The 54,528-nt window shown below is 64.0% G+C and carries 58 protein-coding genes, 1 tRNA gene, 1 pseudogene and 1 riboswitch (2 of these 61 cut by a window edge); of the genes and pseudogenes, 28 read left to right on the top strand and 32 right to left on the bottom strand.

Going from position 1 to position 54,528, the window contains the following annotated elements:
* A protein-coding gene (locus AC13D8_RS08750; RefSeq protein WP_104019068.1) for a hypothetical protein crosses the window boundary here: on the bottom strand, positions 1–128 show its 5' portion. It extends 85 nt beyond the left edge of the window; the window shows 128 of its 213 coding nt (coding positions 1–128); its start codon is at positions 126–128; the stop codon falls past the left edge of the window.
* Positions 125–1,285 carry an aromatic ring-hydroxylating oxygenase subunit alpha gene (locus AC13D8_RS08745; RefSeq protein WP_482968530.1) on the bottom strand — a complete coding sequence of 387 codons (1,161 nt, stop codon included), beginning with the start codon at positions 1,283–1,285 and terminating at the stop codon, positions 125–127. The genes AC13D8_RS08750 and AC13D8_RS08745 overlap by 4 nt, the downstream gene beginning before the upstream one ends.
* 195 nt (positions 1,286–1,480) lie before the next feature.
* Between AC13D8_RS08745 and AC13D8_RS08740 the strand changes: the two genes are divergently transcribed.
* Entirely contained in the window at positions 1,481–1,732 is a 252-nt protein-coding gene (locus AC13D8_RS08740) for a hypothetical protein (protein WP_482968529.1), read from the top strand.
* 10 nt (positions 1,733–1,742) lie between these two features.
* On the opposite strand, the gene ilvN is transcribed toward AC13D8_RS08740, so the two are convergent.
* The 5 genes from ilvN to ihfB form a co-directional block, all read right to left on the bottom strand.
* Positions 1,743–2,303, bottom strand: a complete 561-nt coding sequence (ilvN, locus tag AC13D8_RS08735) for an acetolactate synthase small subunit (RefSeq protein WP_104019071.1) — start codon at positions 2,301–2,303, stop codon at positions 1,743–1,745.
* Between the two features lie 79 nt (positions 2,304–2,382).
* Positions 2,383–4,137 carry an acetolactate synthase 3 large subunit gene (locus tag AC13D8_RS08730; RefSeq protein WP_482968528.1) on the bottom strand — a complete coding sequence of 585 codons (1,755 nt, stop codon included), beginning with the start codon at positions 4,135–4,137 and terminating at the stop codon, positions 2,383–2,385.
* 274 nt (positions 4,138–4,411) lie between these two features.
* Positions 4,412–5,065, bottom strand: a complete 654-nt coding sequence (locus AC13D8_RS08725) for a phosphoribosylanthranilate isomerase (RefSeq protein WP_482968527.1) — start codon at positions 5,063–5,065, stop codon at positions 4,412–4,414.
* Positions 5,066–5,071: 6 nt separating this feature from the next.
* Positions 5,072–5,422: a lipopolysaccharide assembly protein LapA domain-containing protein gene (locus tag AC13D8_RS08720; RefSeq protein WP_129434585.1), complete on the bottom strand. Its 351-nt coding sequence runs from the start codon at positions 5,420–5,422 to the stop codon at positions 5,072–5,074.
* A 3-nt stretch (positions 5,423–5,425) separates the two neighbouring features.
* Complete coding sequence (ihfB, locus tag AC13D8_RS08715) at positions 5,426–5,707, bottom strand: integration host factor subunit beta (RefSeq protein WP_104019075.1); 282 nt, start codon at positions 5,705–5,707, stop codon at positions 5,426–5,428.
* A 349-nt stretch (positions 5,708–6,056) separates the two neighbouring features.
* On the opposite strand from ihfB, the gene AC13D8_RS08710 reads away from it, so the two are divergent.
* Positions 6,057–6,509, top strand: a complete 453-nt coding sequence (locus AC13D8_RS08710; protein WP_482968526.1) for a GNAT family N-acetyltransferase — start codon at positions 6,057–6,059, stop codon at positions 6,507–6,509.
* Between the two features lie 75 nt (positions 6,510–6,584).
* Here AC13D8_RS08710 and AC13D8_RS08705 read toward each other — a convergent pair whose 3' ends face one another.
* A complete protein-coding gene (locus AC13D8_RS08705; RefSeq protein WP_482968525.1) occupies positions 6,585–7,460 on the bottom strand; it encodes a hypothetical protein in 876 nt (291 codons plus the stop codon).
* 129 nt (positions 7,461–7,589) lie between these two features.
* Between AC13D8_RS08705 and AC13D8_RS08700 the strand changes: the two genes are divergently transcribed.
* Positions 7,590–7,665, top strand: a tRNA-Thr gene (locus AC13D8_RS08700).
* Between the two features lie 484 nt (positions 7,666–8,149).
* The gene (locus AC13D8_RS08695) at positions 8,150–9,175 is read left to right on the top strand and encodes a TRAP transporter substrate-binding protein (protein ID WP_482968524.1); all 1,026 of its coding nucleotides are present in this window, start codon (positions 8,150–8,152) and stop codon (positions 9,173–9,175) included.
* Here the strand turns inward: AC13D8_RS08695 and AC13D8_RS08690 are convergent.
* Complete coding sequence (locus AC13D8_RS08690; RefSeq protein WP_482968523.1) at positions 9,172–10,401, bottom strand: winged helix-turn-helix domain-containing protein; 1,230 nt, start codon at positions 10,399–10,401, stop codon at positions 9,172–9,174. The two genes, AC13D8_RS08695 and AC13D8_RS08690, sit on opposite strands and share 4 nt — an antisense overlap.
* Positions 10,402–10,520: 119 nt before the next feature.
* On the opposite strand from AC13D8_RS08690, the gene AC13D8_RS08685 reads away from it, so the two are divergent.
* The gene (locus AC13D8_RS08685; protein WP_129434591.1) at positions 10,521–10,802 is read left to right on the top strand and encodes a hypothetical protein; all 282 of its coding nucleotides are present in this window, start codon (positions 10,521–10,523) and stop codon (positions 10,800–10,802) included.
* Positions 10,803–11,028: 226 nt separating this feature from the next.
* Here AC13D8_RS08685 and AC13D8_RS08680 read toward each other — a convergent pair whose 3' ends face one another.
* Positions 11,029–11,565 (bottom strand): DUF6647 family protein, encoded by a 537-nt coding sequence (locus AC13D8_RS08680; RefSeq protein ID WP_482968522.1) that lies wholly within the window; start codon positions 11,563–11,565, stop codon positions 11,029–11,031.
* A 110-nt stretch (positions 11,566–11,675) separates the two neighbouring features.
* Here AC13D8_RS08680 and AC13D8_RS08675 point away from each other — a divergent pair, with 110 nt between their 5' ends.
* Positions 11,676–12,587, top strand: coding sequence for a LysR substrate-binding domain-containing protein (locus AC13D8_RS08675; RefSeq protein ID WP_482968521.1), 912 nt, complete (start codon positions 11,676–11,678; stop codon positions 12,585–12,587).
* 615 nt (positions 12,588–13,202) lie between these two features.
* Here AC13D8_RS08675 and AC13D8_RS08670 read toward each other — a convergent pair.
* Positions 13,203–14,723 (bottom strand): DUF1254 domain-containing protein, encoded by a 1,521-nt coding sequence (locus tag AC13D8_RS08670; protein WP_482968520.1) that lies wholly within the window; start codon positions 14,721–14,723, stop codon positions 13,203–13,205.
* Positions 14,724–14,832: 109 nt separating this feature from the next.
* Between AC13D8_RS08670 and AC13D8_RS08665 the strand changes: the two genes are divergently transcribed.
* From AC13D8_RS08665 to AC13D8_RS08635, 7 genes are all read left to right on the top strand, one after another.
* Positions 14,833–15,897: an AraC family transcriptional regulator gene (locus tag AC13D8_RS08665; RefSeq protein ID WP_482968519.1), complete on the top strand. Its 1,065-nt coding sequence runs from the start codon at positions 14,833–14,835 to the stop codon at positions 15,895–15,897.
* A 318-nt stretch (positions 15,898–16,215) separates the two neighbouring features.
* Positions 16,216–17,634 carry a DUF1254 domain-containing protein gene (locus AC13D8_RS08660; protein WP_482968518.1) on the top strand — a complete coding sequence of 473 codons (1,419 nt, stop codon included), beginning with the start codon at positions 16,216–16,218 and terminating at the stop codon, positions 17,632–17,634.
* 154 nt (positions 17,635–17,788) lie between these two features.
* Entirely contained in the window at positions 17,789–18,559 is a 771-nt protein-coding gene (locus AC13D8_RS08655) for a hypothetical protein (protein WP_482968517.1), read from the top strand.
* Positions 18,560–18,573: 14 nt separating this feature from the next.
* On the top strand, positions 18,574–19,437 hold the full coding sequence (locus AC13D8_RS08650; RefSeq protein WP_482968516.1) for a transporter: 864 nt from the start codon (positions 18,574–18,576) through the stop codon (positions 19,435–19,437).
* Positions 19,438–19,564: 127 nt separating this feature from the next.
* Complete coding sequence (locus tag AC13D8_RS08645; RefSeq protein WP_482968515.1) at positions 19,565–20,101, top strand: hypothetical protein; 537 nt, start codon at positions 19,565–19,567, stop codon at positions 20,099–20,101.
* A 191-nt stretch (positions 20,102–20,292) separates the two neighbouring features.
* On the top strand, positions 20,293–21,474 hold the full coding sequence (locus AC13D8_RS08640) for a hypothetical protein (RefSeq protein ID WP_482968514.1): 1,182 nt from the start codon (positions 20,293–20,295) through the stop codon (positions 21,472–21,474).
* A gap of 283 nt (positions 21,475–21,757) precedes the next feature.
* The gene (locus AC13D8_RS08635; RefSeq protein WP_482968513.1) at positions 21,758–22,807 is read left to right on the top strand and encodes a BamA/TamA family outer membrane protein; all 1,050 of its coding nucleotides are present in this window, start codon (positions 21,758–21,760) and stop codon (positions 22,805–22,807) included.
* Between the two features lie 355 nt (positions 22,808–23,162).
* On the opposite strand, the pseudogene AC13D8_RS08630 reads toward AC13D8_RS08635, so the two are convergent.
* The 6 genes and pseudogenes from AC13D8_RS08630 to AC13D8_RS08605 form a co-directional block, all read right to left on the bottom strand.
* A pseudogene (locus tag AC13D8_RS08630) lies at positions 23,163–23,387 on the bottom strand (hypothetical protein); the annotation flags it as partial.
* A gap of 5 nt (positions 23,388–23,392) precedes the next feature.
* Entirely contained in the window at positions 23,393–24,076 is a 684-nt protein-coding gene (locus AC13D8_RS08625; RefSeq protein ID WP_482968512.1) for a hypothetical protein, read from the bottom strand.
* 204 nt (positions 24,077–24,280) lie between these two features.
* Positions 24,281–24,568, bottom strand: a complete 288-nt coding sequence (locus AC13D8_RS08620; RefSeq protein WP_482968511.1) for a helix-turn-helix domain-containing protein — start codon at positions 24,566–24,568, stop codon at positions 24,281–24,283.
* 7 nt (positions 24,569–24,575) lie between these two features.
* Positions 24,576–24,797 (bottom strand): helix-turn-helix transcriptional regulator, encoded by a 222-nt coding sequence (locus AC13D8_RS08615; protein WP_482968510.1) that lies wholly within the window; start codon positions 24,795–24,797, stop codon positions 24,576–24,578.
* 257 nt (positions 24,798–25,054) lie between these two features.
* On the bottom strand, positions 25,055–26,065 hold the full coding sequence (locus AC13D8_RS08610) for a tyrosine-type recombinase/integrase (RefSeq protein ID WP_482968541.1): 1,011 nt from the start codon (positions 26,063–26,065) through the stop codon (positions 25,055–25,057).
* 13 nt (positions 26,066–26,078) lie between these two features.
* Positions 26,079–27,107 carry a fatty acid desaturase gene (locus AC13D8_RS08605; RefSeq protein ID WP_482968509.1) on the bottom strand — a complete coding sequence of 343 codons (1,029 nt, stop codon included), beginning with the start codon at positions 27,105–27,107 and terminating at the stop codon, positions 26,079–26,081.
* A 162-nt stretch (positions 27,108–27,269) separates the two neighbouring features.
* On the opposite strand from AC13D8_RS08605, the gene AC13D8_RS08600 reads away from it, so the two are divergent.
* On the top strand, positions 27,270–27,458 hold the full coding sequence (locus AC13D8_RS08600) for a hypothetical protein (RefSeq protein ID WP_482968508.1): 189 nt from the start codon (positions 27,270–27,272) through the stop codon (positions 27,456–27,458).
* A 12-nt stretch (positions 27,459–27,470) separates the two neighbouring features.
* On the opposite strand, the gene AC13D8_RS08595 is transcribed toward AC13D8_RS08600, so the two are convergent.
* From AC13D8_RS08595 to AC13D8_RS08585, 3 genes are all read right to left on the bottom strand, one after another.
* On the bottom strand, positions 27,471–28,049 hold the full coding sequence (locus tag AC13D8_RS08595) for a retropepsin-like aspartic protease family protein (RefSeq protein WP_482968507.1): 579 nt from the start codon (positions 28,047–28,049) through the stop codon (positions 27,471–27,473).
* 17 nt (positions 28,050–28,066) lie between these two features.
* A complete protein-coding gene (locus AC13D8_RS08590; protein ID WP_104019145.1) occupies positions 28,067–28,693 on the bottom strand; it encodes a MarC family protein in 627 nt (208 codons plus the stop codon).
* A 334-nt stretch (positions 28,694–29,027) separates the two neighbouring features.
* On the bottom strand, positions 29,028–29,462 hold the full coding sequence (locus AC13D8_RS08585; protein ID WP_482968506.1) for a MarR family transcriptional regulator: 435 nt from the start codon (positions 29,460–29,462) through the stop codon (positions 29,028–29,030).
* A 77-nt stretch (positions 29,463–29,539) separates the two neighbouring features.
* Between AC13D8_RS08585 and AC13D8_RS08580 the strand changes: the two genes are divergently transcribed.
* Positions 29,540–29,935 carry a hypothetical protein gene (locus AC13D8_RS08580; RefSeq protein WP_482968505.1) on the top strand — a complete coding sequence of 132 codons (396 nt, stop codon included), beginning with the start codon at positions 29,540–29,542 and terminating at the stop codon, positions 29,933–29,935.
* A gap of 37 nt (positions 29,936–29,972) precedes the next feature.
* Here AC13D8_RS08580 and AC13D8_RS08575 read toward each other — a convergent pair whose 3' ends face one another.
* The gene (locus AC13D8_RS08575; protein ID WP_482968504.1) at positions 29,973–31,820 is read right to left on the bottom strand and encodes an ABC-F family ATP-binding cassette domain-containing protein; all 1,848 of its coding nucleotides are present in this window, start codon (positions 31,818–31,820) and stop codon (positions 29,973–29,975) included.
* Positions 31,821–31,953: 133 nt separating this feature from the next.
* Between AC13D8_RS08575 and ndk the strand changes: the two genes are divergently transcribed.
* On the top strand, positions 31,954–32,376 hold the full coding sequence (gene ndk, locus AC13D8_RS08570) for a nucleoside-diphosphate kinase (protein WP_104019148.1): 423 nt from the start codon (positions 31,954–31,956) through the stop codon (positions 32,374–32,376).
* Positions 32,377–32,451: 75 nt separating this feature from the next.
* On the top strand, positions 32,452–32,991 hold the full coding sequence (locus tag AC13D8_RS08565) for a GNAT family N-acetyltransferase (protein WP_482968503.1): 540 nt from the start codon (positions 32,452–32,454) through the stop codon (positions 32,989–32,991).
* Positions 32,992–33,299: 308 nt separating this feature from the next.
* On the opposite strand, the gene AC13D8_RS08560 is transcribed toward AC13D8_RS08565, so the two are convergent.
* The 5 genes from AC13D8_RS08560 to AC13D8_RS08540 form a co-directional block, all read right to left on the bottom strand.
* On the bottom strand, positions 33,300–34,349 hold the full coding sequence (locus tag AC13D8_RS08560; RefSeq protein WP_482968502.1) for a zinc-dependent alcohol dehydrogenase family protein: 1,050 nt from the start codon (positions 34,347–34,349) through the stop codon (positions 33,300–33,302).
* 27 nt (positions 34,350–34,376) lie between these two features.
* Positions 34,377–35,405, bottom strand: coding sequence for a choline ABC transporter ATP-binding protein (choV, locus tag AC13D8_RS08555; RefSeq protein ID WP_482968501.1), 1,029 nt, complete (start codon positions 35,403–35,405; stop codon positions 34,377–34,379).
* Entirely contained in the window at positions 35,402–36,238 is an 837-nt protein-coding gene (choW, locus tag AC13D8_RS08550; protein ID WP_482968500.1) for a choline ABC transporter permease subunit, read from the bottom strand. Before choW ends, choV begins: the two co-directional genes overlap by 4 nt.
* Before the next feature lie 82 nt (positions 36,239–36,320).
* Complete coding sequence (locus AC13D8_RS08545) at positions 36,321–37,247, bottom strand: choline ABC transporter substrate-binding protein (protein WP_482968499.1); 927 nt, start codon at positions 37,245–37,247, stop codon at positions 36,321–36,323.
* A gap of 102 nt (positions 37,248–37,349) precedes the next feature.
* Positions 37,350–38,903 (bottom strand): ABC transporter substrate-binding protein, encoded by a 1,554-nt coding sequence (locus tag AC13D8_RS08540; RefSeq protein ID WP_129431660.1) that lies wholly within the window; start codon positions 38,901–38,903, stop codon positions 37,350–37,352.
* Between the two features lie 210 nt (positions 38,904–39,113).
* On the opposite strand from AC13D8_RS08540, the gene betI reads away from it, so the two are divergent.
* The 5 genes from betI (at position 39,114) to AC13D8_RS08515 (ending at position 44,025) form a co-directional block, all read left to right on the top strand.
* Positions 39,114–39,698 (top strand): transcriptional regulator BetI, encoded by a 585-nt coding sequence (betI, locus tag AC13D8_RS08535; protein WP_129431661.1) that lies wholly within the window; start codon positions 39,114–39,116, stop codon positions 39,696–39,698.
* Positions 39,695–41,206 (top strand): choline-sulfatase, encoded by a 1,512-nt coding sequence (gene betC / locus AC13D8_RS08530; protein WP_482968498.1) that lies wholly within the window; start codon positions 39,695–39,697, stop codon positions 41,204–41,206. Before betI ends, betC begins: the two co-directional genes overlap by 4 nt.
* A gap of 70 nt (positions 41,207–41,276) precedes the next feature.
* The gene (betA, locus tag AC13D8_RS08525) at positions 41,277–42,932 is read left to right on the top strand and encodes a choline dehydrogenase (protein ID WP_482968497.1); all 1,656 of its coding nucleotides are present in this window, start codon (positions 41,277–41,279) and stop codon (positions 42,930–42,932) included.
* Positions 42,933–42,998: 66 nt separating this feature from the next.
* Complete coding sequence (locus tag AC13D8_RS08520) at positions 42,999–43,667, top strand: thermonuclease family protein (protein WP_482968496.1); 669 nt, start codon at positions 42,999–43,001, stop codon at positions 43,665–43,667.
* A 121-nt stretch (positions 43,668–43,788) separates the two neighbouring features.
* Positions 43,789–44,025 carry an HP1242/YdcH family protein gene (locus tag AC13D8_RS08515; RefSeq protein ID WP_482968495.1) on the top strand — a complete coding sequence of 79 codons (237 nt, stop codon included), beginning with the start codon at positions 43,789–43,791 and terminating at the stop codon, positions 44,023–44,025.
* A gap of 24 nt (positions 44,026–44,049) precedes the next feature.
* Here AC13D8_RS08515 and phnE (AC13D8_RS08510) read toward each other — a convergent pair whose 3' ends face one another.
* From phnE (AC13D8_RS08510) to AC13D8_RS08485, 6 genes are all read right to left on the bottom strand, one after another.
* Positions 44,050–44,862 (bottom strand): phosphonate ABC transporter, permease protein PhnE, encoded by an 813-nt coding sequence (phnE, locus tag AC13D8_RS08510; protein ID WP_482968494.1) that lies wholly within the window; start codon positions 44,860–44,862, stop codon positions 44,050–44,052.
* On the bottom strand, positions 44,859–45,662 hold the full coding sequence (gene phnE / locus AC13D8_RS08505; RefSeq protein ID WP_482968493.1) for a phosphonate ABC transporter, permease protein PhnE: 804 nt from the start codon (positions 45,660–45,662) through the stop codon (positions 44,859–44,861). The genes phnE (AC13D8_RS08510) and phnE (AC13D8_RS08505) overlap by 4 nt, the downstream gene beginning before the upstream one ends.
* Positions 45,662–46,480: a phosphonate ABC transporter ATP-binding protein gene (gene phnC, locus AC13D8_RS08500; protein WP_129431668.1), complete on the bottom strand. Its 819-nt coding sequence runs from the start codon at positions 46,478–46,480 to the stop codon at positions 45,662–45,664. The genes phnE (AC13D8_RS08505) and phnC overlap by 1 nt, the downstream gene beginning before the upstream one ends.
* 72 nt (positions 46,481–46,552) lie before the next feature.
* A complete protein-coding gene (gene phnD, locus AC13D8_RS08495) occupies positions 46,553–47,503 on the bottom strand; it encodes a phosphate/phosphite/phosphonate ABC transporter substrate-binding protein (protein WP_482968492.1) in 951 nt (316 codons plus the stop codon).
* A gap of 134 nt (positions 47,504–47,637) precedes the next feature.
* Entirely contained in the window at positions 47,638–48,300 is a 663-nt protein-coding gene (locus AC13D8_RS08490; RefSeq protein ID WP_482968491.1) for a glutathione S-transferase N-terminal domain-containing protein, read from the bottom strand.
* Between the two features lie 25 nt (positions 48,301–48,325).
* A complete protein-coding gene (locus AC13D8_RS08485; protein ID WP_482968490.1) occupies positions 48,326–49,225 on the bottom strand; it encodes a DUF726 domain-containing protein in 900 nt (299 codons plus the stop codon).
* Positions 49,226–49,341: 116 nt separating this feature from the next.
* A riboswitch (SAM riboswitch) is annotated at positions 49,342–49,419 on the top strand.
* Positions 49,420–49,475: 56 nt separating this feature from the next.
* On the opposite strand from AC13D8_RS08485, the gene metZ reads away from it, so the two are divergent.
* The 6 genes from metZ to AC13D8_RS08455 all read left to right on the top strand — a co-directional run.
* Positions 49,476–50,642, top strand: a complete 1,167-nt coding sequence (metZ, locus tag AC13D8_RS08480; RefSeq protein WP_482968489.1) for an O-succinylhomoserine sulfhydrylase — start codon at positions 49,476–49,478, stop codon at positions 50,640–50,642.
* Positions 50,643–50,741: 99 nt separating this feature from the next.
* On the top strand, positions 50,742–51,842 hold the full coding sequence (folE2, locus tag AC13D8_RS08475) for a GTP cyclohydrolase FolE2 (RefSeq protein ID WP_482968488.1): 1,101 nt from the start codon (positions 50,742–50,744) through the stop codon (positions 51,840–51,842).
* A gap of 176 nt (positions 51,843–52,018) precedes the next feature.
* Positions 52,019–52,582, top strand: a complete 564-nt coding sequence (locus AC13D8_RS08470) for a hypothetical protein (protein WP_482968487.1) — start codon at positions 52,019–52,021, stop codon at positions 52,580–52,582.
* Positions 52,583–52,705: 123 nt separating this feature from the next.
* Positions 52,706–52,927 carry a hypothetical protein gene (locus tag AC13D8_RS08465; protein WP_129431675.1) on the top strand — a complete coding sequence of 74 codons (222 nt, stop codon included), beginning with the start codon at positions 52,706–52,708 and terminating at the stop codon, positions 52,925–52,927.
* 176 nt (positions 52,928–53,103) lie between these two features.
* The gene (locus AC13D8_RS08460) at positions 53,104–53,331 is read left to right on the top strand and encodes a DUF1127 domain-containing protein (protein ID WP_482968486.1); all 228 of its coding nucleotides are present in this window, start codon (positions 53,104–53,106) and stop codon (positions 53,329–53,331) included.
* Between the two features lie 55 nt (positions 53,332–53,386).
* Positions 53,387–54,528, top strand: partial view of a TrkH family potassium uptake protein gene (locus AC13D8_RS08455; RefSeq protein WP_482968485.1) — the 5' portion only. 307 nt of this gene lie beyond the right edge of the window; only the first 1,142 of its 1,449 coding nucleotides appear in the window; the start codon lies at positions 53,387–53,389; its stop codon lies beyond the right edge, outside the window.

The raw sequence follows: 54,528 nt of genomic DNA, 5'->3' as shown, positions 1-54,528 counted from the left end.
TGGGTGAGAAAGAAGCACGCCGCGTCGAGATCGTTCAGCCGGTCGGCGGCCCGCGCGTAGAGCCGCGCCAGCGCCCGCCGGTCGTCGGCCGCGTGCGCCGCGAGGATCGCCGCCTCGAGCCGTTTCACTCCGCCGCCCTTGACAGCGCGCGGTGGGTCTCGATCTTGCCGGCCACCCAGTCGTGAAAGCAATGGGTGGGGCTGTCCATCACCGGCGAGAACCGCCCGCCGTCGAACCGCGCCGCGTGGCGGCCGCGCTGCATCCCCTCGACGACAAAGATGTCCTCCTCGAACACGGTCTTCCAAAGCTGCGTGTTGCGCATCTTGAGCCCTTCCTCGGCGGCGGGCGTGGCGTAGTAGAGGTGGATATGCTCGACCGTGCGCTCCGGCCCCTTGGGCTCGAGGATGATGGCGAAGGCATGGTCGCGGTGCACACCGAGCAGGACGTTGGGATAGGCCGCGATATACTCGGCCTGCTCGTTCCACTTCGCGCCGACATCCTCGAAATCGGGGAATTTTTCGCCGGTTTCGTTGGTGATCTGGCGATAGACCATCGTGCCCTGCCCGGAATACTCGCCGCGCTTCTCGATGTGGTAGTGATCCTCCAGCCGCGAATAACTGTTGAGGCCGGGATGCACCCAGGGCAGGTGATAGCTCTCGCAGTAATTCTCGACCGCGAGTTTCCAGTTGGTCGCCACCTCCAGCGTGAAGCGGCTGTCATGGCCGCCGTGGTAGAGCGGCAGGTCAAACTCCGACCAGCGGGTAATGAGGTCTGACATCGCCTCCTCGAACGGCGCGGCATCGCCCGAGACGTTGATCCAGACGATGTCGCGCCAGATATGGCTGCGCACCTCGTTGAGGCCAAGCTCGTCGCGGCGGATGGCGTCGTGGACATTGTGGCCCGGCCCGCCGACATGCGGGGTCGAGACGAGGTTGCCCTTGGTCGAGTAGCACCACGAATGGTAGGGGCAGCGGATCGCGCCCTCGATGCGGCGCGGTTCTTCGACGAGGATCATGCCGCGATGGCGGCAGATGTTCTCGAACACGCGCACCGTGCCCTCCTTGTCGCGGATCAGCAGCAGCGGCACCCCGAGAAACTCCAGCGGTTTCGCATCGCCCGGCTCGGGCACGTCCGCGCCCACGGCAAGCCCCGCCCATTGCGAGAACAAGAGCGCCTGCCGCTCTTCCGCAAACACGGCGGGGTCGGTGTAATGGGCGTTGGGCAGGCCGCGGGCGGCCTCCACGCTCGCGCGCACCTGGCCAAGATCGGTCAGCGGCTGGCTCATGTCGTCTCTCCCGTTATGCGTCATGAGAGGCACGATAGCCCGGAAAGGCCGCGCGCGGCGCACCCGCTTGCGACCTGAGTTTCCTCAAGGCGACATGGCGGGCCCAGGCCTGTTCACCAAGTCTTGCATTTCGCGTGATCCGGGCCTTGTGCAACCATACCGCGAATAGTGGTGCTATGCCGGAAGAGGGAAGATATGCTGGGACTGATCTTGTGGTGTGACGGGGCCGAGGGGCGCGCGTTGATCTGGTGCGAGGATCACGGCGATCTCGCCTGGTACGAGGCGGGCAGCGAAGAGGTGGCCCCGGTCCCGGTCCGCACGGGCGATCTCGTCCACGTGGGCGTGAGCGCGGCGCCGGGGCTGCGCCGCGCGCAGGCGCTGCGGATCGTGGCGCGCGGGGCGCATGCGGACCTGCCGCGACGACTGACGCGCGAAGCGGCGGGCTGATCCCGCGCGCTCAGAGCCCGCGCGACATTGCTGCCACGCCCGTGCGCGCCATCTCGACAAGGCCGAGGGGCCGCATCAGATCGGCGAAAGCGTCGATCTTTTCCGGCGCGCCGGTGATCTCGAAGACGAAGCTGGTAAGCGTGCTGTCCACCGCATTGGCGCGAAAGATATCCGCCAGCCGCAGCGCCTCGACCCGCTTGTCGCCCTCGCCCTCGACCTTCAACAGCGCCAGCTCGCGCTCGACGCTCGGCCCCTCGACGGTGAGGTCATGCACCTCGTGCACCGGCACGATGCGGCCAAGCTGCGCCTTGATCTGCTCGATCACCTGCGGCGTGCCGGTGGTGACGATGGTGATGCGGCTGGTGTGGCCGGTATGGTCCACCTCGGCCACGGTCAGGCTGTCGATGTTGTAGCCCCGGCCAGAGAACAGGCCGATCACGCGCGCCAGCACCCCCGGCTCGTTATCGACGATCACGGCGAGGGTGTGGGTTTCCTGCACGTCCGAGAATTGCGGCCTCAGGTTGTAGGCGGAATGCTTGGACGAGCCTTTCTTGATCTTCAGGGCTGACATTGGTCTAATCCTTGTTGAGGCGGTTCCGTGCCGGAATTTTCAAAAAGTTCCGGGCCGTTTTCTTTTAAAGAAAACGGAATCACACCAGCACCGCGCCGCCTTCCTTGATTGCGTCCTTCGTGCTGGCCTCGCCCAGCAGCATCTTGTTGTGCGGCTCTCCGCTCGGGATCATCGGGAAGCAGTTCTCGTGCTTCTCGACCACGCAGTCGAAGATCACCGGCCCGTCGTAATCGAGCATCTCCATGATCGCGTCGTCCAGGTCGGCGGGATCCTTGCAGATGATGCCCTTGGCCCCGAACGCCTCGGCCAGTTTCACGAAATCCGGCAGCGCCTCGGACCACGACGACGAATAGCGCTCGCCATGCAGCAATTCCTGCCATTGCCGCACCATGCCCAGCCGCTCGTTGTTGAGGATGAATTGCTTGACCGGCAGGCGATACTGCACCGCGGTGCCCATCTCCTGCATGTTCATCAGCCACGATGCCTCGCCCGCGACGTTGATCACCAATGCCTCGGGATGCGCCATCTGCACACCGATGGAGGACGGGAAGCCGTAGCCCATTGTCCCAAGCCCGCCTGAGGTCATCCAGCGGTTGGGATCCTCGAAGCCCAGGTATTGCGCCGCCCACATCTGGTGCTGGCCCACCTCGGTGCAGATATAGCGGTCATGCCCCTTGGTCAGCGCTTCCAGCCGTTCCAGCGCGTATTGCGGCTTGATGGTGGGGCCTTCCTGGGTGAATTTCAGGCAATCGACGCGCCGCCACTCGGCGATCTTTTCGCGCCACTTGGCGATCGCCTCGGCATTGACCTTGCGGCCGCGCGACTTCCAGACCTTGAGAACGTCCTCCAGCACATGGGCGATGTCGCCGACGATGGGGATGTCGGTCTTGATCACCTTGTTGATCGAGGACGGATCGATGTCGATATGCGCCTTGATGCTGTCCGGGCTGAACGCGTCCAGCCGCCCGGTGATCCGGTCGTCGAACCGCGCACCGATATTGATCATCAGGTCGCAGCCATGCATCGCCATGTTGGCCTCGTAGAGCCCGTGCATCCCCAGCATCCCCAGCCAGTGCTTGCCGCTGGCCGGATACGCCCCGAGCCCCATTAGCGTGGAGGTGACGGGAATGCCGGTGGCCTCGACCAGCTCGCGCAAGAGCTGGCTGGCCGCGGGGCCAGAGTTGATGACACCGCCGCCGGTGTAGAAGATCGGGCGCTTCGCCTTCTCGATGGCCGCCACCAGGTCGGTGATGCCCTCGATATCGCCCTTGACCTGCGGCTGATAGTGATGCGTGCGCGCCTTTTGCGGCGGGGTGTACTCGGCCGAGGCGAACTGCACATCCTTGGGAATGTCGATCAGCACCGGCCCGGGCCGCCCCGAGGTGGCAACGTGAAACGCCTGGTGGATGGTGTCCGACAGTTTCCCCGTGTCCGACACCAGCCAGTTGTGCTTGGTGCAGGGGCGCGTGATGCCCACGGTGTCCGCCTCCTGGAAGGCGTCGTTGCCGATCATGAAGGTGGGCACCTGTCCGGTCAGCACGACGATCGGGATGGAATCCATCAGCGCGTCGGTGATGCCGGTGACGGCGTTGGTGGCGCCGGGGCCCGAGGTGACAAGCACGACACCGGGCCGCCCGGTGGAGCGTGCGTACCCTTCGGCGGCGTGCACCGCGCCCTGTTCGTGCCGCACGAGGATGTGGCGGATGTCGTTCTGCTGGAAAATCTCGTCATAGATCGGCAGCACCGCCCCGCCGGGATAGCCGAATACGACATCCACGCCCTGATCCCTGAGGGCCTGGACCACCATTTTCGCTCCGGTCATCTGACGTGTCATCTGCTCTCGTGCTCCGTATCTGACGTCATTTCCGTTCTCGCATAAAAAAGCCCCCGGTCGCATGGCGGGGGCGCATGGGGTGCCGATATGGTCTCCGTTACCGGCCCATGCGCCATTTGCCTACGATGTCCACAAGCGCTGCCATGCTGCGGCGACTCCTTTGCTGCGTGGCGGCGACATTAGGTCCGGGGGCAGGGGGCGTCAACCCGATCCTGCGGATAAAATGTCGCCAAAGGGGGAGGTTTCTTTGCATTTGTTGCGTGAATTGCGGCTTTCAGGCGTCCGAACCCCGTGCAGCCGCGATGAAGGCCCGGATGAGCGCCGGGTCCTTGTGGCCCGGAGAGACCTCGACCCCCGACGACACGTCGATCTGCCGCGCGCCGGTGCGCGCGACGGCATCGGCGACGGTTTCGGGCGTCAGCCCGCCCGCCAGCAGCCACGGCAGGGGCCAGTCGCGCCCCTCGATGAGCCCCCAGTCAAAGGCCAGGGCGTTGCCGCCCGGGCGGCTCGCGCCCGGCGGCGGCTTGGCGTCGATCAGCAACTGGTCGGCCACGCCGGCATAGCGGTCGATCTGGTCGAGGTCGGCGGCCTCGGCGATGCCGATGGCCTTCATCACCGGCAGGCCGTAGCGGGCCTTGACCTCGCTCACGCGCGCCGGGCTCTCGCTCCCGTGCAGTTGCAGCATGTCCAGAGGCACCCGTGCGCACAGCGCGTCGAGCGTGGCGTCGTCGGCATCGACCGTCAGCGCCACCTTGGCCACGCCCGGCGGTACCTCGAGCGCCAGCGCACGCGCCGCCTCGACGTCGACATGGCGCGGCGATTTCTCGAAAAAGACAAATCCCACATAGGCCGCGCCCGCCTCGACGGCGGCGGCCACGTCGCGCGCCTCGGTGAGGCCGCAGATCTTCACGCGGACGTCACGGGACATGGGCGTTCAGCCCGCCTCGTCGAGAAGGGCGAGAACCTCGTCGTGCTCGCGCGTGTCCTTCTTCTTGAGCCGGGCCACCTCGGCGCGCAGGCTGGCCAGCTCGCGCGCCTGCCGGGCAGCGGCGGCCCGCTCGCCCGCCTCGCGGATCCATTCCCAGATAAAGCCGAGGATCAGCCCCGCGAGAATTCCGCCAAAGATCACCACGAAGAGCGGCAGATCATAGGTCGGGTTGAGCGCGGCAAAACCCGACAGTTCGTCGGGCAGCACCCGGAGCGTGACCATTCCGCGATTGGCCAGCGCGATCAGCACCAGCGCAAGGGCGAATAGGGCGATGCAGGCGTAGCGGATATAGCGCATGGGTTACTTGCCGTTGAGCCGGTCGCGCAAGAGCTTGCCGGTCTTGAAGAAGGGAACGTGCTTCTCCTCGACCTCGACGCTCTCGCCGGTGCGCGGGTTGCGCCCGATTCGAGCATCGCGCTTCTTGACCGAAAAGGCCCCGAAGCCGCGCAACTCGACCCGGTTGCCGTTGGCAAGCGCGTCGGTGATTTCGTTGAAGATGGTGTTCACGATCTTCTCGACATCGCGGTGATAGAGATGCGGGTTGTCGTCGGCAATCTTCTGGATGAGTTCCGATCGGATCATCGGTGTCCCCCCCGGGATTTGTGTGTGGTTGGTCCTCGCGTTTCGACCGACTATAGACAGATTGCCGCGAAACCCAAACAGAAAGCCACGGTCAACAGGCGGATAAGGCGGAAAAATTCTTGCCTGAAACCGGCCCGCGCCCGGTCGGGGGCCGCGCGCGGCAGCGCGAACCCGCCGGGCAGGTGCGGCGTGCCGCGTGATTCGGTGCGCGGGCGGTGGACATTTCCCGGCCCCCGCCGCATGGTGCGCGCCGCATTGGTTCGGGGGTGGCAGGCATGGCGCGCGACATCATCATGGGCACCGGTCCGCGCGTCCGGCACACCGGCGCGGATGCGCGGCGGGGGCGGCCGTGACGGCGCTGACGCTGGCCCGGCCCGGCGATCTCGACCGGCTGTTGCCGATGGTGGCGTCCCGCCATGACGAGGCGGGCCGCACGGGCGACGAGGCAGCGACGCGCGCCGCCCTCCTGCCGCTCCTCGAGGGCTGCCCCCACGGCGCGGTCTATCTCGTCGGACCGCCGCGCGCGCCCATCGGCTACGTGGCGCTGTCGTTCGGCTGGTCGCTGGCGGCGGGCGGGCTCACGGCCCGCATCGACGAGATGCACATCCGCCGCGCGGTGCGCGGGCGCGGCATCGGCACCGAGGTGCTGGGCAGCCTGCCGCGCGCACTCGCGGCGGCGGGGCTGTGCGCGATCGAGGTTGAAACCGGGCGCGAGGATGCGCGGTCGCGCACGCTCTTTGGCCGACAGCGGTTCCACCCGCTGGAGGACCGGATCACCCTGCGCCTGACGCTGCATCGCTGATCGCATCCTCCACCCCGCCGCCCGGGGGGCGAGACGGGGGCGGCGAGGGGGCGACGTGGCATCACACCCCCGACCTCACGGCATGATCATGTGCACGCCGTCCATCCGCGCGATCTCGGCCACGTCCTCGTCATAGTGCGCGCTCAGCGTCTCGATCATGCCCGGGTCCCATTCCGGCACGTCGAGCTCTTCCTCGATGGCGTCGTCGTCTGCGAACTTGTCGAGGAAGGCCGTCACCACGCGGCGTTTCTGCGCATCGGTGAGACCGGGGCGGCTGTCGATATAGGTGGTGAACCGCTGGTGACCGGCCCTTGTCATGATCTCGGGCAAGAGCGCGAACTCACCCGCGAGCGGCACGCTCTCGTCCGTTCCGGCCATCGCGCGCAGCACCTGCGCCCAGATCAGCGGCGTGTCCTCGTTGCACCACACCGTGACGGGAATATCGGGCAGCGCGGCGCGGATGCGCGCGATGGTCTCGGACCAGCGCAGATGCGTGGGATCGTCACCACGCAAGAGTTCTGTCACCGTCGAGAACGGCGTGTCGGGCAGCAGCGCGGGCAAGAGCGTGGCCGGGTTGCGCAACCCGAAAAACAGCTCGATCCCGTCGGGCGCGAAGATGCGGTCGAGAAGACCGAGCCGCATATCCGCCGCCGGGTAGAACCGCGCGCCGCCGATCGACATCTTGGGCGTGCCAAAGAAGCCGTGATTGTCCAGCACCAGCCGCTCGGTGTCCTCGGGCGTGCCGGTGGCCGCGAGCACGTTGTCGCGCGCGTCCTCGGGCAGGGCGGTTTTCTGCGCGGTGTGCATCACGTCGCGCAACAGGCGGCGATAGCTCTCGGGGTCGGGCACATGGGTGCGCCGCGGGGCCAGCGTTGCGGTATTGTCGCGCAGGCAGGCGATCAGCCTGTCCTCGTCGGTCATGTGCGCGCCTGCGTGGATGACGACCTGCATTGCTCTCCTCTGCCTCTCGCGGGATTTCATGCCAGTATAGGCGCTTTGCGGTCGAGGAAAACCGCAATCGTCGACCCCGCGCCGCTTGCCCGCCGCGGCGATTGCGTTTATGGGACGAGGCCGTGCGTGGCCGCGTTAGCTCAGCTGGTAGAGCAGCGCTCTTGTAAAGCGAAGGTCGGGGGTTCGATTCCCTCACGCGGCACCACAAAAATAATATAAGTTACTGACATTATTTTAAATTTGGATTTCTTTTTTATTTTATCCCCTTAATTATCCACCTTTATGGGCTCGATCATCCTATTCAAGCGACAGGCCGTCAATGTTGCTAACCAGTGTTCTGTACCTGGCGTGAGTTTGCACGTCTGAATCTAGTGTGTCTCTGCCGCTCGGGGAAGGTCCGAGCGGCAGCTTTGCGCAGGAATCTGACCCTGCAAAGTTGCGAACCGTGGGCGACCAGTGAGTCGCGATCAACTCAAAGCTGCCGATCGTCGGGTTTGCGGTGAAGGTCCGCTCCGGGGCCATTAGCGGGCGTCGTCGCAAGCCGCAGCTTCCGCAGATCGGGTGTACATCGCAAGAACGCCGATCATTTGGCGGACTTTTTTGTTTCTGATCTTGTCTGTCGCCGGATTATCAAACTTCTTCCATGAAAATATCATGACATGCATCGGCTCATTGCGCAGACTGCAGACATGTTCCGCTGGTTTCTCATCTGCCTTACTGGCTTGGCATCAATCCTTCCCCCCGCCGGGGTTGCTGCCGGCGAGATCCGATGGCGGGTGAACAGTCTTCTGCACCCTCATCTATTTGGCGAGTCGGCGCGTGTCTTTGCTGAGGAAGTTCGCACTGTCTCGGGGGGTACATTCCAAGTCGAGGTTCACGACCAGCTTGTCCTCGACGTGAACGCTTTTGAAGCGCTAAGATCGGGTCTTGTGGACGCGGTCTGGGGGTCGCCGGGACATCATCATCGCGAGGCCCCCTCGGTCACCCTGTTTGGGGGCTTTCCCTTCGGCCCGGGCCCAGAGGGGCTCACGGAATGGATGGTCGAGGCTGGGGGGCAAGAGGCACTCAACGATCTCTACACGCGCCACGGGCTGATTAGCATCTACTGCGGCGCTCTTCCCTCTGAGGGGGGAGGTTGGTTCAAATCCCCGATCAGGAGCGTCGAGGATCTCGACGGGCTTGCAATGCGCAGTTTCGGGTATGGCGCTCGCACGCTGAGAAAGCTCGGTGTCACGACGTTCGAACTTCCGGCAAGCGATATCCGCCCCGCCTTCGAGACTGGCGTCATCGATGCCGCCGAGTTTGCCATGCCATCGATCGACGCCCTGCTTAACTTTCCAGACTTTGCGCCATATCTGTTCCTCCCCGGCTGGCAGCAACCATCAACGTCGCTTGAACTGCTTGTCCTGGAAAAGACGTGGCTCGCCCTTTCCGAAAGCGATCGCGAGATCGTCCTGCGTGGCTGCGAAGACTCCCTTCGCTGGACCCTGGACGTTGCGGCATCGCGTCAGGAGGCCACGATTGAGGAGTTTCGCGCACGGGGTGTTCAGGTTCTCTCATGGCCCGACGAGATTCTGGACGCGCTGAGGCTCTCCTGGCAAGAGGTCATCGAAGAGGAAGTCCGGGAAGATCCGAATGTGAGCGTTGCGTGGAAGAGCTATCTTCGCTTCGTGCGGCAGGAGGATGCCGCCGAGGACAGTCTTGGCCAGAACTAGCCCGGCATTCCCGCCAGCCTGAGACCCTCCAGAACCACATTGAGGGCACCTTGACCCCTCAGGTGCCCCAAGGCGAGCGAGACGCTCTGGAGCGTCTTTTCGGGCCGCTTGCGCCGTGCCTGCTCAATTACCGAGGACGCCTCGTCGATCCGGCCGGCATGCGCGAGGCTGGCGGCTAAGAACCAGCCCATGTAGTGGCGTTCTCCCGAAAACGTACCAGCTCCATGAAGGCGTCCGAACTCCTCGACGGCCTTCGCCGGTTCCCCGGCGGCGAGGTAGCTCAACCCGGCGACTTCGCGATACTGATCGGGCGGGGACGCGACAGCTTCGATTGCCTGTTCTATGACAGGGATTGCCTCCTTTGCGTAACCATTGGCCACCAGGGCTTCGGCTAGGATCGCGAGACTATCGGGGTCACCGGGGGCAAGGTCGGCCGCCGCCTGCGCCGCAGCAAGCGCGTCCACTGGCGATAGTGAATCTTGGAAGGGGGCCTGAAGCCGGAGTTCGGCCAGCACCCTATACGCCGCAGCGCCGCCGCCGAGCTGAATCGAGCGTTCAAGGGCCGTCAGAGCCCGATCGAGTTCGCGACGCCCCCCTCCCCAGGCGCTGAATTTCACCTCCCGCCAGTAGGCATGCCCGAGCTCCGCCCATGCCTGTGCATTCCCGGGCTCCTTGGCCAAAATTTCCTCAAGCTTGGCGTGCAAACGGTCGTTTGCGGTCCGATCACGCCAATGCAGCATGGATGGGGGGTAGCTGGCGACGACACTCTCCGCCGGAGCTTGCACAGGCGCGGTGACCAGCGTATCAGACCCTGGGTCGCTCGTCCAATAAGCGATCGCGAGGCCGGTGACGCTCGCCAATACGAGGGCTGCAACCGCTGCGTTGCGATGCGCCGGCACGGGGCGTCTTTCAGCAACGGTCGGCTCTGGCTCCAAAACGAATCCACGCCGTGGGACCGTCCTCAGAAGTCCGGCATCGTTCTTTCCCATGGCGCGGCGGATGTCGCTGATACATTGCGATAGCGACTCGTCGCTGACCGCCATATCGCCCCAAGCCGCTGCGGCAAGCGCATCCTTGGAAACCAGTTCGCCCCTCCGCTCCGCGAGCACCTCAAGGACACGGTAGGACTTGGGCCGCAGGTGCTGCGGTTTTCCTTCACGGTCTTCCAGACACCCGAGCCGCCGGTCGAGCGTGACTTTGCCAATCTTGATTCGAGACGCACCCATTGCAGGACACCCGCGTTTTTAAGTTACTTTACCAGAATTTCCAGTTTCTTTCAGGGTTCTCTCAGGACGTGCCGTCTCCGCCGAGCCATCCTAGTGGCAGGAAAGGCAAGGAGGCCGTCATGGAACGGAAAAGCACCACTCTGGCAGTTGTCCTACTCGCATCCACCATCGGTTCGGCCGATCCCGGAAGAGCAGACCTCACGCAAGACACCTCGGTCGAAAGGCTGAAAGAAATCTACGTCGGGTGCGAACTGCGAGCGATGCTAGAGGTCATGCCTGCCGGAGAGATCGCCCGATGCTCGGACGTGTACGAAACTTTGAAGCTGCGTGCGTTCGGGGGGAACTGGACACGTCTTCGCGAGTGGTTCGAGAAGCGGCTGATCGCGGATACGCCTGCATGACGAGCAGGCGTCCGCAGTTGCGCCTCGTCCGGCTTCGCCCATCGGAATGGCGACCAGCCTCATTAATTCGCGTTCAGCGACTTTCCCGAGGCGCACCAGCGGGTCTCGGCATCACCATAGGGCGTCTTCTTCCGCAGAGCAGACCTTTGTTGAGCTCACAGAGAACGGCTGCTTTCCGCCCTTGTTGGGCCTCGCGCCACCGACGCAACCGACGCCATGCGGCCGTTCATTCGGGATGAATGTCCCTCGGGGTGCATCCGGCGTCGAGAACAACGGCCATCCAGTTCACGTCAAGCGAATGCCCTTGTTCCCAAAGCCACCGCTCTTGCAGCCGGTAGGCCGGCAGCTCCTGTGCGGCCGGGCAATACCAGTGGTGCGGCGCCTGCCGGTGATGTGTGAGTTCGTGCAGCAACACGGCAACATCGTCCGCCTTGCGCGGGTCCCAGGGGCGCACCAGCAGGATCTCGGACCGATCCGGGTCATAGAGACCCCGAAGACGGCCACGCTGGAAACTCGCCGTCGCACCCTGCCGCGCCGCCGCCTGCCACTTGCTGACGAGGCGAACCCGCGGGGCAACTTCGCGGCGCGGCCAGTCCGACTGCGCATCAAGCCAGGCGTCGAGCGAGGAGACGAGCGTGGCCATGCTGTCCGCGTGTTGCCATCCGGTAACCGACGAACCCGCTTCATTCTCGGCGCGCGCCTGCGTCGGGCAAAAGGCTATCAGGGCCGTGGCGAGTGCCACGGCGAAACTGGAGCGGTGCATCATTCCCTCCGGTGCGCGATTTTGAGATTTGGTAGCCTCATGCTACGCTGTTTACGGAACGACACCGAACGATCACTTTTCAGCCCCGCGTGAGCTCAGTTCAGGCAGAAATGGGACGCAAGCTTCCTCCCTTCGCAGCCGTCCGCGCCTTCGAGGCCACCGCACGGCACATGTCGGTCAAGGCCGCGGCGGACGAACTGTGCCTGACGCCCTCGGCCGTCAGCCACCAGATCAAGGCGCTGGAGGACTTCCTCGACACGCAGCTCTTCGAGCGGTGGGGCAATCGGATCGCGCTCACCCTCACGGGCGAGGCCTATGCCGGAAAACTGACCCACCTGCTGGATGCTTTCATCGAAGAAACAGAGGCCGTGCGCGCGGCGCCACAAACCGTGCGCGTTCTCTCGACGCCGGGCTTTGCGGCGCGCTGGCTGGTGCCACGCCTGCCCAGGCTCGAGTTCGCCAGTGACATTCGGCTTCGGGTCTCGAACGGCGCGCCGTCGCTCGACTTCGCGACCAATGACGCGGACGTCGTGATCCAGTGGTCTGACCGACCGACGCCTGGCTTGCGCGTCGAGCCGCTGATGGCCTCGGCCCGGTATCCGGTGATCTCTCCGGCATTGCGGGAGCGCGAGAACGTTCGTCACCCGGAAGATCTGCTGCGCCTCACGCTCTTCTACGACGAAACGGACGATGCCTGGCCCGAATGGTTCGCCGTGGCGGGCCTTGCCGGGGCCACCCTGCCGCCCGGGCCCACTTACCCAAATTGCGAACTTGCCACGACCATGGTCGAGCAGCACCAGGGCGTGTCGCTTGCCTACGACGCCATGGTCCGCGGCACGATCGCTTCAGGTCGATTGCAGCGCCTTTTCGACACGACAACGCCGCCCATGTCGATCTACGCAATCGCCTGTCCCGAAACCCGTGCGGATGACCCGCGGATTGCCGCCTTTCGACACTGGTTGCGCGCGGAAGCGGCGGCCGAGGGGATCATGCCACAGCAGCTGCATGAAGCCGCCGAGTGACTGCGCTAGAACCGATCCACCCGCAGGCGCAACCTCGACCCAGCAGTCACAGCGAACGGCAAGAACTGTCCGCATCTCGGCCTTTATAGCAGCGTAGCGCGGGTGTCCGCTTTTGCCTACCTCGTCGTTCTGCACCATGTCCGCTTCGAGGCTACAGCGGTCATCTGACAGTTTCCGTCAGGACAGCTGAGCGGGCCGGGTTGTCTGAGCGGCAGTAATGCGCGGGAATCTAACCCTGCAAAGTTGCTAACCGTGGGCGACCAGTGAGTCGCGATCGGCCCGGAGCCGACCTCCGCAGTCAGTTGCGACGCTGCAACGCAGCTTCACCAAACCAGTAATTCATGCATCGCGCGGCATTTTTTGAGGTCCGAGTGGCAGCAATGCGGGACAGCGGACGGCAGTGAGAGCAATTCTTCAGATTGTCGAATGAGGCAACGATCAGCCAAAAGTACATTGTCCTGGCAGGAGCGTTCAGAGAGGACCTTCCAGGGATAAAATGGGAAGGGAAGTGCTGCTCGTGACTTGCCGACACATAATGATACGTCACTCAACGCCCATGCTTGGAGTCCAAAGACCGCAAGCGCTCCTGCTTTCTTGACTGTCCGTCGTGGACGGTCAGTCGACAGGCTCAAAGTCCCCGGGCTTCCAACTTTTGTCGAACCAGGGTTCGAGCGGGCCGTAGAGCCGGAAGAGGACGTTGAAGCCCTTGCCCGGCATGGTCTGGACCCAATTCGCCTCCTGTCCCTCAGGCGCGGTCGGGCCGAAGTAGACTGTTGCGGAACCATCGGCGTCAACCTTCAGCTCCCTGCTCGTACTGTCGACGCCCGCCAGCTTCTGGTCGGTCTCCAGAAGCGAGCGGGTCTGGTTGTCGTAGACGACGAAGGACCAGAAATCCTTGGCCGGGACAGGGCCCGGAAGCGTTATCTTGTAGGTCTTGCCGCCGTCGAGGATTGCGCCGGTCACGTCGCGGAAAGTGCCCGCATAGGCGGAGCCTGAGCCGGGCCTGGCCATCGCCATCGCGGGCGTGATGCCGGTGGCGTAATAGAAGAACATCGTCCGGGCATCAAGCAGGCGTTCGGCACCGTCAAGGAACTCGTAGCTGCCGCCGACGAAGGGTGCGAACCACTTGCGGTCGGAATAGAAGTAGGTCTCTGGGTCACGGGGCGCGAAGAGCAACGTCCGGGCGGTGGCGTTGCCGACCGCCACGGCGTCGGTCAGGATCGCCTTCATTCGGTCGTCCGGCGCGAAGGCCTCACCCTTGCGGATGCCGATGGAAGCGAAGAGGCCCACGGTGTCGGGATCCACCCAGTCGGCGGGTTCGGCCTGCACGACCTCGTTCAGTTCCTCGAAAAAGCTGAAGTCGTTGGCGCTGATCGTGTTGAAGCGCAGGCCCGAAGTATTCACGAAGGTTACCGCGGGCGGGGTGCCGCCTTCCGTGGTCGTATGGAGCGGGTGGATGTTCGCGCCCGCCTTCACGCCATCGACCGCGGCCTTGATGTCGCCGTCCCGCACAAAAGCGCGGAAGAAGAAGAGGAGCGTGTTCGTCGTGGGGCGCTCGACGAAGTAGCCTTCGGCGGGCAGCGCGCCCGTATAGCCCGGGGGCACAAAGAGGTAGTTTCCACCCTTGCCGGCGTCTGGCCCGGTCAGACCCACGTCGTTCAACCAGCGAAAGCCCGCGTCGTCCACAGGGCCGAGGACGCCCGGGGGCACGGTCAGGACCATCGGACCCGCGGTGAGGTCGAGGCAGGCGAAGCCGTAGACGGTGGTGGTGTTGGGCGTGAGGAACAAGGAGCGGGCGTCCATCAGGTCCTCGGTCAGGCCAATGCCTTGGTTGGCCTTGACGCCCACACTGTCGAACCCGTTGCAGGCGGCGCGGACGGAGGTGGCGGAGATGCCGGTGAGGAAGGCCTGGACGCCCCGCATGAAGTCAAGATTGTCGTAAATCGTCTTGGCCGTCGCTTCGTCGGGCGCCCCGTTGCGGAAGGTCAGCGTCCCTATACGGGTGTCGGCGCTGTCCGGCGTTGTGATCTTGGCAGGAATATCGGCCGAGTAGGTCGGGGTGCCTTGTGCAATCGATTGGCTCCCAGCGATGACTCCCAGGCCAAGCAACCCGGCACGCAGAATAAACCGTTTCATAAGAGGTCCCCTTGATGAAGAAATGGTTCGTAGAGATAGCAAAAAACGAGCATCCGCCCGTCATTGACTTGTTTTGAGATGTTTTGACATCAATACTCTATCGCTGTGAATGACGCTTCTCTTTCGAGGACAAAACGCCATTGTCGATGTCATGCGCCGCATAACGACGCAGCGGATCGGACCGCTTGTCGAACTACCGGGTCTCCTGCGCGATCTTGAAGTGGATGTGGACGCGGTCTTCGAAGGCAGCGGGATCAACCCCGGATCGCTGTCACCGGACCTGCGCCTTTCCTTCCCCGACCTCCTGGACGCCCTCAATCGCGCGGCAAGGATCTCTGGCTGTCCTCACATCGGCCTTATGCTTGGGCTCCGTTTCGACCTGGTCAGGCATCATGGCCTCATCGGGGAGCTGATGCATTCGGCACCGACACTCAAACAGGCATTGGTCGACTGCGTGACTTGGCAGCCGGGGTATTCGAGCGGCGCGATCGTGTATCTGAACCAGCTGGGCGACGACTATGACTTCGGATACGGGACCTACGATGTATCTTCGCCGGGAACGCGCGTGCTCTACGATACGATCGTCTGCATCGGTATACGCATGGTTCAAGAGCTCACGAATAGAACCGCCGCACCGATCGAGGTTCATTTCTCCCACAGCGCGGATGATGACAGGGCGATCTACGGCAAACTGTTGAGGTTGCCGTCGCGGTTCAACCAACCCCGCACTGGGGTAATCGTGGAAGCCACCGCAATGGGGATCGAGCCACCACGAGCCGATCCGGTCGAGCGGCAGCGCCTGCTCGCGATCATTAAAGACGCGGTATTGACGGCCAAACCGGATCTCGCGGCCAAGGTGAGCCACGCCATCCGGCAAAAACTCCACTACGACGGCCCCACGATGCCGTCCGTCGCCAAAGAACTGGGCCTACACCCAAGAACTCTGCGACGCAGGCTGGCAGGGGAGGGAGAGACGTTTGAACGCCTGCGCGACAGCGTCCGCTACGCCGTGGCGCGCGAATTGCTTGAACTGACCGACATCCCTGTGGCGGAAGTGGGGGGCTTCCTCGGGTTCGAAACCCCTGGAGTCTTCAGCAGGGCGTTTCGACGATGGAGTGAGGCGTCGCCCTCGAACTGGCGACGGGCGAGGCGAACGAGTGGTCAGCCATTCTGACGACCGTTAGCCAGCGGAGTCTCACTGTTGGGCCGGCGGGGTGCCACGGCTGCAGGTCGGCACCGGGCCGCTGTCCCTTTCCCGGACCGAACCTTGCGATGACGCTCGACATCTTCTTGCGCAGCACGATCTCACGAGCGGTGGTTTGTCCTCCAAAGCGAAGCGTTAGTCGCCAGTCTGCAGTATCATTCAGGACACTACGCCCGGAATTGGGGTGCCCTGCACTCGAGCCCGGCCGGGAGGGCTTGAGTGCAACTGAGACTCTGGCCGGACGAGACGCGAAATCCTTCTCATCCGAGCCTGACGGAGACAACAGATATGCCCGGAACAATCACTCGAAGTGCCGCTGCCACTGTCGCAGCCGCGTTCTTGACGACCTCGGCAGTAGCCCAGGCCGCGCCGACGATCGACGAGATCAAGAACATCACGGAAGAGGCCATCGTCTACGGCCTGCCGATGTCGATGTACTACAAGATCATGTATCAGTACGCGATCGACGAACAGTCAGGTCAATACAAGGCGCCGTTCAACACGATTGCCAACGAAGCCAGCGTGTACACGCCCGCCGACACCGCGGTCATCACGCCAAATAGCGACACACCTTATTCATTCATCTTCTTCGATCTGCGCGCCGAGCCTGTGGTCCTGTGCGTCCCGGAGATCGAGAAAGACCGCTATTACTCGGTCATGCTTACGTCCCTGTACACCTTCAATTTCGGCTATATCGGCAGCCGCGCCACCGGCAACGACGGCGGCTGCTATGCCGTCGCCGGCCCGAACTGGACGGGCGACACACCCGAAGGTGTCGCCAAGGTCTTCACCTCGGAGACAGAGTTCGCGCTCGCCACCTACCGGACCCAGCTCTTTAACGCAGCCGACATCGACAACGTGAAGACGATCCAGGCGAAGTATGAGGTCAAGCCGTTGTCCGCCTTCCTTGGCGCGCCGGCCCCGGCGCAACCGCCCGCGATCGATTGGCCGGCGATCGACGCGACGACCGAGAAGACGGATGTGCTGGGCTACCTGCCCTTCCTTCTTCAGTTCGCCCCCGCGACCGGCCCGGCGGCCGTTGAGGAACCACTTCGCGCGGAATTCGCCACGATCGGCATCGAGGCCGGCAAACCGTTCCCGACGGTTGCGCTGAGCGATGCCGACAAGGCGACGATGGCAGAGGCCGGGACGGCGGCCGAAGAGGCAATAAAGGCCAAGATCGTAAAGATGGGCAAGCTCGACAACGGCTGGGTCATCGTGACCTCCGGCGTCGGGGACCGGGACGTGTATGCCGGTGACTGGACGCAGCGCGCCGCGGTTGCGGTGGCCGGCATTCTGGCCAACGACCCGGCCGAAGCAACCTATCCGTTCACTCGGAACGACGGCGACGGCAAGCCGCTCGATGGCAGCACGGCGAAATACACTCTCACGTTCGCCAAGGACGCGTACCCGCCGGTCAACGCCTTCTGGTCGGTGACCATGTATAACGGCAAGACGCAGCTGCTCATCGAGAACGCGATCGATCGCTACCTGATAAACTCGCCGATGCTGCCCGATCTGAAGACAAACGCCGATGGGTCTCTGACCCTCTACATCCAGAAGGACGAGCCCTCCGAGCCGGACCAGAAGGCAAACTGGCTGCCGGCGCCGGACGGTCCGATCTACATGGTCATGCGCCTCTACTGGCCCAAGGACGAGGTGCTGAACGGTTCGTGGTCACCGCCGGCGATCAAGCGCACCGAGTAGCAGACGATAGGAGGCCGACGACCGAGAAACGCCAGCAAGATATCTGTCGTCTCAGGTTCTGAAGATGATGCGGGGAGAGCCTCGGTAGGTTTCAGGCGATACGCGCCTGGAGCCTACCGAATAGCGGAAGCGCAAATGCAAGGACGTATTCGGAATGAGAAACAAGACGCGAAATCATATGGCACGCTTGGCCAGCGTTGCAACGGCGGTAACGATGGCCCTGGCGGCGGGTCAGGCCACCGCGCAGGGCTACCAGAACAGTGTGACGCTTTACGGTCTCATCCCTTGGGTTGACACCGAGGTGACGGGCAGCGGCGGCAATTCTGCTGAATCATCAGTGGCACCCAGTGATATCATCGATGCTCTCGATTTCACCTTCATGGTCGCCGGTGAGAGCCGGTTCGGAAAAGTCAGCTTTCTCTACGATACCCTCTATACCGACCTGAGTGAGAAGGGCGCGCTCGGCGGACCATTCGCCGGTTCGGCCAAGGTCGATGTCGAAATGCTGCTTGCGACAGCCGCCCTTGGCTACGTGATGCATGAGGGAAACGGCACGCTGCTGCAGGGCTATGGCGGCGTCAGACTTGTCGATGTCTCGACGGATGTCAGGCTCGCAGGCGGTGGCCCCGTCGGGGCTGGGTTCGACGCCAAGGTGAACGACAGCTGGGTTGATCCGATTATAGGCCTGCGCGGGCGTATGGCGCTCAGCGAAAAGGTTTCCGTGGGCGGGTTCGCCAGCATCGGCGGTTTCGGCGTCGGGTCTGATCTGTCCTTCGATATTTTCGGCGGGCTGGAATACGCGTTCAGTGAGCGGTTCAGCGCCAATGCCGGGTTTCGCTACATGTCCTTCGATTACGCGGGTGACAATGCAGACCTTGATCTTGAAATGTATGGTCCCGTGGTCGGCATAACCATGAAATTTTGATGAGGATGAGGAGCTTGGACAAGATATCTGAAACGATTTCCATGCCGGTGCCCGCACAGTCGTCCGGGGTCCGGTCGTGGTGCTCGAATGTGCTGATGCTCGCCGCTGCATGTCTGGTCTGTGCCCCTGCCGCGCAGGCGCAGGACTCTGCGGACTTGGCGAAAAAGCTGGCCAACCCGATTTCCTCGCTGATCAGCGTACCCTTTCAGTTGAACTACGACTCGAACATCGGACCGGCAGACGATGGCGAGCGCCTGGTCCTGAATATCCAGCCGGTCATCCCGACATCGCTGAATTCGGACTGGAACCTCATCACCCGCGTTATCCTACCGATCACATCGCAGGACGATATCTTTCCAGGTGCCGGGGACCAGTTTGGCTTGGGCGACACCACGATCAGCGCGTTCTTCTCCCCAGTCAAACCCGCCTTCGGCAAATGGATATGGGGCGTCGGCCCGGTCGCGGTGCTGCCGACCGCCACGGACGATCTGCTTGGCGCAGAGAAATGGGGCCTCGGTCCGACCGCTGTCGCGCTGACACAATCGGGACCCTGGACCGTCGGTGGCCTCGTCAATCATGTCTGGTCTGTCGCGGGCGATAGCGACCGCGCGGACATCAACAACACCTTTCTTCAGCCTTTCGTGTCTTACACAACACCCACGGCCTGGACCTACACCCTCAACACCGAAACCTCCTATAACTGGGAGGCCGAGGAGTGGTCGATTCCGATAAACGCGCAGGTTTCCAAGCTGACGCGGATTGGCAATCAGCCTGTCAGCATTGGCGTAGGCGCGCGCTATTGGGCCAATAGCAGCCCCACTGGCCCAGAGGGTTTCGGCCTGCGTGCCTTCATCACGTTCCTGTACCCGAAAGGATGAACCTGATGATCTCACTTGAAACCACGTCATTACTGCCCGGCATCGGTGATCGTCCGGTCCGGATGCATTCACGACCCTGATACTTGACCCGCTTCGGCTATATCCAGGCCAAAATTGGAGACAAGACATGAATATCATTACCAAAACCATCGCCATATTTCTGCTTGGTGCGGCTACGCCCACGCTTGCAGCGGATCAGGACGTGCTGCCCCTGAACAGCGACGAGATCGCCCAGTATCGCAATGTCGGTGAATGGGTCGTCCATGAGAACCGCACCCGGGGCTCATGCTTCATCTCGCGCTCGGACGCCGAGGGCCATCTGGTCCAGATCGGTCTGACCAACGACAACCATTATGGCTATATCGGCATCTTCCAGAGAGGCATCGAACTGGAAGAAGGCACGAATGCTGTCGCGATCCTGGTCAACGGCAACCTCTATGTCGGCGCGTCCAAAGCTGTCGTGCATGGCGCGTCGGGCGATTATCAGGGCGGCTACGTGCTTGCGAACGACGAGAACAAGAAGCAGTTGCGTCTCGACCTCGAGAAGAAAAAGGAAATGATCGTTTTCCCTGACAAGCCCTTCACGGTGACGGTCAATCTCGATCACGTGCGTAACGCGATCTACGAGGCCCGCGAATGCACGACGAAACTTCAGGGATCCTGATCGGCAAACTTGATTTTCAAAACGGTAATCGTGCCCGTATGGCGGGCGCTTTTTCTCAGCCAAGGTTCCAAGAAGATGGACACGACGCGATACCTGCCCAATACTGTGCTACGCACGCAGCTTTCGTTGCTCGCGGCCATCGTTTTGGCTGATCCGACGGCCTGAGTTGGAATGCGAGAGGGGCCCGGTTCATGAACGAAGACCCGACCGTCGAAGCAGCCAGAATTGCGCGCGGCGGGCTATATTACGAGATGCAGGCCCGGTTCGGGCTGGTGAAGGACGACCAACTGCGGCCAGTGTCCAGAGCTCTTTTCATTGTTCTGATTGCGTGGGGTGTGCCTCTGGTCATCAGCGTTTTCGAAGGCACGGCCTTCGGAAGCTTTGCCGACATGCCATTCCTGCTTCACCTCGCGGTGCTGTCTCGATTTCTTCTCGGGATCGGTCTGCTGATCGCGATGGAACCCGTTGCAGAAGCCCAACTCGCCACGGTCTTGCGCCCTCTCCTCAGCCCGCCGTTACTCGCGCCCGGGGCACAAGCGGCGGCAGCATCGGCCGCGACCCTTGCGGTTCGGCGGCGCAATTCGCGTCTGGCAGAAATCGTGTGTTTCGTGGTGGCCTGCGGGTGTTCGGTCGGCGCGGGGGTTGGCCTCAGCGATTTTGATGAACACTCATGGGCCTTCATCTCGGGTAGTGGCGGGGAACGTTTTTCCTACACTGCGCTGTGGTGCCTTTGGGTCAGCAGTCCGATCTATTTCTTCCTCGTAGCGCGATGGGTCTGGCGCATCCTGATCGTGGCGCTGCTTCTCAAGTCGATCGCCGCTCTTGAATTGCGCCTGAGTGTCACGCATCCGGACGGGGCCGGGGGAATCGCGTTTGTAGGCGGATTTCCAAATGCCTACACCCTGTTCGTGCTTGCACTCAGCTGTAATCTTGGGGTTGCGATTGCCGAACATCTGAATGCCCAGACCATCACCACGACAGTCTTTACTGCGGTCATGATCACTTGGGTCATCATCACCAACGGTCTGCTGGCCTTGCCGGCGCTGTTTTTCACCAAGCCACTCGGAGAGCTGAAACAACAGACACTGGATGTCTCCCAGGCCCAGGCGACCCGCCGCCAACTGGCCGAGGAGAGCAGCGTGTTGGGAAAAAGTATCAGCGGCGCCACGGAAGAGGAGATCAGCCAAGCCGCGTCCCTCGCCGACCCGGGCGTCATATTCAAGGCGGCCCGCAACCTGTCCACCGTCCTGATTCAGCGCGCCTCGCTTCTTCCCATTTCAGCCGCCGCCGTGCTTCCTGTGTTCGCCGCCGGGGCGACACAACTACCCCTGATGGATCTGTTCCAGATCCTGCGCAAACTCCTGCTGTTCTGAAGGTGACGCGATCGGGCGATCACCCATGGCACGGCGTTTTCCGGGGTTAGACCTTTCGGGCGGGCTTCCCTTGATCCGGGCCAAAATTTGCTAATCCATTCGGAAGCGACCAGCACTGAGGAATTGTTGAATGTCCATTCTACGCACCATCTGGTCAAGACCCGAGACCTTGCGGGACAGGAACGGGCACGTCCGTGCCCAAAAGCTACGAACCGCAAGACCCATGCGGTCAATTCCAGCCTGGGGGCTTTGCCTATGCGTCATGATGGGACCGCCGACTGAGGTGATCGCCGCCGAGAGCAATCTGGATCACAAGATGTCGCCACTGACCGATGCCTCTTCCAACCCGAATTTCGGGCTACGAAGCGGCTCTCTGATCGTCGCGCCGGTCCCGTTTAGCGACCCGATGATCGGCAATGGTCTGGCCCTCGGGGCCGGGTATTTTTTTAAAATTGACGAAGGGTCTGACCCGTCCATGCTGGGTGTCGGGTATCTGCGCTCGGACAATGGCTCCGAGGGCTACGGGCTTACGTTCAATCTGGCCTTCATGGACAATCGCTGGTCCCTTGGGGCAACCTATATCGGCGCGGATATCGATTACGACCTGATCACCTCCTTCGGAGACGTCCCGATCAATCAGACGGGCGAGTTGTTCAAGGTCAAGCTGATGTATGGCGTTACACCGGATTTCCATCTGGGCGTAAGTGCGCGCTATCTGGAGTCGACCATCGGGTCATCGGATCCGAATTTTCCGAATTTGCCATCCAGTATCCAATTGCCCAACGGTTTCTCGGCGACAGGTATCGGGTTGCTCGCGGATTATTCCACCGTCGATGACAAGATATACCCGACGTCTGGCTTCAGCCTGGCGCTTTCAAGCACCTACAACGAGCCATCCGGCAAGTTTGGCGAGGATTACATCAAATCCATCCTGACATATGACACTTATTTCGCCACGAGTGACACCGGCGTAATCGCGATGCGGATCGTCGGATGTTCCGCCCCCGGACGGGTTCCGTTCTACGATCTGTGTTCACTCGGCGGAACGGATGCCTTTCGAGGCTACAACATCACGCAGTTTCTGGACAATGCGCTGCTCTCCACACAGGTCGAGTACCGCAAAAGACTGGGCAACCGGATCGGGATCGTCGCCTTTGGCGGAGTAGGCGCGGTCGGCGGCGCGTTCGACGATCTTGATGACGCCGGGTCGGCAGTCGGCCTGGGCCTGAGATACAGAGTCTCCAGGACGTTTCCGGTCGACTTTGCCGTTGATGGATCAGTCAGTGATGAAGGAGACGGTTTGCTCTACATCTCCGTGGGACAGAGGTTCTGAGGATGGGCCGATGAGACGCAATGAGCGGATTGGCTCCTGCAACATCGCGTAGGAGCATTGGTCTGCAGCACTCAGTGCCTGCTGCGCCTTCCGCCAACGATGCTCTCAACCAATAAAGGCCCTTTTTATGACTTACTCGTATTGAATCGAATGGTGGGACTTGAGGTCACCCAAGTCAGCGCCTCTTCTGAACGCCTGGGCACTTCATCGGCCCTATTGCAAACAAGATCCTTGGTTGTGTCTGAATGGCCGGTTTTCACGAAGCGACTCGGTTGGTGCGCGACCGCAGCGAATGTCCGGAATCGCCCGACCTGCACACACTGCCAGTCGCGGCCAGACAGCGGACGGAAGTCCGCTTCGCCTTGATCAACGCGATCGAGATGTTGGGCTTATAATAGAGGATGTAGTCGGCCCGCTTCCCCTGACCGCGCGTGACCAGCTTTCCACGCACGATGACCCGGCCCTTGGTGAAGCTCACCTCCTCCCGGATCTGCAACATCTCGTCCCAGCCAGCCCGGCGAAGCGCAGGCGTGATGAACTTGGTGCAGATGTCGCATTCCGAGAGGCTGCGCTTGTCCATGCCGATCAGGTTCCTCCCGTCTGGTTCCATGCGGAGACTACCTCGACGTCGCAATTCTCAAGATCAGCCAAAGTGCCGGTCGCGAAGGCAGCGCCATAGGCGAGTGCGGTTACGGCCATCTGAAAGCTAGGAGAGCTTATCGGCCAACCCGCTTTTTGCCGGCCATAACCGGCCGCAGCTATGATTTCAGCAGCTTTCTCAGGCGTCACGCGCTTGCTAGGGCGCTCGCACTCGGTGGGCTTGGGAAGCCTCTGCACATGGTGCTTGCGGACCTTGGCGATTTCCGCCCGGATATGGCCCTCGTTCGGCATGTTGTTCGGATTTTCCAGAACTGCCGCCGCACAAGCCGACCGCACTTCATCAAGCGGATAGTCCTGAAAGGCGTCCATCCAGTCAGTGATCATCGGGTCGTGCGCCACGCTGCCACGGTCACGTTCCCAGCCGAAGCGGTCGTATTTCTTTGCCAGCACTTCCAATTCAAGTGCTACCATTGCGCGATGCTGGGCCAATTCCTGCGAGGTGAGCGATGCGCTCAAGGGCAGGGTCAAGCCCGTTTTCTCGTCCTTGGGAAGGTCTCGAGTCGCGAGTTCTGTCGTCATGCCGTTTACCTCTAGCTTTGAAATACCAGTCGGCTTGAACCGACTGCCATCCGCGCTCTTCGGCCATGCCGAGCGCATCGTCTGTGTCACCACCACTCTGGCAACTCGTCTCAAGCTGCTTTGCCTGCCGTTTGGCCGCAGTCAGGCTAAGGGCCTTGCCCTTCTGTTTTTGCCTGTATGCAATGAAGCTCCGCACGGGATCTGGTGAAGCCCACTCGGCGAGTACATCGAAAATCTCGCGCGCGCGATTACTCTCTGACGGTTCTTTACGGTTAAATGATGGGTCGGGTGCAGCTACTGCGGGGTTTGGGATGCATCTCCTGCGGAGGTCACATGCAGCTGATAGAAATTCGTCCCGCGTTTCCCGGCATTCGATTTCACATCGAGGTATCCCTCGGCCAGGAGCCGCTTGATACTGTTCTGAACCGACCGCTTGCTGAGCCCCGTGCGCCGCGCCAAGCGGGTCACCGAGGGATAGCACCGCCCCTCATCGTCGGCGTGCTCCGCAAGAGCCACCAGGACGAAACGTGGGGTCGGTGCCAGCTCCGCGTCGAAAGCACGATTGACAAACCGGACACTCATGAAGATTTCACTCCGAGTGGCTGGAAGGCTCTGCCGTGTCGTGCGACGCCTGCTGCGCCTCGGCGAGCTTCTGGAAATGCGCTTCGAGTTCCTCCTCGGGCCAGTAAACCTGGCTGCCGAGTTTGAGAGGCTTGGGCAGGCGTCCAGCCGCGATGTCGCCGTAGATGGACGAGCGGGAGCGGTTGCCGAGGCGGCTGCGAACTTCTTTGAGCGTGAGATACTTCTGCATGTCGCTGCCCTACGTTAGGCGGGGACGACAAACATGCATGAGCGCAAAAAACGCACTGATATAGCTCGCCCCCAAGGGGAACGCCCCGGATGGGGCAACGAGCGCACATCATGCGCGTTTATGTAGTTTGATCGTTAACGAACTCGCCGCTTCATGTCAACATGTAGGCGCACGCCCTCGCCATGCGCCTATATGTGGCATCAAGCCAACACTTGCGGCAGTCTGTCGAGCACCCGACCCATGAACATATGGGCTCGTTATGTCGACCTCGCTGTCAGCTGAACGACCTGTCCAGTGCCGCCGGTCACATGGTCAGCCCAACGTTCTGCGAGCTTCATTCTTTTGTCCAAGTAATCAGTCCGTCGATACGCGCGCACGACACTGCCATCCACCACGTGCCCGAGCATCGTCTCTGCGACCTCGTGCGGGGCGTCGGTCGCCTCGGCCAGCCATGTGCGCAGGTTCGTGCGGAAGCCGTGCGGACGTGCCTCGAGGTGGCGGCGCTGCATGTGTCGCGACAACGTCATGTCACTGATGACATCACCGCGCGTGTTCGGAAAGAGAAAGCCATTGCGCGCGCGCGGGCGCGCAAGCTCGATGACACGCCGAGCCTCGGTCGATAGCGGCACGCGGAACGCCTCGGTCGCCCCCTTGCGGCCCTTCACAGCATCGGCGGGGATGGTCCATACGTCGTCGTCGATCTGGTCCAGCCGCATGTGTCGCAGTGGGGCCGAACGCACGCCGGTCAGAATTAGCAGGCGGAGGGCAAGGTGGGTGAGAGTGGGCTCTTCAAGGCTCGCGTAGAACTCAGGCACGTTGCGCCAATTCATCGCCGGAATGTTCCTTGGCATATGGCGCGATTTCCCAAGCAATGCCTTTGCCTTGTCGGTCGCTTGCAGGTCCACGTCGAGGCCCAGCGCCGCCGCGTGCTTCATCACGATTGAAAGCCGGTTCATGGCCTTGCGCGCCGTGTCGGACTTGGTGTGCCAAATCGGGGCCAGCGTATCGCGGATATCGCGCTGATCGAGATCCGTGACCGGCACCTTTCCAAGTTTGGGCAGCACATGGCGCTCAAGCGGTGAGAGCCAGCGGCCAGCTTTACCATCGCCCTTGAGTTCCGCCTTGCGCGTCTCGAATGCGTCGGCGGTGATGACCGCGAGCGAGATATCCTCTCGCCGCGCCGCCCGAGCTTCTGCCTCTCGTTCCTTGACCGGATCGCGGCCCTCGGCTGCCACTTTACGCCAGCGTTGAGCCAGCTTGCGCGGCACGCTGGCCCGGCGTCTAAAGCGCCTTCGCTTGAGCGAAAGACACCAGGCGCCTCGACTCCTCGTCCCACAGATGCAGCCGAACACTGTGAAGGCTTTGCCGGATCGTCATGCGATTGCTCTCGGCCAGCTCCGCATGATCCCGCAGAACCTCGGGCAACCGATAGAACGGGATGCGGCTGTACAGGTGGTGCACATGGTGTACGCCGATGTTGGCGCTCAGCCATTGCAGCACCGGTGGCAGCACGTAGTGCGAGCTTCCCTTCAGTGCGGATTCGTGCAACTGCCAATCCTCGTCAGCGTCCCAATGCGTGGTCTCGAACTGGTGCTGCACGTAGAACAGCCACACCCCCGCCGTTGCCGCAAGCAATGTCGAGGGCAGGAAAATCAGCAGGATGGGCACCAGCCCACCAAAGTACAGAACAAGCGCCACCCACACGAATATAGCCGCATTCGTGCACATTGCGCTGACCCAGAACCTGGCATTCCCCATGAGCCCCAATGGCACCCTGTTCTGAATGAAGAACAGATAGCCGGGCCCCAGGCAGAACAAGACAACCGGGTTGCGGTAAAGCCTGTAGATCAATCGGTTAAGAGGATTCAACTGACGATACTCCATGACCGTGATGGTCTGGATGTCTCCCATGCCACGTCGTCCGAGATTGCCCGAAGAGCTGTGGTGAATGGAATGGGAGCGCCGCCATACGTCGTAGGGTGTCAAGGTCAGCACGCCGATCACCCGCCCGAGCCAGTCGCTCACGGTGCGGCTTTGAAAGAATGCCCCATGTCCGCAATCGTGCTGGATGGCGAAAAGACGCAGCAAGAAGGCCGCGTTGCACACGGAGAGCGTAAAGGTCAGCCAATAGCTGACCGACATGGACCACCAGGCAAGGCACCACAGGATCAGGAATGGGCCCAAGGTGACCGCGAGTTCGAATGAACTGCGTATCGGGTCGGGTTCTCGGTACTCTGCGAGGATTCTGGCCCATTCCTTCGCAGGGCGGGCCTCGTCACGCTGCCGAACAGCTTCGGTTTGATCGGGCATTGCCTACTTTTTCATGTTTTGCGCGGACTTGTTATAAGATCGGAGGGGCTTCGGAAAGGTGCCTTTTCAACGCAGCCGCGAAATACCTGTCGCTGCTCGGTTTTTCGCCAAGTGCGGGCATGTCGGCCTGGCCGGAAAGACACGAAGGCACCGGGCGGCGGCGTGGTCTGCGTTCTGCACGACCTCACCCTCACCGCACAGTTCGCCGACGCACCCTTCATCCCCTTCGAGCAGGATGCGTGGGGCTACTGGAAGCAGATCAGTTGCTCCGGTGATGTCGCATCCGAGAATGCCTGCGCGTGGAAGGTGCCCGAGGACGGTGCCTATGGCTGGACGCGCCGCCCCTGCTGAGCCCGCCTGCGCTCAGCGTGTCAGGATCAGCCGGTCGCCCGCGATCTCGACGCTGGAGAAGCGGCGCAGGTAGTCCATACCCAGGAGCGAGCCGGCCATCTCGCCCTCGTTGACCACGGCGCGCACGTCGCGGTCCGTTATCGGGCCGATGGCGAGACTGTCGAGCTGCACCGGCGCGGTGCGCACCACGCCGTTGGCGGTGCGCGCGCGGCCCGTGTAGATCAGGCTGTCGGTGTCGATGCCTGCCTCGCGCGCGTCGCCGCGGCTCAGAACGATCTGGCTCGCCCCGGTATCGACGACAAAGCGGATCGGCGCGCCGTCGATCTCCGCCGTCACGTAGTAATGCCCGTCCGGCGCGCGCGGTAGCTCGATGCGGCTGTCGCTGATGACGCTCTGCGTGGGTCGCACCGTCTGGCGGATGTCCTGCCACAGCCCCACCACCGCGATCACCCCGAGAAAGATCAGCCCCCAGGCGGCGGCGTGCTGCATCAGCTTGCCCAGCGACTCGCGGCCCTGCACCACGAACCATAGCACCAGCACCGATCCGAGGATCGACAGGTAGACGAGGCGGGGGAAATCAAAGCTCTCCATGCGTGGGATATGGGTCCTCAGCCCGCCAAACCAAACCCGCGCAGCCCGTCGAGCACAAACTGCACCGCGAGCGCCGCGAGCAGCATGCCCAGCAGCCGCGTCACCACGTTGATGCCGACATGGCCCAGCGCGCGTTCCAGCAGGCCGCCCATCAGGAACAACACCAGCGCCAGTGCCACCACCGACAGCATCACCCCGATCACCAGCAGCAACCCCTCGATGCCCGGCTTATCGCCCACGAGCAGGATCACCGTGGTGATAGAGCCGGGCCCGGCAATGAGCGGGATGGCCAGCGGAAAGATCGACGGATCGTCCCCCTCGTCCTCTTCGGCGGCGTCGGCCTGCCCCTTGCGGCGGCGCGAGCGCCGCTCGAACAGCATGTCGAGCGCGGTGAGAAACAGCAGGATGCCGCCCGCGATGCGAAACGCGGGCATGGAAATGCCGATGAAACCCAGCACCGATTCCCCGAACGCCGCGAAGGTGGCGATCAGCAGCGCGCCCGCCACGCAGGCGCGGATCGCGATTGCCCGGCGGCGCGCGCTGTCCATGCCCTGCGTCAGTGCCACGAAGAGCGGCGTCATGCCCACCGGGTCGATGATGACGAAAAGCGCGACAAAGGCGGTGACGAGAAAGGCGGTGTCCATACAGGCGGGTTCCTTGGGGCTGTGGGGTCTTGCACCACGCCGGGGCGCGTTTGCCAAGGGGTTTCTGGGCGAGAGGGCGACGGAGATGGGGGGTGTTGGTCTGCAGCGGACGTTGCCGTGAGCCGCGCCATCGACAGGCCGCGGGCTGGCGATCCGACGGACTTTCAGGGCGCTTTATGCCTGCCGAATCCGAAAAACCTGTAATCGGTGCGCGAGCTAGACAAATCGCCAGTCCGGGGGGCGGCCTGGCGATGGCGCGGCGGCCTTCGGCCTCGATTCCGCGCCCGGGGGCAAGAATCGAATGGAAGGAATAGGTCCAATCGCTCCCTTCCCGCTACCCTGCGCCATCCCCCTCCGCTAGCGCCACCTCCATGATCGCGGCAGCGCGGCCGAGCGTTTCGGCCTCCCCCCCGAGCGCGCGATCCCACCCCGCGAGGATATCGCGGCACAGCGCCATCAGCCGGGTGCCCTCGTCGGTGAACCGCACGAGGCTCTGGTTGCGCCGCGCCGGATCGGGGGCGAGCGCCAGGTACCCCAGATCGGCCAGCGCCGCCGCTTGCCGGTGCGCCGCCTGCCGACTCACCCCGGTGCGGCGGGCGACCTCCGAGGTGGTGGTCTCGCCACAGATGAGCGCGGCGAGAAAGGCAAGCTGTGCCGGGCTGAGCGCGATGCCGTGCTCGCGGGCCAGCACCTCCGACAACCGCCGCGTCACCCGGTCCTGGAAACCGCGCGCGGCGTGGTAAAGCGTCAGGGTCAGGCTGTCCGCCATGTTTGTTGTCAACTTTGTTGACATAATGGATCGCTCCGATATCTTGTCAATTACGTTGACAATGATGGAGGTCTCTCATGACACTTTCAACCGTCTTGCGCCTCAACGCGCTGTCCTGTCTCGGCTTCGGTGTGCTGTTCCTGGCCGTGCCGGGACCGGTGGCGACGGGATTGGGCACGCCACCCGCCTGGCTCGTCGCCGCGCTCGGGGCGGGGCTCATCGGAAATGCCGCGCTGTTGTGGCTGAGCGTGCGGCGCGGCCGCGCGCCGCGCCGCGCCGAGGTGCTGTTCTTCTGCATGGGCGACGCGGCTTGGGTGGTGGCGACGCTCGCACTGATCCTCGCCGGGGTCTGGATCGTCACGCCCGGCGGCCGCATCGCGGCGCTCGCCGTGGCGGTCATGGTCGGCGCCCTCGGGCTCGCCCAATGGCGGCGGTTGCCGGAGTCTGACGGCACCGCGCGCTCCGCGCTCTGAACCGTGCGGTTCGCGCCTTGAACCGTGAGGTTCGGCCTCAGCCTTCCGCCTTTTCCAGCCGGGCGAGGGCGGCCTCCCACAGCGTTTCGGCGCGGGCGATACCGTCCTCGATCTCGGCATATTTGCGCTGCCAGGTGGCGAGCGTGCCGGGATCCTCGTAGATATCGGGATCGGCCAGCTTGCTGGCGACCTTTCCCTCCATCTCCATCAGTTTCTCGACCCTCGATTCGCAGGAACGCACCTCCTGCCGCAGCTTCAGGATCGCCTCTCGCGATGGCTTTTCTTTTTTCTTTACAGTCTTTTGCGAGGCTTTTTTCACGTTATCTGGCGGAGCCAGCAGCATCGCGCGATAGCTTTCGAGATCGCCCTCGTAGGGGGTCACCGTGCCGCCCTTGACCAGCCACAGCCGGTCCGCCACCAGGCTCAGCAGGTGCATGTCGTGACTCACCAGGATGATCGCGCCGGTATAGGCGGTCAGCGCCTCGACCAGCGCCTCGCGGCTCTCGATATCGAGGTGGTTGGTCGGCTCGTCGAGGATCAGCATATGCGGCGCATCCACCGTGGCGAGCATCAGCGACAGCCGCGCCTTTTGCCCGCCGGATAGGTTTTCTACTTTTGTTTCCGCCTGTTGCGGACCGATTCCAAACCCCGCGAGCCGCGCGCGCAGCCGCGCGGGCGTCTCACCGGGGCGCAAGCGGCGGATATGATCGAGGGGTGTCTCGTCGATATGCAGCTCGTCCACCTGGTGCTGCGCGAAATACCCCGCGCGCAGGCGGGCGGCCTTGTGAACGCGCCCGTCAAGCAGATCAAGTTTGCCAGCCAACAATTTGGAAAGAGTGGATTTTCCTTCGCCGTTGCGTCCCAGAAGCGCGATTCGGTCATCCTGGTCGATGCGCAAATCGAGCCTGCTCAGCACCGCGGTGCCGTCATAACCCGTGGCCGCCCCCTCCAACCGCAGGATCGGCGGAGACAGGCCCTCCGGCTCCGGGAAGGTGAACCGCCTCAACGCCGCCTCCTGCGGGGCCGAGATGGGCTGCATCCGCGCCAGCGCCTTGATCCGCGCCTGCGCCTGCTTGGCCTTGTCGGCCTTGTAGCGGAACCGGTCGACATAGGATTGCAGATGCGCGCGGCGCGCCTCCTGCTTCTTGGCCTCGGATTGCGCGGCAGCGATGCGGGCGGCGCGCGTTTCGGCGAACTTGTCGTAACCCCCTTGATAAAGCGTGAGTTTTCGGTCCTCCAGATGCAGGATCGAGCCGACTGCGCGGTTCAGGAGCCCGCGATCGTGGCTGATGATGAGCACGGTATGCGGATAGCGCGCGAGGTAGCTTTCGAGCCACAGCGCGCCCTCGAGATCGAGGTAGTTCGTCGGCTCGTCGAGCAGCAGCAGGTCGGGCGCGGCGAACAGCACCCCCGCCAGCGCCACCCGCATCCGCCAGCCCCCCGAAAAGGCCGAGCACGGCATGAGTTGTTCGTCATCGGTAAAGCCCAGCCCCTTGAGGATCGCGCTCGCCCGCGCCTCGGCAGACCAGGCGTCGATATCGGCGAGCCTTGTCTGGATTTCGGCGATCCGGGTGCCGTCGGTCTCGCTCTCTGATTTTTCAAGAAGATCAGAGCGTTCCGTGTCGAAGCTCAACACCGTGTCGAGGAGCGACACGTCGCTGCCCGGCACTTCCTGCGCCACGCCGCCAATGCGGGCGCGCCGGGGCAGCGAGATCGCCCCGCCCTCCAGCGGCATCTCGCCCCGGATCAGGTGAAAGAGCGTGGTCTTGCCGGTGCCGTTGCGCCCCACGAGCCCGACCTTGTGCCCCTCGGGAATGAGGGCCGAGGCGTTCTCGAACAGGCGATGTCCGGCAATGGCGTAGGTGATGTCGTCGATGCGTAGCATGGGACGGGGGATGCCCCATGCCGCGGCCAGCGTCAATCGCGGCTTTTCAACGCGCAAGCCTCATGCTACGGGAGCCGCGATCAAGCTGCGCGGGGTGTCTCCCGGCGGCATCACCCTGACAAAAGAGGCTGACATGGCTGTGGAACGCACCCTGAGCATCATCAAACCCGACGCCACCCGGCGCAACCTGACCGGCAAGATCAACGCCAAGTTCGAGGAGGCCGGGCTGCGCATCATCGCGCAGAAGCGAATCCAGATGACCCCGGCGCAGGCGGGCACCTTCTATGCCGTGCACAAGGAGCGCCCGTTTTATGGTGAGCTGTGCGAGTTCATGGCGAGCGCGCCGGTGGTGGTGCAGGTGCTGGAAGGCGAGGGCGCCATCGCCAAGAACCGCGAAGTGATGGGAGCCACGAACCCCGCCGATGCCGCACCGGGCACGATCCGCGCGGAATTCGCCGAGTCGGTCGGCGAGAATTCGGTCCACGGCTCGGACGCGCCCGAGACTGCGGCGGTCGAGATTGCCTATTTCTTTTCGGGGCTTGAGCTGGTCGGCTGACCGCGCTGCCTATGATCTGAACGAGGGCCGCACCCCGGCGAGGGGCGCGGCCCTTTTTTAATGGAAGGGTTTGTCATGGAGATCATCGACGGGATCGCGGGCCGCGAAGAGCCGATCACCGCGCTGTTTCGCGAAACCTTCTCGGCCTCGGAGGGCGCTGCGGAGGGCCGGATCGTCGCCGGGCTGGCGCATGATCTGCTGACCCTCACGCCTGCATCCGACATCCGCGTCTTTCGTGTCGAGGAGACGGGCCGTGTCATCGGCGCGGCAATCTTCTCCCGTCTCATCTATCCTATGGATACGCGGCGCGTGATGCTCCTGTCGCCGATGGCGGTGGCACCGGATTGGCAGGGTTGCGGCGTGGGGCAGGGGCTCTTGCGCCATGCTCTGGAGGCGCTGCGTGCCGAGGGGGCGGAGGTGGCTTTGACCTATGGCGATCCTGCCTTCTATCGGCGGGTGGGCTTTGCCCCCGTCACCGAGGCCGAGGTGCAGCCCCCGTTGCCGCTCAGCGCGCCGCACGGGTGGTTGGGGCTGTCGCTGACCGGCGATCCGATGCCCGCACTCTCGGGCGTCCCGGTCTGTGCCGCGGGGCTCAATCGAGCGGATATCTGGTAGGGCCGCACGCTGCGCGACCCACGCGAGCGGCCGCTCTCGACCATTAACTCCGGATCAGGGGCCCCGGCCCCTCAGATACTCGCGAAATCGCGAAAGATCGGAGTGGGGGTGGGACGCGTGCGCTTGTCGTCGCGGGGCGGGCGCGGGGGGCGCGGCGGGCCACTGCGAGTGGTTTCTTGCTCGGTCATCTGCCTCATCCTTGTGGTTGGGCAGGGCGACCGGGGGTCGCCCGTGCCGTATGCAGTAGCAACAGGAGAGCAGGATTTCGCGGCAAGGCGATGCCGGAAAAGCGGCGTTGTGATGACGGCTCAGGCGGTCATGTCATCGACCACCGTCACCCCGGCGCCGCTATAGCCGTCCATTGCGGCGAGCGCGGCATGGAGCCCCGAGAGCCCGATCCGGTGGGTGACGAGGCGGGCGGGGTCGAGCCGTCCGGCGGCGATCATCCCCATCAGCGCGGCGAAGCGATGTGCGCCGATGCCGCGCGTACCGTGCAGCGTGATCTGGCGGGCATAGACGAGGTCCAGAAGCGGCAGGTCGGGCGTGGCGTGGTCGCCGAGCGGCATTCCGATCTGCACGTGCCGCCCCATCTTGCGCAGGCTCTTCAGGGAGTTGTGAAAGGTCGCGGTGATTCCCAGCGCGTCGAGCGAGACATCCGCGCCGCCGCCCGTCAGGTCACGCACTGCCCTGCCCACGTCATCGGTCGTGCTCGCATCAAGCGCCGCCGTGGCCCCGAGTTCGCGCGCCAGCGCCAGCGCCGCTGGATTCACGTCCACCGCGAGGATGCGCGCGCCGAGCGCCGCCGCGATCAGGATGGCCGACAGGCCCACCCCGCCGCAGCCATGTACCGCCAGCCATTCGCCGGGCGCGAGCCCTGCGCGGTCCACCAGCGCGCGGAACGCGGTGGTGACGCGACAGCCCATGCCCGCGGCAGCGGCATAGTCCATCGCGTCGGGCAGGCGCACGAGGTTGAAATCAGCCCGCGGGATGGCGATGCGCTCGGCAAACGCCCCCCATTGGCTGAACCCGATGACCTGCTGGTGGTCGCAGATCGTGGGCTCGCCGCCGCGGCAATCGGGGCAGGTGCCGCAACCGAGGATGAACGGCGCGGTAACGCGCTCGCCCACGCTGAAGGCGCGGCATTCGGGGCCGATCTCGATCACCTCTCCGGCGAATTCGTGGCCCATGACGTGGGGCAGCACCACGTCCGGGTCAGCCCCTTTCCAGGCGTGATGATCCGAGCGGCACACGCCGCAGGCGCGCACAGCGATCACCGCGCCGTCACGCGGGCAGGCGGGGTCGGGCAGGTCGGTGATCTCGACCGGGTCGGCGAAGCGGGAGAGCAGGGCGGCGCGCATCGGGGTTCCTTGGTCTGGTGGGGCGCGTCAGGTGCGCGGGTCGAGCAGCTTGGCGAGGATGCGGTTGCGGGTGATCTGGCCCAGCAACGCGCCATCCTCGACCACGCCCACCGGCGCGTCATGGCCCTGCGCCGCCTCCATCACCGCCTGGATGGTCGCGTCGGCGGGTACGGTGGCATCGGGCGTGCCCGTCGCGGGCTCCATCACGTCGCGGGCGCAAAGCACGCCCAGTGGGTTCATGTGCGCCACGAAATCGGCCACGTAGCCGGTGGCGGGGTTGGTAAAGATATCCTGCGGCGTGCCGCATTGCACGATGCGCCCGCCCTCCATTATGGCGATGCGGTCGCCCAGCTTGAACGCCTCGTCGAGATCGTGGCTGACAAAGATGATGGTGCGCCCCAGCGTCTTTTGCAGATCGATGAGTTCGTCCTGAAGATGCGTGCGAATGAGCGGATCGAGCGCTGAGAAGGGCTCGTCCATCAACAGGATTGGCGCATCGGTGGCGAAGGCACGGGCGAGGCCCACGCGCTGCTGCATCCCGCCCGACAACTCGGCCACGCGGCGGTCGGCCCAGTCGGAGAGATTGACCAGTGCCAATTGATCGGTCACCCGTCGCTCGCGCTCGGATTTCGAGATACCCGCGAGTTCGAGGCCCAGCCCCACGTTCTCCGCCACGCTGCGCCACGGCAACAGGCCGAATTGCTGGAACACCATCGCGATATGGTGCTGGCGCAGGCGGCGCAGGGTGGCGGCATCCGCGTTCGTGACGTCCACCATGCTGTCACCGTCATGCACCTCGACCTTGCCGCGCACCACCGGGTTGAGCCCGTTGACCGCGCGCAGGAGCGTGGACTTGCCCGAGCCAGACAGCCCCATCAGCACGAGGATTTCGCCCGTTGCCACCGACAGGTCGCAATCGTGCACACCGAGGATCTGGCCGGTTTGCTGCTGGATATCGCCGCGTTCGCGGCCCTCGTCCATCAGCGGCAGCGCGCTCTCGGGCGCGTCGCCAAAGACGATGGAGACGGATTTGAAATTGACGCTGGCTTGGGTCATTTCCGGCCCTCCATGCGCAGCATCCGGTCAAGCACGATGGCCACGACAACGATCATCAGCCCCGACTCGAAGCCAAGCGAGATATTCACGGTGTTAATCGCCCTGAGCACCGGCACGCCGAGCCCGTCGGCGCCGACAAGCGCCCCGATCACCACCATCGAGAGCGACAACATGATGGTCTGGTTGAGACCGGCCATGATCTGCGGCAGGGCGTAGGGCAGTTCGACCTTCCACAGCGTCTGGCGATTGGTGGCGCCGAACGCCTGTGCCGCCTCCAGCAGCGGCTGCGGCGTGTTGGCAATGCCCAGATGCGTCAGGCGGATGGGGGCGGGGACCACGAAGATCACCGTGGCGATGAGACCCGGCACCATGCCGATGCCGAAGAACACGATCGCCGGGATCAGGTAGACGAAGGGCGGCAACGTCTGCATCAGGTCGAGCACGGGGCGCATTCCGTCATAGAGCCGCGGACGGTGCGCGGCGGCGATGCCGATGGGCACCCCCATCGCCATGCAGAAGATGCAGGACGACAGCACCAGCGTGAGGCTCTCGGTGGTTTCCTCCCAATAGCCCTGGTTGAGGATGAAGAGAAAGCCCAAGGCCACGAAAAGGCAGGTTTTCCAGTTGCGCTGAAGCGCCCATGTGAGGCCCACGAAGACGGCGATGATCACCAGTGGATGCGGCGTCTGGAGCACCCAGAGAAAGGCGTCGATCAGCGCTTCCATGAGGAGGGCAAGCGCGTCGAAGAACCCGGCGGCGTTGTCCTGGAGCCAGAGAAAAAAATCCTCGGCCCAGTTGCCGACGGGAATCTTGTGATCGCTCAGCCAGTCCATGGGAATGCCTTGACTTTGAATGTTCGGAAGCAGGAAGGGGGGTGCCGCCCCGTGTCAGGGCCGGGGCGGCACGAGAAGGACATCAGAGACCCAGTTCAGCCTTGACCGCGGCCATCGCGTCGCCACCATCCTGCGTGGTCACGCCGTCGAGCCAGCCGTCCAGAACGCCGGGATTGGCCTTGAGCCACGCGGTCGCGGCATCCTCGGGGTCGGCCCCGTCGTTGAGGATGGCGCCCATGATCTCGTTTTCCATGGCGAGCGTGAATTGCAGGTTTTCAAGGAATGTGCCGACATTCGGGCATTCCTCGACATAGCCTGCGCGGGTGTTGGTATAGACCGTTGCGCCGCCGAGGTCGGGGCCGAACCAGTCATCGCCGCCGGTCAGGTAGGTCATGTCGTGATTGGCGTTCATCGGGTGCGGCTCCCAGCCGAGGAAGACGATCGGCTCTTCGCGGCGATCCGCGCGGGCCACCTGTGCCAGCATGCCCTGTTCCGAGCTTTCCTTGACCTCGAAGCCCTTAAGGCCAAAGGCGTCGGCCTCGATCATGTCGAGGATCAGGCGGTTGCCGTCATTGCCCGGCTCGATGCCGTAGATCGTCTCGTCGAGCGCTTCGGCATGCTCGGCGATGGCGCCGAAAGAGGTGATGCCGAGCTCTGCCCCGGCGGCATTGGTGGCCAGCGTGTATTTCGCCCCTTCGAGGTTGGCGCGCACGGTGTCCACGGTGCCAGCCTCGCGGTAGGGGGCGATGTCGCCTTCCATGGTGGGCATCCAGTTGCCGAGGAACACGTCGATGTCACCGGCGGCGAGCGAGGTATAGGTCACCGGCACCGAGAGCACCTTGGTCTCGGTCTCATAGCCCAGTGCCCCCAGCACAACCGTGGTCGCGGCGGTGGTGGCGGTGATGTCGGTCCAGCCCACATCGGAGAAGGTGACGCTCTCGCAATTGGCGAGCGCGGGGCCAGCGGCGGTGGCCAGCGCGAGGGCGGAAAGCGTTGTCTTTAGGGTCATCATGTCTCTCCCGTTATCGGTTGTCCGGGCGCGGGGCCCGCTTGGCCAAGGGCCCGGAGGACGATCCCCCGGGCCCCGGCATGACGGCGCAGGCGGTCAGGCTCAGGCCATCCACCAGCGCTCGACGAAGCGCATGCCGTCAACATCCCAGTTAGAGCTCATCTCCTCGGTATGTGCGATCTTGGTGGAGTTGCCGAACACCCAGTTGGCGAACATCGGGATGATGACACCACCCTCGTTCGATACCAGCGCCTGCATCTCGTAATACATTTCGCGGCGCTTGTCCTCGTCGAGCTCGGATCGGGCCTTGATCATCAGCTCGTCGAACCGCTCGTTGCACCAGAAGCTGTCGTTCCAGGATGCGCCGCACTGGTAGGCAGTGGAGAACATCTGGTCCTCGACAACTCGACCGGACCAGTAGACTGAGACGAAGTCCTCCTTCATCCAGATGTCCGACCAGTAGCCGTCATTCGGCTCACGCGACGGGGTAAGATTTATCCCCGCTTCGGCGGCCGAGGACTGGTAGAGCACGGCGGCATCGACCGAGCCGACAAAGGCCGCGTCGGCGGCCGATAGCTTAACGTCGATGCTGTCGAGACCGGCCTGCTTGAGGTACCATTTCGCCTTGTCAGGATCGTAGCTCTTCTGTTCGAGCTCGTCATTGTAGAAGCGCTGGCCCCGGCCGATCGGGTGGTCATTGCCCACCGAGCCGTAGCCGAACAGGATCTTGTCTACGAGTTCCTCGCGGTTGACCGCGTATTTCAGCGCTTGCCGGACATTGTTGTCGTTGTAGGGAGCTTCGCGGGTATCCATCGCGAAAGTGTAGTGCTGCGTCCCGGCAACCGCGTTGATCTGGATGTCGGGATTGCGCGACAGCAGGTTCACGGTCTTGAGATCGAGCCGGTCTGCCACGTCCACGTCGCCCGAGACGAGCGCCGTGGTGCGCGCGTTTTGATCGACGATGGCAATGATCTCGGCGCTATCGAACCAGGCCACGTCATCGCGCCAATGGCCCTCATGCCGCTCGACAGAGTAAGAGACGCCGGGATCGAAATCGATCAGCTTGTAGCTTCCGCATCCATCGCCAGAGCGCCAGTCGATGCTATCGCCGTCGGCGGGACAGATGGTCAGGTGATAGTCGCTGAGGATGAACGGAAAGTCGGCATTGCCGCCATCGAGGGTAAAGACGACCGTATCGTCGCCCTCTGTGCTGATGTCCTGGATTGGTGCCACGATCGGCCCGGCAGCGGAGGTCGAATCCTCGCCGCGGTGGAAGTTGATCGAGTTGACCACGTCCGCCAGTTCCAGCGGCTTTCCGGAATGGAAGGTCACGCCGGGGCGGATCTTGAAGCGCCAGACTTTGGCGTCGGGCGAGGCTTCCCAGCTTTCTGCAAGTTCCGGCCGCAACGAGCCGTCCTGCGCGACCTCCGTCAGGTGGCCGTGAATCGCGTAGGAGAGCGAGGTGGTGAAGCTGTTCTCGTACGTGCCGGGATTGAGCGTGTCGGTGGTCTGACCGTGGCCAATGGCGGCACGCAGGTGGCCACCACGCGACGGCGCGGCCTTGGCGCGCATGGGCATGGAGGCGGCAAGCGCTGCGCCTGCGGTAGTGGCCATGAAGCCGCGGCGATTAATACCGCCAGTGGTGATGCGTGTCATTTTCGGTTTCTCCCTTTGGGTTGTTTCGGACCAGCCTCGCGGATCGCGTGCGGTCATCTCTTATGTGTTAAAGGCTAATATGACGCTGGCGTGAAATACAACGTCATTCTCGTGAAGGTTCCCTGTCGTGCCCTCTCCCGGGTTATTGATTGACGAGTCAATTAAACACGATTACGCCGGTCTGGCAAGATGACCCTCGGGAGGCGATCCATGCCCAAGCTCGGAATGGAGCCCATCCGGCGCGGCGCGCTGGTGGAGGCCACGATTCACGAGATCGGCGCGCGCGGCGCGCTCGACGTGACGGTGGCGCAGATCGCGCGGCGCGCGGGCATGTCCTCGGCGCTGGCGCATCACTATTTCGGTTCCAAGGAGGCGCTGTTCGCCGCGGCCATGCGCCATGTGCTGTCGCTCTACGGTGCCGAGGTGCGCGGTGCGCTGAGCATGGCGAGAACGCCGCGCCAGCGCGTCGAGGCGATCATCCGCGCCAGCTTTACCCCGGCGCAGTTCCGACCTGAGATGGTTGCCGCCTGGCTCAATTTCTATGTACAGGCGCAGCGCTCGGATGCGGCGCGGCGGCTGTTGCATGTTTATCAGCGGCGGCTGCGCTCGAATCTCTATCACGCCTTCCGGCAGGTACCGGGATGCGATGCGACCACGCTCACCCGCGGCTGCGCGGCGATGATTGACGGGCTTTATATCCGCCAGTCACTCGGCGAGGGCGGTGTTGCCCCGGAGGCCGCAATCGACGTGCTGCTGCGCTATCTCGACACCAGCCTGCCCCAGGAGGAAAGATGACCCACCGCCCCAATATCCTGATCTTCATGGTCGATCAGTTGAACGGCACGCTGTTTCCGGACGGTCCGGCGGACTGGCTGCATGCACCCAATCTCGCAAAGCTGGCGGCGCGCTCCACCCGGTTCGCGAATGCCTACACGGCCAGCCCGCTCTGCGCCCCGGGGCGGGCGAGTTTCATGTCGGGGCTGCTGCCCTCGCGCAGCCGCGTCTACGACAACGCCGCCGAGTTCTCGGCGGATATCCCCACCTATGCCCACCACCTGCGTCGGGCGGGCTATCAGACCTGTCTCTCGGGCAAGATGCATTTCGTCGGCCCCGATCAGTTGCATGGCTTCGAGCAGCGGCTCACCACGGATATCTACCCCGCAGACTTTGGCTGGACGCCGGATTACCGCAAGCCGGGCGAGCGGATCGACTGGTGGTATCACAACCTCGGCTCGGTCACCGGCAGCGGCGTGGCCGAGATTTCCAACCAGATGGAATACGACGACGAGGTGGCCTTTCACGGCGTGCAGAAGGTCTATGATCTCGCCCGCGGTCACGATGCGCGGCCGTGGTGCCTGACGGTGAGCTTTACCCATCCGCATGATCCTTACGTTGCGCGGCGCAAATACTGGGACCTTTACGAGGATTGCGAGCATCTCCTGCCGGAGGTGCCCGCCATGGCCTACGAGGATCACGACGCGCATTCCAAACGCATTTTCGATGCCAATGACTGGCGGGCGTTCGACATCACCGAGGAAGACATCCGCCGTTCTCGCCGCGCCTATTTCGCCAATATCTCCTATCTCGATGACAAGATCGGCGAGGTGATGGCGGCGCTGGAGGCCACGCGGCAGGAGGCGGTGATCCTCTTCGTGTCGGATCACGGCGACATGCTGGGCGAGCGTGGGCTGTGGTTCAAGATGTCGTTCTACGAGGGCTCGTCTCGCGTTCCGCTGATGATCTGTGCCCCGGATATGGCGCCGGGCCTCGTGACCGACCCGGTGAGTAATATCGACGTCTGCCCGACGCTCTGTGACCTGGGTGGTGCCGACATGTCCGAGGTGATGCCCTGGACCGAGGGGCAATCGCTGGTCCATCTCGGACAGGGCGGCAAACGCGACGCCCCGGTGGCGATGGAATACGCGGCCGAGGCAAGCTACGCGCCGCTCGTCTCGCTGCGTTATGGCAAGTGGAAATACAATCGCTGCGCGCTCGACCTCGATCAACTTTTTGACCTGGAGGCCGACCCGCACGAGCTGACCAATCTCGCGGATGACTCCGCCCATGCCGGCACGCTGGCGCAGTTGCAGGCCAAGGCCGCGGCGCGCTGGGATCTCGACGCCTTCGATGCGCAGGTGCGCGAGAGCCAGGCGCGCCGCTGGGTGGTCTACGAGGCACTGCGTCAGGGCGGCTATTACCCGTGGGATTACCAACCGCTGCAAAAGGCATCGGAGCGCTACATGCGCAACCACATGGACCTTAACGTGGTCGAGGAAAACCAGCGTTTTCCACGGGGCGAATAGGGGGGCGTATGATGACGTCATCTTGCCAGGGATATCCACGCTCCCACGCTGGCAACCGGAGGAGGTGCTGATGGAGGCCGACTACGTCATCGTGGGCGCCGGCAGCGCGGGATGCGCCATGGCCTACCGGCTCAGCGAGGCCGGCAAGTCCGTGCTGGTGATCGAGCATGGCGGCACCGATGCCGGCCCCTTCATCCAGATGCCCGGCGCGCTCAGCTATCCGATGAACATGCGCCGCTACGACTGGGGCTACCAGACCGAGCCCGAGCCGCACCTTGGCGGGCGGCGGCTGGCCTGTCCGCGCGGCAAGGTGATCGGTGGTTCAAGCTCGATCAACGGCATGGTCTATGTGCGCGGCCACGCGCATGACTACGACCATTGGCGCGATCAGGGCTGCGACGGCTGGGGCTACGCGGACGTGCTGCCGTATTTCAAGCGGATGGAGGCTTGGGACGACGGCGGGCATGGCGGCGACCCGGCGTGGCGCGGAACCGATGGTCCGCTGCATGTAAGCCGCGGCAAGCGCGATAACCCGCTGGTGCGCGCCTTCGTCGAGGCGGGGGTGCAGGCGGGATACCAGCGGACCGACGACTATAACGGCGAAAAGCAAGAGGGGTTCGGCCCCTTCGAGATGACGGTCCACAAGGGCCAGCGCTGGTCAGCGGCGAATGCCTACCTGAGACCGGCCCTGAAGCGCGAGAATTGCGACCTGCTGCGCGGGCTGGTGCAGCGCGTGGTAACCCATGAGGGTCGCGCAACCGGCGTAGAGGTGCTGCGCGGCGGACGGCGCGAGGTGGTACGCGCGCGCGCCGAGGTGATTCTCGCGGCCTCTTCGATCAATTCGCCGAAGCTGCTGATGCTGTCGGGTATCGGTCCGGCGGCGCATCTCTCCGAGCACGGCATCGCGGTTGTGGCCGACCGGCCCGGCGTTGGTGCGAACCTGCAGGATCACATGGAGCTTTATGTCCAGATGGCCGCCAGCCAGCCGGTGAGCCTCTTCAAGTACTGGAACCTTTTCGGCAAGGGCTGGGTCGGGCTGCGCTGGCTTCTGGGTCGGCAGGGGCCGGGAGCCTCGAACCAGTTCGAGAGCTGCGGTTTCATCCGTTCCCGTGCGGGTGTCGATTACCCCGATATCCAGTTCCATTTCCTGCCCATTGCCGTGCGCTATGACGGCAAGGCGGCGGCCGAGGGGCACGGGTTTCAGGCCCATGTCGGCCCGATGCGCAGCGAATCTCGCGGCACGATCACCTTGCGCAGCAGCGATCCCGCCGACGATCCGGTGATCCGCTTCAACTACATGAGCGCGGAGAGCGATTGGACAGATTTCCGCCGCTGCATCCGGCTCACACGCGAGATATTTGCGCAGGAAGCCTTCGCGCCCTATCGCAAACACGAGATACAGCCTGGTGTCGAGGTGCAGAGCGACGACGCGCTCGACGATTTCATCCGCGAGCATGCCGAGAGCGCCTATCACCCCTGCGGCACCTGCCGGATGGGCCGCGCGGATGACAGCGATGCCGTGGTCGATCCCGATGGGCGGGTGATCGGGGTCGACGGCCTGCGCGTGGCCGATTCGAGCATCTTCCCGCGCATCACGAACGGCAATCTCAACGCCCCGTCGATCATGGCGGGCGAGAAAATCGCCGACGCGGTGCTGGGCCGCCGCCTGCCGCCGGACAACGCGGCCCCGTGGCTTCACCCCGATTGGGAACACGCGCAGCGGTGATCGCGCATTAACGCTTTGTTCACGTTCTGTATTGAAAAGCAGCATCCCCTCCCGCAATAAAGGGGCATGTTAAGGATTTCTTTACTGATCGTTCTTACAATGTTCCCCGCCGCGGTTGTTGCGCAGGGGTTCGGCGGGCCGGTGCGCGTGGTCGATGGCGATACGCTCGACGTGGGGGCCACGCGGGTGCGCCTGCACGGCATCGACGCGCCCGAACTGGGGCAGCGCTGCACCAACGCGGATGGCGTGGCATGGGATTGCGGCACATGGGCCGCCGATCAGGTGCGTAGGCGGATCGGGGGCCGCATGGCGCGCTGTGACACGGTCGATACCGATCGTTACGCGCGTACTGTCGCCACCTGCGCGGTGGCTGGGCAGGACGTGGGCCGGATGCTGGTGACCGAGGGGCTGGCGCTGGCCTATCGCAAGTACTCGATGGCTTATTACCTCGACGAGAAACGCGCCGTCATCGCCGGGATCGGGCTGCACGCGCACCGCTTCGACCGGCCAGCGGATCATCGCCGCGCAGTGCGCGAGGATCGCGCGACGCAGACCGCCGCACCCGACCCGGATTGCGCGATCAAGGGCAATATCAGCCGCTCGGGCAAGCGCATCCACCACCTGCCGGGGCAGGCGGATTACGCGCGCACGGTGATCCGGCCTGGGCAGGGCGAACGCTGGTTCTGCTCGGAGGCCGAAGCGCGTGCCGCAGGCTGGCGACGTGCCCGGCGCTGACGCGCGGCCCCGCGCCGCCGCGAGTCTATCCCTGCGCGCCCGCCCAGTTTGATCCGGGTCAAGGTGCGTCGCACCCGCGCCCATTAGGGTGGGTCGGCAGGCAAACAACAGGAGACGCGCGATGTCCCACACCCCCCACGAGCTTCACGAGGAATTTCCGCAATTCGCCGAGAGAATCGGCGAGATGAAACAGGCCGATCCGCACTTCGCGCGGTTGGCGGAGGAGTATCACGAGGTGAACCGCAAGGTGCACCGCGCCGAGACCCTGGTCGAGCCGATGGACGACCTAGCCGAGATGGACCTGCGCAAGGAACGCGCGCGGCTGAAGGACGAACTCTACCGCCTGCTGAGCGCCTGAGCGCGGTCCAGACGCGTCGCGCGGTCAGATGATCGCGTGGCGCACTCGCGCCGAGACCCATTCGCTCAGCACCACGGTGGCGAGGATCAACAGCAGGATCACCGTCACTTGCGGCCAGGCCAGCACGTTGAGCGAGGCCTGAAGCTTGAGCCCGATGCCGCCCGCGCCGACCAGCCCCAAGATGGTGCTCTCGCGGATGTTGATGTCCCAGCGGAACACCGAGATGCCCCAGAAGGCGGGCATGATCTGCGGCACGATCCCGTAGCTGACCACCTGCGCGGGGCTGGCGCCAGTGGCCTGCACCGCCTCGATCTGGCGCGCGTCGGTCTCCTCGATCGCCTCGTAGAGCAGCTTACCGACAAAGCCGATGGAGCGCAGCGCAATGGCGACGATCCCCGCGAGGATGCCCGGCCCGATGATCGCCACCAAGAGCAGTGCCCAGATCAGCGAGTTGATCGAGCGCGAGGCGACGATGATGAAAAGGGCGATGGGCCGCAGGATGCGCTGTGAGGGCGTGGTGTTGCGCGCCGCCATGAAAGCCACCGGCACCGCCATGATGACGCCGCCCAGCGTGCCCAGCGTGGCGATGTTGATCGTGTCCCAGAGCGGCACCATCAGCTCTGGCAGGTAGCTGAGGCGCGGCGGCACCATCCGGCTGCCGATATCGGCAGCCTGTCGGGGCGCGTCGGCGACGAATGCCCAAATGGTGTTTTCCGTCATCACCTGCCAGCACCACACGAACAGCGCCACCAGCGCCAGCCAGCCGAGCCACATCACCAGCCGCTTGCGCGGCGTGCGATGGGCCCAAACCTCGGAATGATGCGTGATCTCGCTCATTGCAGGAACTTTCGCAGGTAGCTGGAGCCGTATTCCGCCACCATCACGATGCCGATGATGATCAGCAGGATCGCGCCCGCGCTGTCATATTCGTAGCGGTCGATGGCGGTGTTGAGCGTCGCGCCGATCCCGCCCGCGCCGACAATGCCGATCACGGCACTCTCGCGAAAATTGATGTCGAGCCGGTAGAGCGACAGGCCGATCAGCCGCGGCATCACCTGCGGCTGGATCGCGTAGTTGACAAGTTGCAGCCAAGAGGCCCCGGTGGCGCGGATCGCCTCGGCCTGCGCCTCGTCGATCTCCTCGATATCGTCGGCGAGCAGCTTGGCGATGAAGCCGATGGTGGCAAAGCTGAGCGTGAGGAAGCCCGCGAATGGCCCGAAGCCGAACATCGCCACGAGAAAGATGGCGATGATGATTTCCTGCAGCGCGCGGCTGACCGCGATGATGCCGCGGCAGACATAGTAGATCGCGCGCGGCGCGAGGTTGCGCGCCGCGCCGACGCCGATGGGCACCGAGATGATGACGCCGATCACGGTCGAGGTGAGCGTCATGGTCAGGCTTTCGATCAGCCCTTGGCGGATATCGATCCAGCGGCTGGTGAAATCCGGCGTGAGAAATCCCATGACGAAGCGTTGCCCGCGCTCCAGTCCGGCGGCGACGCGCGCCCAGTCCACTTCGAGCGTGCCGATGGCCAGCACGAGGTAGAGCACGACACCGATTTGCAGCGCAAGACGCCAGCGGCGGTCGGTCACAATCTGCGGCGGGCGCTTCCATGTGGTGGGGTAGGCGTCGGCCATCAGGCGAGCGCCTCCATCCGTGCCTTCGCCTCGGCTTCGGCCTCCGCCTGCTCGGCATCGCCCGCGCGCATGGCGTGCCAGTCTTCGGCACCATAGATTTCGGTCAGCGCCGCCTCGGTCAGCGTCTCGGGCGCGTCGTCAAAGACCACGCGGCCCGCACGCAGCCCCACGATGCGTTGCATGAATTGCTGCGCCAGCGGCACGTCGTGGATGTTGACGATGGCGGGCAGGTCACGCTCGGCACAGATTTCTGTAAGCAGGCGCATGATCTGGCGGCTGGTCTTGGGGTCGAGGCTGGCGGTGGGTTCATCCACAAGCAGGAGTTCGGGTTCCTGCGCCAATGCGCGCGCGATGCCCACCCGTTGCCGCTGCCCGCCCGACAGCGCGTCGGCGCGCTTGTCGGCGTGATCCATCAGCCCGACCCGGTCGAGCAGGCGGTAAGCGTTGCGGATGTCGGTGGGAGGGTAGCGGCGCAGGAAACTACGCCAGAACGGCACATAGCCGAGGCGACCCGAGAGCACATTCTCCATCACCGTGAGCCGCTCGACCAGCGCGTATTCCTGAAAGATCATGCCGATCCGCCGCCGCTGGCGGCGCAGCTCGCGCTTGCCTAGCTTTGCCAGGTCGATATCGCCCAGCAGCACCGCGCCGGCGGTGGGCTCCACCAGTCTGTTGATGCAACGGATGAGGGTGGACTTGCCCGCGCCTGACGGCCCGATCAGCCCCATGATCTGGCCCTTGGGTACCGAAAGCGTCACGTCGCTGAGCGCCGTGTCGCCGGTCTTGTAGGTCTTACCGAGACCCTTGAGATGCAGCATGTCCGGTTACTTTCCGAAAACGAGCACGGGCAGCACGATACCGCCCGCGCCGATCCTGACAGGGAAGAAGGCTCAGTTGCAGTTATATTCGACGTCGTTGGCCGCATCGATGGTGCGGATGACCGACCAATGCTCCTTGAACGTGATCGGAATGAACTGCGCCTCTCCGGATTTCTTGAACTCTTCCTCCAGCTTGGAGCCTTCCCATTCAAAGGTGGCAAACGCCTCCTTGACCTTGTCCTGCAGGTCGGGGTGCAGGTTGTGGACCACGCCATAGCCGGTGGTGGGGAAGGTCTGCGACTTGTAGAGCACCTCGAGCTGATCCTCGGTGACCACCTCGCGGTCGATCATCCGCGCCTTGACCGAGTTGGCGATAGAGGCAGCCATGTAATCCTTGTTGGCGACGCCAAGGATCGAGTTGTCATGCTTGCCCGAGAAGACCGCCTCGAAATCGCGGCCCGCCTCCATGCCGAACTCGGCCTTGAGGATGGCTGATGGCGCCTTGAAGCCCGAGTTCGAGGTCTCGGAGGTAAAGGCCAGCTCCTTGCCCTTGAGGTCCTCGACGCTCTCGATCCCGGAGCCGGGGTAGGTGAGGATCTCCATCTCGTAGCCGAAGGAGCCGTCCGCGGCGGCCATCATGGTGAACGGACGAAAGCCCGCGCAGGCCACGGCCAGGGGATTCGACCCGGTATTGAAGCCCGCGACGTGCAGGCGTCCGGCGCGCATCGCCTCGATCTGCGCGGCGTTCGATTGCACCGGGAAGAATTGCACCTTCTTGCCGGTCACCTCGGCCATGTGATCGAGAAAACCCTGCCAGACCTCGGCATAGACAGCCGGATCCTCGACCGGGGTATAGGCAAAAATGATCGTGTCCGGGTCGAGCCACTTCGATTCGTCCTCGGGGATGTCGGCGATGAGATCGCCGTCATTGTCGGTATAGCGGTCGCCCAGCTTGAACTCGGCATGCGCGGGTGCGGCCAAAGCCAGCGCCGCGACGGTGGTAAGAAGTGCGGTCAGTTTCATCGTGGTCCCCCTGTGGTGATGTTTGCCCGGCTTGTTTAGGGACGGGTGTAAAACAGTGCGTTGACCCTAAGCGGTCCGCTCTTGGGCTGTCTACCCTTTCGTGACGGTTCGTATCAGGTTCGCGACTGCGCGGATCAGGCGGGCTTTGCCGTCGGGTCGCGGCGTTTGTCGGCATGAAGTGCGCGGCCTCGGCGCACGCCCTCCCGCGCGCTCACCTCCTCCAGCCAGCGGGCGAAATGCGGCTTGTCGTCCAGCACCTGCTGCTGGCCCTCCCATAGCGAGCACCACCCCCAGAGCGCCATGTCGGCGATGGAATAGAAATCGCCTGCGACGTAGCGGTTTTCTGCCAACCTGCGGTCGAGCACGCCGTAGAGCCGGGCCACCTCGCCGCGATAGCGGTCCTTGGCGTAGGGGATATCCTCCTTGGCAAACTTCAGGAAATGATGCGCCTGTCCCGCCATCGGTCCGACGCCGCCCATCTGCCACATGAGCCATTCCTCCACGGCGATACGCTCGCGCTCCGTCTCGCCGTAAAAGCGCCCGGTCTTCCGCGCCAGATATTGCAGGATCGCCCCCGATTCGAAGATGTGGACCGGCGCACCCCCCGGCCCATCCGGATCGGTGATCGCCGGGATGCGGTTGTTGGGCGAGATGGCCAGGAACTCGGGCTTGTGCTGATCGCCCGCGCCGATATCGACAAGGTGGCAGCGATAGGGCAGGCCCATCTCCTCCAGCGCGATGGATATCTTCCAGCCATTGGGCGTGGGCCAGTAATACAGGTTGATCGGGTCGGTCATGGCATCCTCCGGGGCTGTGACCCGGTCAGAATGACGGCTTGCGCCCGATTGGCAAGGGTAGGCGCAGATCGGGCGCAAGCCGCGACCAGCGCGGCGTGGCACGTCCGGGTAGCGCGGCGCGAAGCTGTGCGAGGGTGAGGCGCTCGGGCTCGCGCAGGAGCCGCGCGTAGAAGGGCAGGGCGCCCGCGCGGGTATAGGGCGACCAGTGGCAGACGCGCGCGGTGGGCGGCGCGATGTCAAACCCCGCGCGCCCGAGAGCCGCAAGCGTGTCGCCATCGTCGAGTTGCAGCGTCAGCACGTTGGCACCCGGGCGCAGCGCCAGCCCGAGGCTGCGGTCGCCGCGTGCGGGCGCCGGGATCAGCCATTCGAGCAGCGCATCGTAGAGATCGTTCTCGCGCGTGGTGACGTTGACGATCTCGGCGGCGCGGCCTGCGGGCGTGTCGAGCGCGGCCCCCGCGTGATGGCCGAACTCGGCCCCCGCCAGCAGGATAATTCGCCCCAGCGCACCGGGTGCGAGATGCGCCAGAGCCGCGAGCACGACCCGCGCACCAAAGGAGTGGGCGATGGCGTGGACGGGACGGTGCGGGGCCCGCCGCCGGACAACCGAGACGAGGTCTGCCAGCGCTTGCCCTGCACGCGCGGCCTCGCCGTAGGCACGCCACGGCGAGCCGCGCGCGTTCCAGCCGAAGCCGATTGCCAGCCCCTCTCCCGGGGCACGCCCGTCGAAGCCGAGGCCCCGCGGCCAACTCACCACCTTGAAGCAGTCGCGCGCGGGGTCGAGCGCGAAGATATGGCGGTGCGGGCATTCGGTGACGTGGCCGGGGGCGTATTTGAACCCGTGCACCATGATGATCACCGGTCCGCACTCATCGAGAGAGAGCGTGCAAGGCAGCCTGTCACCGGCATTGACGTGAATGATCGGCATGGCGTGCACATCCCACTACATCTTGTGGCTGCGGTGTAGGCCGGGGATATTTCGAAGCGGTGACGTTTTGGTTAAGCCTGCGTGACAGTGTTGACGCGCGCGCGGACTGCGGATAATCGGTGCGGCGTGGCGATTTGTTACCGGATTGCGGGCCACGTTAAACATCCCGCTAAAGAGGTCAGGAGAAAGGCCCCTTTCGCTTGACCGCGAACGGGGCTTTTTTCATGGGCGGCACGCCCGGAGGTGATACATGAAGACACGCACGAAACTGGTGCATGGTGGCACGCGGCGCAGCCAGTATGGCGAGGTGAGCGAGGCGCTCTTTCTCACGCAGGGATTCGTCTACGAGACCGCCGAGGCGGCGCAGGCGCGGTTCATCGAGGCGGGCGAGGACGAGTTTATCTATGCCCGCTACGGCAACCCGACCGTTGCCATGTTCGAGGAACGCATCGCCGCCCTCGAGGGTGCCGAGGATGCCTTTGCCACAGCGAGCGGAATGGCGGCGGTGTCGGGCGCACTCACCGCGATGCTGCGCGCGGGCGATCATGTGGTCGCGGCGCAAGCGCTTTTCGGTTCCTGTCTCTATGTGCTGGAGGAGGTGCTGACGCGCTTCGGTGTCGAGGTCACCTTCGTCGATGGCACGGACCTCGACCAATGGCGCGCGGCGGTGCGCCCCGGCACCAAGGCGGTGTTCTTCGAGACCGTGGCCAACCCGACGCTCGAGGTGGTCGATATCGCGGCGGTGGCCGGGATCGCCCATGACGTGGGCGCGACGGTGGTGGTGGACAACGTCTTTGCCACGCCGGTCTATTCCGACGCCATCGCGCAGGGTGCCGACGTGGTGGTCTATTCGGCGACCAAGCATATCGACGGGCAGGGCCGGTGCCTTGGCGGCGTTGTGCTGGGGCGGCGCGACTTCATCCGCAAGGTTCTGGAGCCTTATCTCAAGCATACCGGGGGCGCGCTGTCGCCGTTCAACGCCTGGGTCATGCTCAAGGGGCTGGAGACCATTGACCTGCGCGTGCGCGCGCAGGCCGCGAGCGCGCAGGTCATCGCCGAGGCGCTCGCAGGCGACGCGCGGGTCCGGGTGATCTATCCGGGCCTGCCGGAGCATCCACAGCACGCGCTGGCCATGCGGCAGATGGGGCAGGGCGGCACCGTGCTGGCGCTCGATATCACGGGCGGGCAGGAGGCCGCTTTCCGTTTTCTCAACGCGCTCGAAATCGTGCTCATTTCCAACAACCTCGGCGACGCCAAATCCATCGTCACACACCCGGCGACCACGACCCACCAGCGCCTCTCCGAGGAGCGGCGCGCCGCGCTGGGTATCACGCCGGGGCTGGTGCGGCTCAGCGTGGGGCTGGAGGATGCGGGCGACCTCGTGGCCGATCTGCGCGCGGCGCTCGACAAGGTTTGATCCGTCCTGCCGGTTTTCGCGTATGAACTTACGCGATTGGAAATCCGGAGGGAAACCTTATATGGTCAACTCCGGCACAGCGGACAGGGAATCCTATCTATGAACGTGCATCCGTCTGACATGGCGCCGACCCCGGATCGGGACGAGGCGAAGGCCGCCCTCGCGCGGCTGCGCCAATGGGCGCAGTCGGCCACCCCCGAAGAGGTGGCCGACCTCGACCCGGCGATCGCCCGGCTTCTGCCCGGCGACGAGGTGATGAATTACCCGACGCTGTCGCGCGACTACCCCGCGGGTTTCGCCGCCGATGGCGCTTACCGTGCGACGCTGCCCGATCTTCAGAACGGGCCGTCCTCGCTCATCCGGGGAACGCGGCAGCAATTGCAGCATGTGGGGATTTCCAATTTCCGCCTGCCGATCCGCTACCACACCCGCGACAACGGCGATCTCACGCTCGAGACCTCGGTCACCGGCACGGTGAGCCTCGAGGCGGGCAAGAAGGGGATCAACATGTCGCGCATCATGCGCAGCTTCTACCGCCATGCGGAAAAGACCTTCAGCTTCGAGGTGATGACAGCTGCGCTCGACGACTACCTCGCCGATCTCGACAGCATTGATGCGCGCCTACAGATGCGGCTCTCCTACCCGATGAAGGTCGAGGCGCTGCGCTCGGGGCTGGTGGGCTACCAGTATTACGACATCGCGCTGGAACTGGTGGAGACGGGTGGCGTGCGGCGCAAGCTCATGCACGTGGATTATGTCTATTCCTCGACCTGCCCCTGCTCGCTCGAACTCAGCGAACACGCGCGGCGCACGCGCGGGCAACTCGCCACACCGCATTCACAGCGCTCGGTGGCGCGCATCTCGGTCGAGATGGTCGCAGGCGACTGCCTGTGGTTCGAGGACCTGATCGAGCTTGCCCGCCGCGCGGTACCCACCGAGACGCAGGTGATGGTCAAGCGCGAGGACGAGCAGGCTTTTGCCGAGCTGAACGCGGCCAACCCGGTTTTCGTCGAGGACGCCGCACGGCTGTTCTGCGAGCAGTTGCTGGCGGAACCCCGGGTCGGCGATTTCCGCGTGGTGGCAAGCCATCAGGAAAGCCTGCACAGCCATGACGCGGTCAGCGTGCTGACGGAAGGCGATACCTTCGCCGCGACAAGCCTCGACCCGCGCCTGTTCCAGACCCTCGTGCACGGCGGCTGAGCGACCTGTCCGTTTTCCGGGCAATCTGTGGGCGGTGCAGCGAGATATTGCCGCATCCGCACGATGTGATTTGACCTTGCACCGCTGATGCTGCATTGCAGAAATAGTTGCGCGTTACGCGCCTGTCACCTGTGCGCTCTATCAGCGGCACGACCTGACGAGAAGGAACGATCACAATGCTTGCACCTGATCTCCCGCTCAAGCTCTCCGCGGCGGGCATCCGCCTGACCGGATACATGATCGAGAGCCAATTGCGCGTCGCTCGGATCATGACCGAGGCGGGGCTCAACGCCACGCCCTTCGCCAAGCGGTCGGTGGCAGAGGCGGCTCCCGCGGCCAAGCCCGCGCCCGCGAAGAAACCGGCAGCGGCCAAAGCCACCTCCACGGCCACGAAAAACGAACCCAAGGCCAAGGCGGCTCCAGCCGCAAAACCGGCCGCAACCCAGGCCTCCACGCCCAAGTCGGCCGAGCCCAAGGCGAAGCCGGTCGAGCCTGCGTCGGCCAAGCCCGCGCCCGCGCAGACAAAGTCCGCGCCCAAGCCGCAAGAGCCGAAGGCGAGTGCCCCGACCAAGCCCGCGCCAGAGCCGACAGAGCCGAAGGCGAGTGCCCCGACCAAGCCCGCGCCAAAGCCGACAGAGCCCAAGGCGGAGCAGACCGCACCCGCCGCCGCCAAGCGTTCGCGCGCGCCCTCCATCCCGCCCGCCATGCCGCAGCGCGAGGAGAAAACGAAGCCGGAATAAAGACTTGCAGGCCGGGATGCAGTCCACGCAACCCGGCCATTCCGAATTGGGCCTCGCGACGCGGAGAGCGATGACCTAAGTTGGCGTCAGGGAGGAAACGCATCACAAATGTGAGGTTTCCAGATGACGAACATTGCAACCAATATCTCTGTCTCGCCGCTTCGGGGCGCATGGGGTCGCTTCGTGGCCGGGCTCGAGCGGGGATGTGAGCGGATGGCGCGCACGCGGTCGCGGCGTGGGCAGATCGAGGCACTCGAGGCCAAGTCCGACCAGGAACTTGCCCGCCTCGGCATCCCGCGGGACCAGATCGCCTATCACGTGTTCAAGGACCTGTTCTACACCTGATCCGCGCCGCGCGCGCATGGGGGCCCGCCGGAAAGCATCCGCCGGGCCCCTTTGCGTTTGTGCTGCATTGCAGCAACACCTCGTGCCGACCTCGCCGCGCACCCGCGCATCGCGCGTCACGATGCGTTATGATGTGCTTGGGGAGGGGACCCGGTCGACCTGCGAAAGGGGACCCGATGACCGAAACCGACCTGACCGTTCGATTCCTTCCCGCCACATGGCGGCGCGATTTCGATCTCTTCATGGCCGAGCGCGCGCCGGGGATGAATGCCTACATGCTCAGCCGGGCACGGCTGTCCAGCGTGGCGCGCATGCACGCTTTGAGCGACGCGGAACTGGCCGCCATGGGCCTCGCGCGGCGTGACATCCCGGCCTTCGTCATGGAGGACATCCTGCCGGGCTGAGCCCGACACGCATGGCGCTTGACACCGTCGCAAGGCGCGGCCAACGCTGCGCGCCATGTTTGACGTGCGACCCGTGGGATATCTCGTCGGGCTCATGGTGATGGCCATGGGCGCGACCATGCTGCTGCCGTTGCTCGTCGATCTCGCCGAGGGGCGGGAGCACTGGACCGTATTCGCCGAGAGCCTGATCGTCACATGCCTCGCGGGCGGGCTCGTGGCGCTGTCATGCCGCAACGCGATGGGCCACGGGCTGAGCATCCAGCAGGCGTTCCTGCTGACCACCACGGTCTGGGTGGTGCTGCCGCTCTTCGGGGCGCTGCCCTTTGTGCTGGGCGAGACCGGGCTCGGTTTCGTCGATGCGTTCTTCGAATCGATGTCGGGGATGACGACAACCGGCACCACCGTGATCGCGGGGCTCGACGACCTGCCCAAGGGGCTGCTGCTGTGGCGCGGCATCCTGCAATGGCTGGGCGGGCTCGGAATCGTCATCGTGGCACTGGTTTTCCTGCCCGAGATGCGGGTGGGGGGGATGCAGTTCTTTCGCTCCGAGGGGTTTGACACCTTCGGCAAGGCGCTGCCGCGTACCATCGATATCTCCAAGGGGGTGCTCAACGTCTACCTGCTGCTGACACTGGCCTGCATCCTCGCCTACTTCGTGCTGGGGATGGGCGCGTTCGACGCGACAGTACATGCCTTCACAACCGTCGCCACCGGCGGGTTCTCGACGTACGACGTGTCCTTCGCGGCCTTTGACGCGCCGGTCCAATATGCCTGCATCCTGTTCATGATCCTCTCCACGCTGCCCTTCGTGCGGCTGATGCAGGGGGTGCAGGGGCAGTTGCGCCCGCTCTGGCACGACAGCCAGGTGCGCACCTACCTGCGCTGGATCGGCTATGCGGCGCTGCTTGTGGTGGGCTACGAGATCGCCGTGACCGGACATATCGACGAGGAGGGGCTGCGCGCACGGCTCTTTAACACGGTGTCGCTTTTTTCCGGTACCGGCTATGGCGATGGCGACGTTACCGCCTGGGGCAGCTTTCCCTTCGTGATCCTGATCGCGGTCGGGGCGATCGGCGGTTGCACCGGGTCCACGGGATGTTCGATCAAGATCTTCCGCTACCAGCTCATGCTGCGCGCGCTGGGACAGCAGGCGCGGCGTATCTTTCATCCCAACTCGGTCATGGTGTTGCGCCATGA

Source organism: Roseovarius sp. B-10 (assembly GCF_056859295.1).
This window is presented reverse-complemented; position numbering and strand designations above follow the sequence as displayed.

Coding starts and splice junctions, on each gene's coding strand:
- AC13D8_RS08460 (WP_482968486.1), top strand. CDS start 53,104: ATGACCGAAACCGACCTGACCGTTCGATTCCTTCCCGCCACATGGCGG.
- AC13D8_RS08720 (WP_129434585.1), bottom strand. CDS start 5,422: ATGCGCTATATCCGCTACGCCTGCATCGCCCTATTCGCCCTTGCGCTG.
- AC13D8_RS08695 (WP_482968524.1), top strand. CDS start 8,150: ATGTTCCGCTGGTTTCTCATCTGCCTTACTGGCTTGGCATCAATCCTT.
- phnE (WP_482968494.1), bottom strand. CDS start 44,862: ATGAGCGAGATCACGCATCATTCCGAGGTTTGGGCCCATCGCACGCCG.
- AC13D8_RS08655 (WP_482968517.1), top strand. CDS start 17,789: ATGAGAAACAAGACGCGAAATCATATGGCACGCTTGGCCAGCGTTGCA.
- metZ (WP_482968489.1), top strand. CDS start 49,476: ATGAAGACACGCACGAAACTGGTGCATGGTGGCACGCGGCGCAGCCAG.
- AC13D8_RS08465 (WP_129431675.1), top strand. CDS start 52,706: ATGACGAACATTGCAACCAATATCTCTGTCTCGCCGCTTCGGGGCGCA.
- AC13D8_RS08690 (WP_482968523.1), bottom strand. CDS start 10,401: ATGGGTGCGTCTCGAATCAAGATTGGCAAAGTCACGCTCGACCGGCGG.
- AC13D8_RS08470 (WP_482968487.1), top strand. CDS start 52,019: ATGCTTGCACCTGATCTCCCGCTCAAGCTCTCCGCGGCGGGCATCCGC.
- AC13D8_RS08745 (WP_482968530.1), bottom strand. CDS start 1,285: ATGAGCCAGCCGCTGACCGATCTTGGCCAGGTGCGCGCGAGCGTGGAG.
- AC13D8_RS08485 (WP_482968490.1), bottom strand. CDS start 49,225: ATGCCGATCATTCACGTCAATGCCGGTGACAGGCTGCCTTGCACGCTC.
- betA (WP_482968497.1), top strand. CDS start 41,277: ATGGAGGCCGACTACGTCATCGTGGGCGCCGGCAGCGCGGGATGCGCC.
- AC13D8_RS08595 (WP_482968507.1), bottom strand. CDS start 28,049: ATGGAGAGCTTTGATTTCCCCCGCCTCGTCTACCTGTCGATCCTCGGA.
- AC13D8_RS08740 (WP_482968529.1), top strand. CDS start 1,481: ATGCTGGGACTGATCTTGTGGTGTGACGGGGCCGAGGGGCGCGCGTTG.
- betC (WP_482968498.1), top strand. CDS start 39,695: ATGACCCACCGCCCCAATATCCTGATCTTCATGGTCGATCAGTTGAAC.
- AC13D8_RS08560 (WP_482968502.1), bottom strand. CDS start 34,349: ATGCGCGCCGCCCTGCTCTCCCGCTTCGCCGACCCGGTCGAGATCACC.
- AC13D8_RS08565 (WP_482968503.1), top strand. CDS start 32,452: ATGGAGATCATCGACGGGATCGCGGGCCGCGAAGAGCCGATCACCGCG.
- AC13D8_RS08605 (WP_482968509.1), bottom strand. CDS start 27,107: ATGCCCGATCAAACCGAAGCTGTTCGGCAGCGTGACGAGGCCCGCCCT.
- AC13D8_RS08540 (WP_129431660.1), bottom strand. CDS start 38,903: ATGACACGCATCACCACTGGCGGTATTAATCGCCGCGGCTTCATGGCC.
- phnC (WP_129431668.1), bottom strand. CDS start 46,480: ATGCTGCATCTCAAGGGTCTCGGTAAGACCTACAAGACCGGCGACACG.
- AC13D8_RS08590 (WP_104019145.1), bottom strand. CDS start 28,693: ATGGACACCGCCTTTCTCGTCACCGCCTTTGTCGCGCTTTTCGTCATC.
- AC13D8_RS08725 (WP_482968527.1), bottom strand. CDS start 5,065: ATGTCCCGTGACGTCCGCGTGAAGATCTGCGGCCTCACCGAGGCGCGC.
- AC13D8_RS08585 (WP_482968506.1), bottom strand. CDS start 29,462: ATGGCGGACAGCCTGACCCTGACGCTTTACCACGCCGCGCGCGGTTTC.
- AC13D8_RS08520 (WP_482968496.1), top strand. CDS start 42,999: ATGTTAAGGATTTCTTTACTGATCGTTCTTACAATGTTCCCCGCCGCG.
- AC13D8_RS08620 (WP_482968511.1), bottom strand. CDS start 24,568: ATGAGTGTCCGGTTTGTCAATCGTGCTTTCGACGCGGAGCTGGCACCG.
- phnD (WP_482968492.1), bottom strand. CDS start 47,503: ATGAAACTGACCGCACTTCTTACCACCGTCGCGGCGCTGGCTTTGGCC.
- AC13D8_RS08515 (WP_482968495.1), top strand. CDS start 43,789: ATGTCCCACACCCCCCACGAGCTTCACGAGGAATTTCCGCAATTCGCC.
- betI (WP_129431661.1), top strand. CDS start 39,114: ATGCCCAAGCTCGGAATGGAGCCCATCCGGCGCGGCGCGCTGGTGGAG.
- folE2 (WP_482968488.1), top strand. CDS start 50,742: ATGAACGTGCATCCGTCTGACATGGCGCCGACCCCGGATCGGGACGAG.
- AC13D8_RS08660 (WP_482968518.1), top strand. CDS start 16,216: ATGCCCGGAACAATCACTCGAAGTGCCGCTGCCACTGTCGCAGCCGCG.
- AC13D8_RS08615 (WP_482968510.1), bottom strand. CDS start 24,797: ATGCAGAAGTATCTCACGCTCAAAGAAGTTCGCAGCCGCCTCGGCAAC.
- AC13D8_RS08685 (WP_129434591.1), top strand. CDS start 10,521: ATGGAACGGAAAAGCACCACTCTGGCAGTTGTCCTACTCGCATCCACC.
- choW (WP_482968500.1), bottom strand. CDS start 36,238: ATGGACTGGCTGAGCGATCACAAGATTCCCGTCGGCAACTGGGCCGAG.
- AC13D8_RS08680 (WP_482968522.1), bottom strand. CDS start 11,565: ATGCACCGCTCCAGTTTCGCCGTGGCACTCGCCACGGCCCTGATAGCC.
- ihfB (WP_104019075.1), bottom strand. CDS start 5,707: ATGATCCGATCGGAACTCATCCAGAAGATTGCCGACGACAACCCGCAT.
- AC13D8_RS08675 (WP_482968521.1), top strand. CDS start 11,676: ATGGGACGCAAGCTTCCTCCCTTCGCAGCCGTCCGCGCCTTCGAGGCC.
- AC13D8_RS08730 (WP_482968528.1), bottom strand. CDS start 4,137: ATGACACGTCAGATGACCGGAGCGAAAATGGTGGTCCAGGCCCTCAGG.
- AC13D8_RS08640 (WP_482968514.1), top strand. CDS start 20,293: ATGAACGAAGACCCGACCGTCGAAGCAGCCAGAATTGCGCGCGGCGGG.
- AC13D8_RS08645 (WP_482968515.1), top strand. CDS start 19,565: ATGAATATCATTACCAAAACCATCGCCATATTTCTGCTTGGTGCGGCT.
- choV (WP_482968501.1), bottom strand. CDS start 35,405: ATGACCCAAGCCAGCGTCAATTTCAAATCCGTCTCCATCGTCTTTGGC.
- AC13D8_RS08545 (WP_482968499.1), bottom strand. CDS start 37,247: ATGACCCTAAAGACAACGCTTTCCGCCCTCGCGCTGGCCACCGCCGCT.
- AC13D8_RS08575 (WP_482968504.1), bottom strand. CDS start 31,820: ATGCTACGCATCGACGACATCACCTACGCCATTGCCGGACATCGCCTG.
- AC13D8_RS08670 (WP_482968520.1), bottom strand. CDS start 14,723: ATGAAACGGTTTATTCTGCGTGCCGGGTTGCTTGGCCTGGGAGTCATC.
- phnE (WP_482968493.1), bottom strand. CDS start 45,662: ATGGCCGACGCCTACCCCACCACATGGAAGCGCCCGCCGCAGATTGTG.
- AC13D8_RS08580 (WP_482968505.1), top strand. CDS start 29,540: ATGACACTTTCAACCGTCTTGCGCCTCAACGCGCTGTCCTGTCTCGGC.
- AC13D8_RS08665 (WP_482968519.1), top strand. CDS start 14,833: ATGACGCTTCTCTTTCGAGGACAAAACGCCATTGTCGATGTCATGCGC.
- AC13D8_RS08490 (WP_482968491.1), bottom strand. CDS start 48,300: ATGACCGACCCGATCAACCTGTATTACTGGCCCACGCCCAATGGCTGG.
- ilvN (WP_104019071.1), bottom strand. CDS start 2,303: ATGTCAGCCCTGAAGATCAAGAAAGGCTCGTCCAAGCATTCCGCCTAC.
- ndk (WP_104019148.1), top strand. CDS start 31,954: ATGGCTGTGGAACGCACCCTGAGCATCATCAAACCCGACGCCACCCGG.
- AC13D8_RS08705 (WP_482968525.1), bottom strand. CDS start 7,460: ATGCAGGTCGTCATCCACGCAGGCGCGCACATGACCGACGAGGACAGG.